Origin of the sequence: Labilibaculum antarcticum (assembly GCF_002356295.1) — a bacterium.
Taxonomy (GTDB): Bacteria; Bacteroidota; Bacteroidia; order Bacteroidales; family Marinifilaceae; genus Labilibaculum; species Labilibaculum antarcticum.
The window spans coordinates 2,710,559-2,768,229 of the sequence record NZ_AP018042.1 but is presented as its reverse complement, the minus strand read 5'-3'; the positions used below and the strand labels follow the sequence as shown (position 1 = coordinate 2,768,229).

Here is a 57,671-nt window from a genome sequence, read left to right as displayed (position 1 = left end):
TCTAAATAAATATTCACTTTTAGTAATTTTCGCCTCACTATTTTTGTCTTGCAGTGATGATAATAATATATTACCACGGTCAAACAATGATAAATCGGCCTACGAAATCATTGATGAAACAATGCAAGAGTGGTATTTGTGGAATGATGATTTACCAGATATTAGTTCAGCTAATTACTCATCGGCAAACGACTATTTTGATGATTTACTCGCGACAAACGATCGTTGGAGTTATATCGCCAACCTTGATGATTTACTAGCCTATTTCGAGAATGGCACCTATACTGGCTATGGTCTTAGTTTTAAATTTGATAGCAATAATGATTTAAGAGTGAAACTTATATTTGATGAATCACCTTTGGCTGCAGAAGGAATTACCCGTGGATGGATACTGGTAAGCATTAACCAATTGGCTATTTCAAGCTTAAATGAAGAGCAAATATTAGATGAACTCGACAGATCGAGCGGAACCTTCATTTTTGAAAACAATGCCGGAGAACAAAAAGAAATCACCGCTTCTCAAAAGGTGCTGGATCAAAACACAGTATTAAAAAAAGAAGTTATTCCTTATGTAGGAACTCAAGTTGCCTATCTCGCATTCGACAGCTTTTTAGGAAAATCAGAAGACGAATTAAACGAAGCCTTTGCCTATTTTAGAGAACAAAATGCAAAAGAACTTGTATTGGATTTAAGGTACAATGGCGGTGGCAGCACCTACATATCAAATCAGCTAGCTTCATTAATTACAGGCAATGCTTATGCTGGTGAAGTTTACTCAAAAGTATCACACAACAATTCAAAAACAAGTGAAAATTTCACAGAAGCATTTGAGTCACAAACTTCAGCCTATGGTTTCGAAAGAGTCTTCGTAATTACCACGTCTGGAACGGCTTCGGCAAGTGAGATGGTTATTAATGGATTAAAACCATACATGGGAGAAGAGAATGTCATTTTAATAGGAAGTACGACACATGGAAAACCAGTTGGCATGTACGTATTCGAGGAGGAAGCTTTGAATCTGGCAATTGTGCCAATTAGTTTTTCCATTACCAATGCAAATGACGAAGGTGGCTATTTTGATGGTATTCCTGTTGATCTTGAAATTTCTGACGATTTAAGTCATGACTTTGGAGATATCGACGAATCGAACTTTAACGCTGCATTAAATTACATTTCACAAGGTAATTTCCCTGTTGTAACAGCTGCAAAAGCTTTATCGACAACCGAACGAGAATTCAAGAAAAAAGGATTGGAAGAGCTGATTGATGCGAACTAAAGTTTGAATTTACTTTAGTAAGACAGATGTTATAAAAGTCAATAACAGGAAATGGTTATTGGCTTTTTTCATTTATTAAATTATTTCAATTACTATTTTCATCACTTTTTACAAAAATAAAAAGACTTAACATCCGCCTCTCTTTTTGTAATACTGCCTGCCCACATAGAATTCAGGACGAACCAGAATATTTTTTAATTTAATCTTTAAAAGTCCAGAAAACAAAAAAGAGAGAAAAACATTGCGTTTTTCTCTCTCTTCGTGGTACCACCTGGAATCGAACCAGGGACACATGGATTTTCAGTCCATTGCTCTACCAACTGAGCTATGGTACCCTATTGGTGTTGTTACTCAAAGAAAAAGGATGTGGTACCACCTGGAATCGAACCAGGGACACATGGATTTTCAGTCCATTGCTCTACCAACTGAGCTATGGTACCCTCTTTACTTGAGCGATGCAAAAGTACGCAAAAAAATAAAATCACCAAATTAAATCGATAAAATTAGAAAGTAATTTTATTGGAGTCTAAACTTCTTACTACCTTTGCGCTCTAATAAATTAATATATGGTATTCGAAACTCACACATTATCAAATGGTATCCGGTTAATTCACCATTCCGTGAATGCAAATGTTGCTCATTGCGGAATTATTTTAAATACCGGTTCGCGTGATGAAAAAGAAGAAGAATGGGGGATTGCTCACTACATAGAGCATGTTGTGTTTAAAGGAACCACAAAACGTAAGGCTTACCATATTCTTAGCAGAATGGAAGATGTAGGCGGAGAATTAAATGCCTATACAACGAAAGAAGAAACTTGTATTTTCTCTACTTTTCTAGATAAAGACTATAAAAGAGCTGTAGAACTAATTAGTGATATTACTTTCAATTCCATTTTTCCCGAAAAGGAACTGGAAAAAGAAAAGGAAGTTATTTTAGATGAGATCAACTCCTATAAAGATTCTCCATCAGAATTGATTTTTGATGATTTTGAAGAACTAATTTTCAAAGATGATCCTATTGGACGAAATATTTTGGGAACACCAAAACACGTAAAGAAATTTAAGCGTGATGATATTTTGAATTTCATTAAGAACAACTACCACACAGATCAAATAGTAATTAGTTCGGTTGGAAACATCAATTTTAGCAAATTGGTTAAAATCGTGGAGAAGTACTTTGGGAATATTCCTGAGAACATTCGCACGACCAAAAGGGAAAAGCCAAATTCGTACGAAGCCCGCACACAAACCATGATAAAAAAGACTTATCAGAGACATTGTATAATGGGGAATATAGCTTACGATTTGGATGATGAACGACGAGTTCCTTTATCACTGCTCACAAATATATTGGGTGGTCCGGGTATGAATTCACGTTTGAATTTAACGCTGCGTGAACGACACGGATTGGCTTATAATATTGAAGCAAACTACACCCCTTATGCCGACACAGGTGTTTTCAGCATCTATTTTGGTACAGACGAAGGCAATTTGGATAAGTGCCTAAGTTTAATCAATAAGGAGATGGAATTACTATGCACAAAAAAACTGGGACCGGGACAGCTGACAAGAGCAAAGAATCAGATGATTGGACAAATCGCAATTTCATCTGAAAACAATGAAAATTTGATGCTTAGTATAGGGAAAAGCTTCCTTTTATACAATAAAGTTGACTCGTTGGAAGAATTGTATCAAAAGGTAGAAAGCATAACGGCCGAGCAATTACTCGAGGTTGCTAATGAAATCCTAAATAAAGATCTGTTAACCACTTTGATGTACAAATAGGCATGATAGACGTTAATAAAGAACTTGAAGATTATATACTGAATCATACCGAAACAGAAGATACTGTATTAAAAGATCTTACCCGTGAAACCCACGTAAAGATGCTTCGCCCAAGAATGTTGTCGGGTCATTTGCAGGGAAAATTCCTAAAGATGACCTGCCAAATGATTCGTCCGTTGCGTATTTTGGAGATTGGCACCTACACCGGCTATTCGGCAATAAGCATGGCAATGGGGACCAGCGAGGACTGTATTATTCACACCATCGACTGCAACGACGAACTCGAGCAATTTACCCGCAAATACATAAAGCGGTCGGGATTTGAAGATCGCATTCAATTTCACATTGGAGATGCCCTGGAAATTATTCCTCAACTTGAGGATAATTTCGATTTGGTTTTTATTGATGCAGCAAAAGATCAGTACACTGAATATTATAAGGCCGTATTTCCAAAACTGAAAAGTGGTGGTTTTGTTTTAGCTGATGATGTTTTATGGGATGGAAAAGTAGTGAACGAAATTGAGAACCATGACAAACAAACCCAAGGAATAATATCCTTTAATAAATTTATTCAAGAGGATTCGAGAGTAGAGAACTTACTGCTCCCAATACGACATGGATTAATGATGATCAGGAAAAAATAATTCAGGAAACAGTCAACAATAAGCAGTGAGGAGTGCAGGCAAATTTACTCAAAGCTCATTCATTAATATCAACAATCTTAACAAGGATGGTTGCACCCAGGTTAACCTGCCCTTGCCTTCGAATCAACTTCCATCCTTCCTTCTCCAATTCTTTGCTTATTGCGCCATTCAGCATGCCATGAGCAACGAGAACTGCTGTTTCCTCATCATGAGCAACTTTAATTAAGTTTTCAGCGGCTTGTTTGGCTCGAAGCTTTGCCTCCTTATGACTTTCGATTCCCCGATGATTAAACCCGAGCATCCAGCTTCCGCGACTAAAAGCCTGCCAAATGCCCAGTGGCATTTTAAAAAAGCTACTCGCTGATACCATTCTAATTTCAAATTCCCGAAATATAGAATCAGAAACAATAGGAAATTTATCTCCAAAAATTTTTAATGCCGTTTCCTGCGAACGTGGTAAACTGGAGCAATAAATTGTGTGCTTTGGTCTTAAATGAACAGACACAAGTGACGAATCGAAAGGAATGATTGGCGCGGAATTATAATCAAGTACATACTGTCTGGCCTCATCAGCCGAATAAAACCAATTCTTTTTCACGTTGGGTTTGGCGTGGCGAATTAAATAAATTTGAAGCATTCGCTTTCCTTGCTTCTTCAGCTCATCTTGAAGATTTGTATCCACTTCCGAAACACAGGTAAAAGCATCACAATTAGTTTTAGAAATCTGTTCAAGCGACTTTTTCTCCTTCGGTAAATTACATTGAGCAGAACAACCCAAGAGTAAAAATCCCAAAACGGCTATTGGAAATACTTTAAAACTATTTTTAATCGCTATCAAGTTTCTGATTTTAGAATGATGTAAAACCAAAATTAACAATTATAAGTTGATATAAGAAGATGGAATTTCAAAATTAACCACAGAGAACACAGAGCTACACAGAGAAGAAAGAATAACTAAACAAGAAAACTCTGTGATCCTTTGTGCTCCTCCGTGGTTAGCTTTTTTTCACTTTCCTCTCACTAAACCACATCGAAGCACAAATATACCACAGAGAGCACAGGGCGGCACAGAGAAAAAACAAACAAGAAAAAACAAACAAGAAAAACGAGCAAGGAACTGGAATTCTCGATTGGACTGTTTTGCAACTTTTAACAATAAAGCCCATTCATCGGAATGATGAAAACATAAAAAGTAATACCTTTGCAGCGTTTTAATCGATTCAAAAACAATATGGAAACAAAAAAATTAACCCAATTTAGTCCTGGAGCAGGCTGTGGTTGCAAAATATCACCTAAAGATCTGGAATGCATTTTGAAAAGCAGCAGTCCACTAATCCCCAATCCAAAAATGTTGGTGGGTAACGATACGAAGGATGATGCTGCAGTTTACGATTTGGGAAATGGGCAGGCTTTAATTAGCACAACCGATTTTTTCACTCCAATTGTTGATGATCCTTACGATTTTGGAAGAATTGCGGCAACGAATGCCATCAGCGATATCTATGCCATGGGCGGAAAACCAATTATGGCTTTGGCAATTTTGGCCTGGCCTTTGGAAAAACTATCTACTGATATTGCTCAAAAAGTAGTGGAAGGTGCCCGTGATGTTTGTGCTGATGCAGGAATTCAATTGGCCGGTGGTCATTCCATCGATATTGGCGATCCTGTTTTTGGACTATCGGTAAATGGACTTGTTGCCACCGATCGTGTAAAGAAAAACAATACCGCAACTCCAAATTGCACTCTTTTCCTTACCAAACCACTAGGAATTGGTGTGCTGACAACAGCCGAAAAAAAGCAATTAATTGCACATGAGAATAATCAAATCGTTGTCGATTTAATGTGTACTCTAAATAAGGTTGGAATCATTTTTGGTGAGCAAACCTATATCAAATCGATGACTGATGTTACTGGTTTTGGCTTATTGGGACATTTGAGTGAAATCTGCGAAGGCAGTAATGTAAACGCTGAAATTGATTATGCTGCCGTACCTAAAATTGAAGGTGTTGAAGAATTAATTCAACAAGGATGCACTCCTGGTGGAACCCGAAGAAACTGGGCTTCTTACGGACATTTAATTGGAGCAATTACCGAAGATCAGAAATCATTGCTTTGCGATCCGCAAACAAGTGGCGGCCTTTTGGTAGCTGTTGACGACAATCACATCAACGAGTTTGTTGCTTTGGCTAAAAGCGAAGGCTTCGATCTAAATCCGATTGGGAAAATGGTAGAGCGTACAAATTCAGATGCACCTTACATTAGCGTTAAATAAAACCATATGCAACGAAATACATTAATTCAGGTTACTCAGAACGGAATGGGAACCGGCAGCGAAGAATTGGGTTTGAAATTAATTACCAATTACTTTAAACTACTGGATGCTGATGGCAGAACACCAAAAATCATTGTCTTTTACAATGCAGGAGTAAAGTTAATCTGTGAAAACTCTCCTGCTTTGGAAGCTTTACAAAATATCAGCAAAAAAGGAGTACAGCTTCTTGCCTGCAAAACCTGTTTGGATTATTTCAACTTATCTGATCAAATAAAAGTTGGAACAGTTGGAAGCATGCCTGATATCATAACCCTTCAGGCTGATGCCGATAAGGTTATTAATCTATAAATTTATTTTCATAAAATATAAAGAAAGCTTATCTGTCACTCAGATAAGCTTTTTTGATTTCTGAAGATATTTATTTCTGAATTTTGGGGGTCGGAACCCCCAAAGGGTACCTCCTGCCCCCCAACAGATACCTCGCCAAGATCCTTCGAGACCATTTTTACATCCTTCAAGATGTTTTACACATCCTTAGGGTACCTTCCCGAGGTCTATCGAGACCTAAAATTGATCTAACGAGACCTTCGAATGGTATCGCGGGATCTAAACTTGATACCGAAGGATGTCTGGGAGGTATCCGAAGTAGGAACTCACATCCTTTAGGATATTTTGCACCCCCTTAGACACCTCCTCAATGTCGACGAGGATCAAATATTGATACTCGTTAAGGTAATTTTGCTCCAATCATCATCTAAAAATGGTCTTTCAAGAGCTTGGATTGATATCACGAGACCTGAAAATGATATTCAAGGATATTTTTCAGATCCCCTAAGCTAAAACTCTACTTCCCCATGCCAACTGAATGAGATTACTCAATGTCAAGATTAAAATTAGAGCAATCTCGTTTCATTAAAATTCTTTACATTTAATAATCTAAACGTTCAATATCTTTTTTCTGAAATTACTTTTCACATACCTGCTCCTTTTTATCTTCTCATTTCAAAATTTTGAAGTGGTATTTATCACTGTGAACTTTACAATAAATCAGGATTATTTTGCCGCAATTTGTACCAATAAAGACAAACCTGAAATGAAGTGCAATGGAAAGTGTCACTTAAAAAAACAAATACAAGAACACGAAAAAGAAGAGTCTACAAAGGATAAACAAATCACTGAAAAAGAATATCAACTATTTATTCAAAGCATAAGTATCCTTAAAAAGGAACCTGAAATTCTTGGTTCAGAAAAACGATTAGTTTACTCGGAACCATTGCATCCCATTCAACATTCATTTGATATTTTTCATCCTCCAAAAATCAAATTCTGATCAATTCTTGTTATCAATCATAAATTGATAATTCACTGTTAATCAAACTTTATTGGGAGGCTTGCATCGTAATTTAACGACCCAAGCAAACTACCCATACCAAGTAATTACTCTACCTAAAATACACAGGAATGAAAAATATTCTAATCGTTTGTTTCCTATTAATTGGGATGCAAGCGCATTCACAACAAACTATTAAATTGCAGGATGCTGACACTGGAGAGTCAATCTCGTATGCCCATTTCATTTATCAGAATCAGAAAGGAACAAGTACCCTTGAAGGAGACATTTCGATCAAATTTATCGCTGCAGAAAAGCTTCAAATTTCTCATGTTAACTATGGCAAACTTGAAATACCAAGCGATAGACTACAGGAAGCATTACAAAATGGAGTATTAACTCTCACCCAATCATATATTTCATTACTCCCAACTACAGTAATTGCAAGAGCAAACAGCACTGCTAAAAGCGATATCATGAAAGTCCGTATCAGCGATAAGTTATCGCACGACGCTGGCGATTTTCTAAGCCAGAGTGCTTTAATTGGCGGCATTCGAAAAAGTGGAAGCTATGGTTTCGATCCTGTGCTTCGCGGATTTAAATACGATCAGTTAAACCTGGTAATGGACAATGGAATGAGCGCAACTGCGGCTTGCCCAAACCGAATGGATCCTCCGGCAAGTCAAATTCCAATGAGCATGGTCGATCGGGTAGAAATTGTAAAAGGTCCGCATTCACTACGATTTGGGAATGCTTTTGGTGGAAGTATCCATTTTAAATCGGCACCTGTAAGTTTTAGTGATTCCACAAAAGCATTTGGCAGGGCAAGCGGCAGTTACGAAAGTAATGGCAATGTATTTCGCACAGAAGCCTTGGCCGGAGCCAAAGGGGAATTTTACAATTTTGGTGTTTACGGAGCCTACAGCGAAGGGGATGATTACGAAGATGGCAATGGCAATAAAACTCCTTCCGGTTTTAACCGACGCAACATCGGAATGAGCAGTGTATTTAAACTATCCGATTCTCAGAGCATCAAACTATCGGCAAACAACAACTTCGCCAAAGATGTTGATTTTCCTGCCCTGAATATGGATTTGCGAGAAGATGATACCTGGTTGTTTAGTCTTGCTCATAAAATCAACTTCAGGAACTCAAGCATTAGCTCCCTATCCACTTCCATTTACGGCTCTTTTGTTGATCACATCATGGATAACCTGACAAAAGATTTGAATCCGAGAACGGTGAATGCGATCACTTTGGCGAAAACCAAAAACTATGGCGGTCGATCGGAGGCAAGCTTTCAATTCAATACCAGTTCTCTATTTGCTGGCATCGACTACAAAGCGGAAGAAGCAGAAGGAATCCGTTCCCGCGAAATGCTAATAGGGCCAATGGCAGGAAAAACTCTTTTTGATAACCTTTGGCAGGATAGTAAAATTTCCAAGATGGCTTTGTTTGGAGAATATCATTTTGCAATACAAGAAGTCTATTTTGTTGCCTCTACCCGCTTGGAACACAACAGTGCCAAGAGTAGAGAAATAACCACCGAATTTGTAAATGCCAATCCAAAAAATCCATCCGACAAACTAAATATTTCAGCAAGTTTTGGAGCCACCCACGATTTTTCGAAGCAAATAAGAATGGGATTGTGGTTGGGCAGAGCAGAACGCAGCGGAAGCATAACCGAACGTTTCATCAACTATTTAGCGGTAGATGTTGATCCGTACGAGAGGATTGGAAATGCAAGATTGAAATCGGAGAAAAACTACCAGCTGGACTATAGCTTCACCTGGAAAACCGATCAATCCGAATTGGGCATCACTCTTTTTGCATCCATGTTACGAGATTACATTAGCTCACAAATCAGAGCCGATTTAACACCTAGATTAGCCTCTGCACCTGGTGTGAAACAATATTACAACATCGATAAAGCAGTTATGCGAGGTTTCGAATTATCCTGGTATCAGAAAATTACATCTTCCATTTATCACAAGGCAAATATTGCCTACACCTATGCCAAAAACATAGATTTCAATCAGCCCTTGCCTGAAATACCACCGCTCGATATTCGATATGCACTGGGAGCTTCCTTTTGCAAAAATAAGTTTCATCCGGAAATAATGATTCGACATGCAATAGAGCAAAATAGAATATCAAGTAATTACGGCGAAAGCAAAACACCCGCTTTTACCCTTGCCGATATTAAAGCATCTTACGATTTCTCGGATAAAATCAGCTTAGTTGGTGGTGTAAGAAATCTTTTTGATGAAGCCTATTACGAGCATCTAAACAGATCGATAAAAGGCAGTAATCAAGCAATTTATGCTCCAGGACGTAGTTTTTATCTGACTCTGGCAATCAGCCTAATGTAGACACACAATTAAAAATCTGCAGGTGAAACGAACACATACTTGTTTTACCTGCAGGTATTAGTTACAAAAAAGTATAAGTGTAACCGAAATTCACTTCCGAGAAATCGGCCTGACCAAAATTGGCATTGATATTTGCTCCGATAAAGAAATTATTCTTCGGCAACTTATTTGTATTTATGAAATAAAAATTAAGTCCCATTCTGCTCGAGAAATACTTTTTCAACTTGTATTTCACTTCACTCGCACCTCCTCCATAGGTTTTGTAGTATTCACTATAGAATGGTTTAAAAAGATTCAATCCACCTTCAATATCCAATCCAAAATGCCCAATCAAGAATTCACTTCCCAAGTGAAAATAGATGTTTGAAGCATTCCACGAAGGAGAATCAATATAATCTTCATTTGCGCTCTCCTCTATTTGATCGTAATAATGTTCGTAAAAGCGATAAGTAAAACCCGCACGAACCTTAAGATGTTGCTTAAAAAGAATTCCTCCGCTTAAAGCTGTCGAGTAAACATTGCCTTTTTCGCCACCAACAGGCTTGCTTTTCCCTCCATATTCATGAATCCCCAATCCGGTTCGCACATTTATAAAATATTTTCGATCTGGATCGGCATCTGTGCCCAAATAAACATCTTTCTTCTTTGAAATCAATATTCGGGAATTCCACTGACAAGAAAGACTAACATGAGCGGAATTTAAGCCCATATTCGGTAATTTGGTGTGACCATTTGAAGAGTGCAGATAACCTGCCCCAATCCGAAAGTTCAGTCGATTCAGCGCAAATAATTCACGATACAGAAAAGCCTGAAAAGACCAGGTTAATTTAGACCCAATCGCTAAATTTTGTTCACTATCCTCATACGATTTCGTAAAATAACTTCCCCCCATTCCAAATTTTAGCGACCATGCTTTTTGCAGATGTCCCCAAGGATGAAATTGGATAAAAGGCATAATGCCATAAGCTTTACCCAGAATTGAATCATTGCCAAAATTGGAATAGGAAAAACTCAGCCCCGTGGTCGGATGGTTATAGTATTGGCTGGAATGCAGATTACGGGTATCCTTTATTCCAACACTCAGGAAGACTGATTGAACAGCATCCGTTTTTGGGAAATCATTGTAGTTTGAAACTGTTTTACCAAGCATTAGCTCTGGCTCAATAAAAAAGAAGTATTTCGATTCTTGAGGCTGAACTTGCGCATTTACACAATAAGAGTAAATGCTTAAGAACACCAACAAGAAGATCATTCGTTTCAACATCACATATCAATTTTCTAATTATCTGAAGGTAAATATAATATTTACCATAAAATATAACGATATGTTCAGTGATTATTTATTCGGACAAAATTAAAATTCGCCCTTCCAAAACAGGCTTTACAACTTTCATTTTTTTGCAGTATGCTTTAAGTACTTCAAAATCCTCAATTGCTTTAGGGTTTATTTCATCGATTAAAACTTCAAATTCCCCTTTTAAATTACCCAAACAGTAATTATTCAAGGAAACCGTCAACAATTCCTCATCGTCCAACTCCTCGCCATTCCTCTCAACAACGATCTTGTTGTCGGCAGAGGTATATTGGTAACTAATACCTGAAACCTGAAGTAATTGACCACTTTTATCTGCGGCATGCTCTTTTAAAAGTTCTTTCAATTCCTTCCCCTTAATTAGTATTTGACAGATTTTATTTCCAAAAGGAAGTAGCGAACGAACAGATTTTAAAGTGAAATTTCCTGCAGGGACATCAGCTCTTATTCCTCCTCCATTAATAATTCCAACATTGGAATTGTGCAATCCCCGAAAAGCATCAGTAATTAAATTTCCGGCAAGGCTTTCGCCGATAATCCCATCTCTAAAACGAAGAGGAGCTTCCAAGCGACCAATCTTTTCGGACAATTGCAATTCCATGTCTTTTTTATAATACAGCTCCATATCTCTTAAATACTTCTCTGGAAGCACAGTACTATTTAAAGGAATAATTTCAACGAGTGGCTTTTTATTCTTTTCAAGACTCAGTTTAGCAACTGAACTCATGTTCCCTGCAGTAGCAACAATCGGAACACTCCCTTTGTAAAAAATATTGCTTTCGTGCTCGAACTGCTCTTCGGTTAAAATCAGATCAATTTCAGGAAACTGTTCCAATAATTTCCGATTGGTATCCAAATTGGTTTGGGTAATAAGTACCAAAAAATCAACATTCCCCATTTCAGGCAGAAGCTCCGAAACAGCAATAAACAAATCCTCCTGAACCACCAAATCATCATGAATACTTGTATTCATGGCGTCAGTCAGCCCGATAAACCCGATTCGCAAACCGCCTATTTTTTTTATCAAAAAAGCAGGTAAATTACCAAACACATCACCATCTCTATTTTTAAGATTGGACGTAAACCACTGCGATTTAGATTTGGATAGAAGTTCAATGGTATGTTTGGCGCCAAAATCAAATTCATGCTGTCCAAAATTGCAGACATCAACAGGAACTTGATTAAAAGCTTCAATCATGGGTTCTCCTTTGTACATCCCGCCAAACAGAACACCCCCACACAAATCTCCTCCATGAATCACCAAGGTATTTGGATTTTTTGCCCTAAGCTTATCTGCAATCGTCTTTAGGCGGGCAACACCACCTCTTCCACCGTCTACATCATCCACCGGAAAAATCTGATGCGCGTCTGTGAAGTAAAGTATTTCTACCTTTTGTGCATTCAGCGTCAGGCTGAAAACAAAGAAAATAAGGAATGTGATATTACGAAACATTGCTAGTATTTTTTAATTTGATCGAAAAGTAATAATAAATGCCTGTCTATTCAAACACATACTTGAAATCAAGCACTAAAATAATTAGTCTTTCCTTTTTAATCCTCTTTCTACAGCGCTCTCAACACGATAACTCTTTCCTTCTTTTTATTTGTAAATCATCATAAAAAGTATTTTAAATTGTAAAAATCATGAATTTGAAATTCTTATATTGCATTGGGTTTACTATGAATAATAAAGATTTGAAACACATGAAGTCTGATAAAGAAAAAAATCTGCCAATCAATTCCTTAGGTATTTTAGAGACTTTAAATAAACATTTAGAGGACTATCTAAACCTATTGGCACAAAACCTGACAACAGAAAGGCTTTCTCAGCTTATTCTAAAAGAATTTATAGACGTAAGCAATTTATTTATCACAATTTGCGATCAGGAATACAACAAAGTACAAACCGGCAAAAATTTAGACTTCACTACAATACACAGCTTACACTATCTGTTAGCTGAGTTATTTAAGGATACGATGTTGATACATCGCGATGTATTGTTACAAGTTCATATTTCACAAAATAAAAAACAAGAATCACTGGTCGATGAGAAGGCTGTTCTGAATCACTTAAAAGAATCCAAAGCAATTTTAGAAAAAGCAATCAATTCCCTTGTACAGAAAATAAGTGCAGAACGAAATCCGCTTCAGCACACAGATAAAAAAAGGAAGAAACTTATTTCCAAAGCCAAACACCAGCAAAACCCTTGGGAAGTGTATAAAAATCAATTTCTAACCATACAAAATCAAGCAAAAGAAATTGAAAAATCAACTCAGACCTTATCTGATGTCATCCTCATTTTTAAGGATATTAAAAACCATACCCAAACCATTTGTTCAACGCTTATTAATGAGCTTGAAAGTTCCAAACAAACCATAGCGATGGTTATGGATTCAGTTAAGAATCTGGATGAGCCGGTTAAAACTTCAGATACCATTTCGATAATTGAAGATATCTTGGATGATTTAGACTTAAAAAATCCACAACAGGAAAGCTATGCCTTTGATATTGAATCGAAAATTGCAGCACTTAAAGAAAACAATATTCCTGTTGCCAGTGAGGATGGTTTACTTCTCATCAAAAAAATAAATTTCAATAAATCGGCTAAAAAATGGTTGAATTATATGCTGTTTCCCGATCTGATCGAGTTGTGGCAAAACAGGGTTAATTTGATTGCTTTTTATAAGCATAGCTTACTAAATTTAAAAAGCAGTTTAACTTTACTGAAAAACAACAATACGCTGGAAACCCTACCTTCTCAGGTTCAAAGTTTACAAAACCTTTTGCAATCTGTCAATACGAATGAAAAGTTGCAAAGGAAAATAATTAGCCAGGTTCAGGAAAATTTAAACAGCGAATTCTTGGTTACAAACATTTACGACGCCGAAGATTTCTTGAAAGTTTCATTGCAATCATCGATAACCCAGCTCACGTCTTCCAAAAATAATTTCTTTTTGGATGTAGAAAAAAGAATAAAAAACCTCCAGTCTTTCTTTAGTACAAGATATGAGATTAGCACAGTTAAAAGTCCTTTCAAAAAATTAGAAAACGCCTCCAAATGCATTGAATACAGGACATTCAAGGCATCAAACGTTCACTACGACACTCTTTTTTTAAATAAAAATTTCATTGGCGATTTATTTCTGGTTCCCCGTGAATCAGAGAAACAAAAACTTCAGGAAACATTAAATCTCTGGAAAAAAGGGCATAGCAAAGCGATACTTGTGGTCGGAAATAATTTAAGTGGAAAATCTACTTTTATAGAAAGTGTGGCAAAAGATTATTTCGACAAACAAAGTATTGTTCTCGAAGTTGATAGTACAATTTCTGTTGAAGGAAGAAAATTTAAGACAACAAAAAACCTTGCAGAGGCTCTTCAGCATATTAAGAAACACACCTATAATTTCAAGCCTTTATTGGTAATTGACAATTTGGAACTTTGGAGGGACAAAAATCACAGTTTCCTGAATAATGTAAGAGCCGCCATAGAATTTATAGAATCAGAATCGGATCAAGTTTTCGTTATCATGACGACTTCAAATGCCATGCAGTCTCATCTGGATAAAAGACTTCCATTTTCCCATTCGTTTAGTTCCATCATAGATGTTAACAAGGCTAAAGTTGATGAGATATACAAAGCCATTCTGTTGCGGCATGGTGCCTCGCACCGAAGCCTGGTTAATGAAAAAGGACTTCCCCTACTCAACAAACAACTGGAACTTTACGTCCAAAAATTGTGTAGAGATTACGACTATAATATGGGTGAAGTATTGCAGGCATGGACGTATGCAATCACCACTGCTGATGACAACAACGTAGTTTATCAGGAAAAGGAATATGAATTTGAAGATTTTTTCAACAACGAAGAAATCATTATTCTTAAATATGTATTACTATACAAGCACATTAATGAAATTGTATTGAAAAACTTTTTGGGCAAACAATACGACAGCTCATTTAAATCGGGATTAAAACGATTAACCAACACCAAAGTTTTTCTCCGAAATCCGGAAGGAAATCTTGTTTTAAATCCAGTATTGTACCACAACATTCGTGAAATTCTAAAATACAGAGGAGTACTCAACTAAATGGAAAATATCGAGACACTATACACATGGAGCGGTTTATTAGGCCTGCTTATACTGCTGATAGCCATCTATTGGATGCTAAAGCTTATCACCTACATTGGCGAGAGATTTGCTAAAAAGACCGTAACCAATAAAAAAATAATAAGCTTTTTAAGAAAAGAACTTTTATTTTACAAACCCGCTGCAATATCGCTTTTATTGCTTGATTTTATATCTATCAATTACGTTACACACAGTATTCTATTGGTTTTTATAAGTCTTTTTGGTTTCTACTATATCAAAAACTACGTGAGCGGGATTTTTTTCAGGGCAAATCCCTTGGTAAGCACCGACGCATTTATCACAATAGGTGATTTTAAGGGAGAAGTTAAGAGTCTTCAATCCTTCGGTTTAATCATCAACGCCGAATATGGAGAACGGTTTATTAATTACACCGAGATTGAAAATTTAGGATTTGCGATCAACTCAAATGTGAATACCAAATTAAGGCAAACACTATACCTGAACACACAACTAACTAAAGAACAGATATTAAATCTAATTTTTGATAATCCAATTTTAGATTTAGGACAAAGACCCAGCATCAAGAGCAGTGAAATTCCTGAGGTATATAAATTTCAGTATACTCTGGAAAATGGTGCCACCACCGAAGATTTAACTGCCTTTTTACATGAAATACAGATTGAAACAAGTCTAACCAACATTTTTAAGTAAGCATCATGGAAATCATTTCATCCTATAATTTGATTATTGAAGTATCCATAATCATAATTTTATCGTTTTTATTTAATGGATTATCCAGAAAGACAAACATTCCTGCTGTATTGATGCTGATTGTGCTGGGCGTTGGTTTGCAATACATACTAAAACATTTCAATGCAGAAACATTAAATTTCTTTCCCATTCTGGAAGTTCTGGGAATTGTTGGATTAATTATGATAGTGCTGGAAGCAGCCCTTGAACTGGAACTGAAAAGAGAGAAACTAGTTCCCATCCTAAAATCGTTTACCGTAGCCTTAACCGGCCTTATTTTATCAACATGGGCAGTTGTATTGATCCTTTACAATTTCATTCCCGGAATGACCATGCAATCGGCCTGGCTTTACGCAACTCCTTTGTCGATACTATCCAGTGCCATTATCATACCCAGTGTATCAGGTTTAAGTGCGAGTAAAAAAGAATTTCACATCTACGAAAGTACTTTTTCGGATATCATGGGAATTATGATGTTCTATTTTTTAACCGGAAAATTAAATCCTGCAGAAGATAGCGGAGTAACAGGTTTTGCAGGGAACATTCTGCTCACCATTATTATTTCTCTGGTAGCAAGTTATGCGATCATTTTAATTTTTCAACGCATTAAAAGTCAGGTAAAACTCTTTTTACTGATAGCAGTACTCTTACTACTCTATGCTCTGGGAAAAAAGATGCACCTTTCTTCGCTTATTATCATCCTGATATTCGGATTGGTAATCGCGAATATGAAACTCTTTTTCAAAGGCAAACTCTCAAAATTAATTGATTTCGATAAAGCACATCATATCTATCATGAGCTACATACAATTACAGCAGAAACAGCCTTTGTTGTCCGAACCTTTTTCTTTGTGATTTTTGGTCTTTCCATAGCGGTTTCCTCTTTGCTAAGCCTAAATGTTACTATAATAAGTTTCCTGATTTTGATTTCAATTTATGCGATCCGATACATTATACTTCGCATTTTTTCCGGAAAAGATATTATACCGCAATTGTTCATTGCCCCTCGTGGTTTAATTACAGTTCTTTTATTTTACAGCATACCGGCCGAAGCCCAAATTGCAGATTTTGAACCGGGAATATTACTTTGTGTTATTATTGGAACCAGTTTAATTATGACTTTCGCAATGATTTACGACAAATACAGAAACTCAATGGCCATTAATATTGCCTCAGGCAGAAAAGTGGAAAGCGTAAAATGGAAAGCTCCAAGCATTGATAACTTATAAAAGTCTAAAGTCTTTAGCGAGTCGCGTTCCTGAAGCTACCATAATAATCTAATAATCCTTTCGGAAAGCGCAAGCGAACCAATTGTTCGTAGCTTTCCTTATCTGTCATTGTTGTGAGGAATTGTTTTCATGCAAAGATGAAAATCTAACACCTTTTTCCATAACTTTTCGACTTGATCCGTAAATTGATGAGTAAAGGATCAAGTCGAAAATAAGATGGAAGGCATTCCTTTTTTAATCAGTTTTGTAGATCTTTATGAATGAAAAAGAGTGCCTGAATTTTCTGTTTAACCACGTTTAGCTCTTTCCCACTTCACGGATTGATTTCCTTTTATATATCGGCGAAAGCCCAAGAATACCGAAAGGTTCATGATGAAAAAGTAGTAAGGTACAAAGAGTGCTTTGACCTTAATTCTTCTATTCTCAAGAAACCAACCAATTAAAGCGGCTGCGTAAAAGACAATCTGTGCATAAAACAGAAGTGTATAAATGTTCATTGGATTCATTCCTGAATTATAGGCCAACATAAAATTGAGTGGAATAATCACCAACAATAATAAAGGAGTTAAGGTCCATCGCAGTACTCTATGCGAAATGTATTGAAATGAAAGTCGTCCATATTTAAACAAATTCAAAAGTGGACTCAATCTCACTACAGACTGAATTCCTCCTGCAGATATACGAATTTTACGTTTTAATTCTTCCTTAACATTGGCTGATGCTGTTTCAATTGCATAAGCATTGGGATTATACTGAATCGTGTATCCTGACATTGCAACTCGTAATGAGATAATAAAATCATCAAGCAAAGTATCTTTCTCTACCTCTTCCCACAGCTCAGTTCTAATAGCAAACAATTCACCAGCTGCACCAACAACAGAATACCATTCCGCATCCCATTTTTTTAATGTTGATTCATATTTCCAATACAAACCTTCTCCGGCACCAGCTGCAGCATCGGAATCTTTCTGATAAATTCGCTTCTCTCCTGAAACACAACCTACTTTTGGGTCTTTAAAAAGATTAACGATCTCTTGAATAGAATCTTCACCCAAAGTAGTATTTCCATCCGAAAAAATTACAATTGGTGATTTTACAAATTGCATTCCACGATTCATTGCACCAATTTTACCTCCTCGTGCATCTTCGTGATAAACTTCCACTCCATCATATTTTCTTAATATCTCCGGAGTTCCATCATCCGAACCATCGGTTACCCAAACCTGTTTTACTTTATCTTGTGGATACTTCAGACTTTTTGAGTTCTTTACTTTTTCATCTACGTAATCTTTTTCATTGAAAGCAGCAACAAAAAGAGTTACCTCTGGTTGATAATCATCATTGCCTTCAAATTTCTTAGCCAAACCAAATATTCTTCTCAGCTTAATGATAAAATAAAGTAAAATTCCGTAGCCTAAATACGAGTAAAAAATAATAAAAAGGGCTACCCAAAATATAATTTCTATGTATGCCATAAGTATAGTAGTTTTAAGTTCAATCATTAAAAAAATGGAGTAAAGCTTTCTTTTTAGCTTTTTACGGGTTCATTTATTTCTGCATATACTTCCTTGTAGAGTTTCAAATATTCAACAGCCATATTCTTCCAGGAAAACAATTTAGCTCGTTCAATTCCCTTTTTACAAAGTTCAGTTCTATAGGCATCATCGTTCAATATTTTGCTAATGGCAAGCTTAATTTCCTCACTCTTATATGGATCAACAATTAATGCTGCATCTCCAGCTATTTCAGGCATCGATGACGTATTTGAAGTAATAACCGGAACACCACAAGCCATTCCTTCCAATATTGGAATTCCAAAACTCTCTCGTAATGAAGGATATAAAAACACTTTACATTGGCTAATAATTGCAGGTAAATCTGTGTTTACTACGTATCCCGTTAGGTGGATATCATTTCTAAGTTCTGGATATCCTATATCTGATAGAATTTTTCGAAGCGCATTTTCCTCATAATCCAGCATTACCAATTTATACTTAATTGGGCTTGTAGCATTAAACTCAGCAAATGCCTTTAGAACGTTAGGTGTATTCTTTTTAGGATCTGTATTTCCCAAGAAAAACATAAAGTTATCTGGCAGTTTGTAACGTAGCTTAGCTTCATCCAATATTTCCTTCTTGTTTACTGGAGTAAAATGCTCGCCAACGCCATTGTGTATAGCCACCAAATTATCCCCTAAGCCCATGAAATTCTTTATTCTATCTTTCTCAAAATTCGAGACTGTAGAAACTCTTTTGCTTTTTCTTGCAACTGGTGGCACAACCCACCTGCGATACATATTTCCTATTTTTTGATACCAGGTACCGCCTTTCTTAAAAATACTAACACTCTCTAAATAAATGATATCATGCAAAATTGTAACCAAAGGAACCTCTGATCTCAATGGACCTGTATTGCTGGTACAATGTAGAATATCGCAACCTTCCGCTTTAGCTGCTTTTGGTAATGCAAATTGCTCCCATATAGGATAAGGTCCTCCTCCTAATTCTATAATTTTAAAATTATCTGCTTTAGGAATACAAGTATTATCTTCATCTGGCTTAACAAAAATGACATATTCATTCTCTTTATCAATCAATTGCAAATTCTTAATCAATTCGAGAGCAACCATATCCATACCATGTTTTTTCTTTCGATAAAGCCTCTGACCTTCAATACCAATTTTCATAAAATCAAGTTTTAGTTGTTCACACCATGTTTTGTATGGATAAATTTCTTATTTGCGCCTTTTAACTTAAAAAGTGAGACAAACATTAAAAAGAATGCTTTGGGCAAAGTTAAAACGGCCACTAAGGTTTTCCTGTTGTAAAATTTACGAGGTATGCTTACTATAAATGCCAAAACAACCATTGCAAAAACAGGCAACCAATCAAGTATTGTAAATTGAACAAAACCACTATCAGGAAGCAAAAACCAGATACAAGTATAGAATCCAGTAATAATACCAACCAAGCCTAATAATAATATCCTTGGAGGAGAGACCATCTGATACACTTTATCAAAAAAGTCAAAATTCCCTTTAAATAATAAATGGTATAAACCTGGAAAAAAATATCGTGCAAAATAAATGAATTGAGCAGATAGCCAACGCTTTCGCTGATTAGCAAACACTTCTGATTTTTGAACTTTTTCATCTAAAACCAAAGCATCATGTAAATATTCTATTTTTTTTCGATCTTTCAATAATCTCAATTCCAACTCTTTATCGAAACCACCAATGGCATTAACCTGACTCATGGTTTCTTTAAAAAATTGATAGTCAAACGCCATTCCGGAGCCTATCAGTGCCGATGAAAAGCCCAATACGCGATGCCCTTTCCGAAAAATATGATTGTTCACCTCTTCACTAATTGCATCTAGTATTGCGAATGATGTATTTACATTTTTTGCTGCTCGGTGACCTTGCACTACGGTAAAACCATTATCAAAAGCATTATTTACTTTCGATATAAAATCTTCCGCCATCAAATTATCGGCATCCAATACTAAAGCAACATCATACTCGTCGCCAATTACTTGCATTGCTTTATTCAAAGCTTTCGACTTTGTGCTCACATCAAAAGATACCTCCACAACTTTTATTGGCAACTCCTTTAAACTTTTAAGCGTTTCAGCCTGAAAGGAATCAGCAATCACAACAACATCATAGTGATCGTTAGAATAATTCTGCTGCAATGCATCTTTAGCCACATCAATAATCACCGAATCTTCTTTGTAACCAGGAATGAGTACTGCAAATTTTCGGTTTGTCGTTTTTAGAGCTAATTTCTGCTTGTATGGGAACACCCCTGCAAATGCAAAAATAAAAATATACAGCGCAGCTATTCCAAAGTAAATATAAAGCACTATCTCAATTATATATATAAGAATATCAAGTATTTCCATGTTCTTTAGTTATTGTGTAGAAACTAATTCGACCCCTTACTATCCATTACGAGTTCATCAATAATTTGTTCAAAATCAATTGCCCTGCTCTCCCAAGAGTTTTCTTTAGCAAATTCAATTCGTTTGTTAATTTTCTCGACATTATCCGATTCAATAACCGATTGAATGGCCTCACAAAATGCTTCTTTATTAGTTGTAAAATTTACAATCTCATTAAACTCAGGTAAATTGGCAAATGAAGTTAGAACCACTGGTACACCGACAGATAAGTATTCATTAATTTTTAAAGGATAGATGTTTTTAGTGTATTCAGTGCACAAATACGGAATTAATCCAACATCGCATTTTTTCAAAAGATCTGGTACTTCATGTGGTTTAACAGGAGGCAGAAAACTCACATTTGGGTAGTGACATAAAACATCACGAATTTTTTCGTTCATTAAATCACCTACAAATTCAAAATCAAAATCCGATAATTTTTGTATTGTGTACTCTACTGTTTCCAAATCAAATCTATGATCCAGGCTTCCGATATAGCCAACTTTCTTTTTAGCTGAATTGGTCAATTCTGTTTTCGCCGATTTATTGAAAACATTAAAATCCACACCATTCTTTACCACCATTATTTTTTCATTTAGATGCTTCATGGATGCAGCTAAAAAATCTGAAGTTGTAATAACTCCATCAACCTTTTGGGCATAAGAATGATCGGCAAGAGTAGCTCGATCTCCATATCGCCTGACATCGGGTCCATCGTAACAATAATAGATATTCAGTTCCTCTCCTAATTTACCCACTAAACTGTTTCCATAAATCGCATTGTAAGCATTTACTGCAATAGGTTCAGTCATTTTCAATTTACGCAAAGCCCTTTTTATAGATCTGGCGTAAAAGAAACTGTTTAGGTTCAAGAAAAAATGATACAAACTCTCATTCTTAAAAAAAGCAAAAGGTAATAATGGCGGTAAAACCAAATGATTTACCTCAGTATTAAACGTAGAATTCTTTTTCACCAGTCTGCTTTTTAATCCAAGCATTCGGGCAACCGGCGTTCTCCCTTTTCCTAGTAGAGTGAAAATCAAATCCTTTATAGTAAATGGATACTCTACAAAGAGTAAGTTATTTGACTTGGCAAGAAGTGAAACAAGCTGAACTGTAGATTTTGTATAAAATCCTTCCCAAGTTGTATTTGAAACACAAACTATATTTTTTTTGTTACCCATACTAACAATTTTAGTGTTCGAATTAATCCTAAATGCTTGTAAACAACAAACTAGTTACCTCTCATTTTGTCACGAATTTTCAATGCTATTTTTCTTAAAAAAGGAAAATGCTTCCCACTTTTAATGTTATACTTAAGTGATTGTGAATCAAAAATCATTTCAAAATTTGCTGTACACAAAACTGGTTTTTTGGTCAAACGATTAATTTCTATTGATTGAACCAAATCGCTTTCAATCATTAAAACATAAGGTTCAGACGCATATGTTTTAGCCTTGTGTTGTCCATGACTATTTGCTTTTTGTCGTGCCTCCTTATTTGGAAGGTCGAGCATTACAAGCTTGTTGTACTTCACATTGTGTTTATCCAACCAAATCTCAGTTTCTTTTCTATACTTCTCAAGACGAGATGTTACAATGGTTCCAATTTTAGCGCCAGGAATATATAGTGGTGGAGCATTTAAAACAAAATCGGTGTATTTTTCGCCATCATCATTCTGTTCCTCTGTTGGATCAATACATAACACGCCGTCAATATCGAAACATGCCTTTTCAAGTGTTGTATGATTGAAAATATTCCACTGAAAATAACGAGGTAATGGAACCGATTCGAAGTAATAATCAACTAATTTCTCTTTACCAGGAACCACATAAATGGCACAATATTTTAAATCGAAATTGCCAGCAACCTCTTCCAATTTCTTTTGGCTTTTCTTCATTGCTGATCCGGAAGCAATACTATCATCCACAACAAGAACCTTTTTAAATTCTTTGATATCGAAAAATTGACCTCTTTCACCCGATTTATATACATGACCGTTTAAAAAAGAATCGATATCTGTATAAGGTTTATTAAGGTAGAGCGCTAATAAATTTGCAGGCAACATACCACTTCTTGGGATTCCAACAATTAGGTCAAAATCGCGTGGAAGTACATCAAGCCTTTTTAGTATAATTTGATTTAAATCTGATATATTCCTGTATTCCATAATTTTAAAATTTTAATTAGTCGCCAGTTTATAAACAAATCTGCTATTCTGAATCATTGATTAAATCAATAACTTATATTTTTAAAATAGTCCTATTTATTGCTTTGAGATAACTCAAGTTGCTCTTTCGAGTTTAGAGCTATATTTTCCTCTTCCAACTTCTTGCCTAAGAACAAGTAGGCCATACTGGAATATATTAATAAACCTGTTGGCATTTGTCCCAACACTCCATTGCCATAAGATGCGGCCATAATGCCGAAAAGCCCACTCACCAGAGCACTCATCATTGCTTTTATCTCCTCATCTTTGAGCTTAAACATTATTATATATACAGATTTTGACAGGATGTAAAACAATATGAATAAGTGTAGCATTAATCCAACTATACCTTGTTCTGCCCATATCATTACATACCAACTATCGGTTGGTGTTCTGGCCAAAAATGTATTAGGTGTAAAACGTAATCCCCAATTACCGGCAGAACCTATCCCTCCGCCCAAAGGCCGAGATGCCAAATATGATTTCAATTTCCTTTGATTCTCAAGTCGAACCAACAGCGAAGGATTATTCGGATCGAATGCGGTTCTCATTCTTCGAACCGTAGGATTCCCTTGCGCGATTGTGGTGTATTTAAAAAATACCAACAGACTAATTCCCATGATAGCACCTAAAGCAACTACTTTTATCTGCTTTCTTAACACGGTGTAAAGTGCAAATCCCATTACTGGTACAGCAATTGCTCCCCGGGTTCCAGATATCAATAATCCGTACAAACCCAATACTCCCGCTACGATATAAAATATTTTAAGCTGTCGTGAACGCTTCTGATTTAGTGCTAGGATTAGAAATACGACTCCTGCATGACCTTGTGCGGCACCAAATTGCCCGGCATCGGAATAAAAAGAAAATACCCGGAGTTTACCGAATAGAAGATGAGTGCTTGCATTCCCTGCATCGAGCCAAGCTTGTTCGAATGGATCAACACCAAAATTCTTCTGAAATATGCCTTTAATTGTTCCTAAGATTGACAGAATAGCCCATATTTTAAACAGCAATTCCAAATCCTTTTTCTTATTGAAAAGGATAAATATCAATGGAACTGTAAAAAGCATGTATAAGGACACACTTCGCATAGCATAAAACCAGGCAACACGACTTGCTGCCTCAGGATTTACCATTTGAACGAGTGCATATCCATACCAAATAGCGGCTAGAAGAACAAGATCATTCTTTGCATTACTCCATGGTATTTTATAAAAAAAACTCTTAAAGAACAGGGCTAAATAAATCAATAAAAACTGCGCATCGATAGTTAATCCAAGTGGAACACCCTTCACGTATCGAACAATTCCAATGGCAACAAAATTTAAAATATAAATACCAATTATTCCGGTTTTTGGAATGGCAAAAATGAGATAAACATAGCTAACAATAATTGGCATAGCCAGAATTCCAATTCCAGATACCATACCACCTTTAGCAACCACATAACCAATTATCAGCATGAGCAGAAGCATACCGAAAAGATATTGTGGCTTTTTTAAAAGCTGATTACCATGTTTTTCTTCAAAAATATTGTCCATTCAATTCTACAATAGAGTATAAATATCTTCTAACAAGTCAATTACTTAATGATTTTTCTAAAAATTGATATGCTTCTTTTTTCTTTATATTGAGTATTCTATTAACTTTTTCGTAATCAATTGGTGTTTTTATCTTTTCTAAAATACTCTCGTCATATTTCAATATTAACCGGTCTTCTAAACCAAGAATCTTAAGTAATGAACTAAAACGAGTTATACCTCGTTTCGCATTACCAATAGCAAGAAATGGTTTATTAAAAATGATAGAAAATACCGTCCCATGGAAGGAATCGGTAATCACAAATTCAGCATCCATAAACCCACGTAGCCAATTTGTAACCGGAGGACAAATACAATCATCCAGTCTATTTTTCCCCGACTCACGAAAAGTACCTTTTGGCATGATTGAAACAGGTTTAATACCTAATTCTTCAATAGCTTGATCAAGAATCTTCTTTTTATCTGGTGACAGATCTAAAATGTAATTTAAAAGAGTCCCTGATAATTTTGGAATTCCATCTTTTCCAACCAGCTTAATGTATTCTTCTTTATCAATTAACAAGGTTGGATCCAGTGTAACATCAGCATCAACATTTAGATGTTTTTTACAAAGTGCAACTCCGGAATCTTCCCTTACCGAAATAGAATCAAATTGCTTTGCCAAATCAGCGCAAGCTTTAGTTTGACTTGGGGTAAACTCCCAGTTATCTACACCAAATGAAGCGGCATAGGCTATGCGCTTACTTTTATCATTTGAAGGTATAAACTTTAAAAAGTGATTTTCAATTATTGGTGAATATTTTGGTCTCCAAACCTGATCACTTCCAATAACATAAGCGCTAAAATCGTACTTGGCCAGATTCTTAAACTCTTTTTCTGATTTTAGTAAATCTGTGATCTTGATATTTTCGCGTATAAAACGATCTGTATGCTGTCTTATCGTTTTCTCTTCCTCTTTGGTAGGCCAGGTTCGAACAACAACATCCTTCCGAAACAAAGTCTTCAGTATTGATCTCCTTATATAAGAAAGAACCTTAAGCTTTAAAGACATTGGTTCTGTATTCCTGTTTATAGTATAAGACTCGTGCCCAATTTTCTTTAATGCAGATTGCAAAGCATATGTTTGCAGTATCCCTCCATAGTTCCAATTAAACGGCAGTGTTATAATTCCTATTTTCATAACTGTATTGCTTGAATTATTACTTTAAAGTCAAACTTCAAATCTTGCTTGCATTGTTAGTGAGCAACGGTAATTTCCTGCGCACTTTTCCTTGGTGAAGATGCAATCGCAAATTCATCTGGCAGATAACCACATGCAATAATCATCAAAACAACCTCATTCTCGGGAATATCAATTATCGATCGCAATTTTAAATCCTTATCCTCTGAAACACTCCAGTTTAAAGAGCAAGCACCAATTTCATTAAAATGCAATGCATTCAATAAGGTCATACTAAACAGGCCTCCATTTAAATGATTTTCAAACCTCTCGTGAATATCTTTGGTGGTTGATATCACAGAACTTACAAGCAGTAAAGTTTCAGCTAAGTGTCCAAAACCTCTGTTTCCATTCTGTATTTCAAGAATTGCTTTTTTATTTTCAGCAGATTTTACGATATGTACACGACTAGGCTGTCGGTTACAAAAAGAGGGTGACCTTTGTGCCAGATCAATACAATCATACAATAAAGGCAGAGGTATTTCCTCATTGGTATAATTCCGAACTGAATATCTTGATTTACAGAACTTTTCAAACGACTCATTTATATTTGAAAAATAATCTTTTTTACTGATTTTGATCTGTTTTAAACCTTCAACATTTGGAAATTGCGATTTGATATTTTCTAATTTCCCTGCTAATTCAATGTCCAACTGAAAATTAATATCATCATGAAATTCCAAGTATTCTTTTAATACTGAAACAGATTGAGTGAACTCCAAATCGTTATTCGGTAAATTCAGCTCCAAATATTTTTCAACCGTACCAATAAGGCTCAAAACAACAGCTTTTCCAAAACCAGGTCGTGGTTCCGGCATGGTCAATCCTTTCTCAACAATATGATATGCAAGAGCCAAATCCCTTTTCACCTTCTCAGCGTTGGAGTCATTGTAAACCTTATCGTGAACACGTCTTTTAATATCATACATGCAAGCTTTTTTCGCTGTTTTCAGATAATACATGTATAATAGTTTCTGAGGCAACAGGTTCTTTATTTTGTCTTTAAACGATGCCATATATAGTCCCTTTAAGTAGTTATTAGTAATCCTATTCAGTTTACGCTTTTGGTGGTAATCCTGCTTGGGATTTTAATTTAAGCATCACTGATTGAATTGGTTTGTATAATAAATCACGTTCATACTTATTCATGGATGTAAACCAAAACAAAGGAAGATACACTATCGAGAATAAGACAATTCCTATTGAAAGGCTTATAACGGAGTCTAATTGAAATTTTTGAATAATTAAAAATGTGAGTATTCCCAAAATGAGAGGTGAAATAGACATCTTACCTATTTCTCTCCAAAATTTAGGAATATCAATTTCCTGACGTTTGAAATAATAGATATTCATGATCAAAATATGTCCCAGAATCAAACCAGCGCTAATAGCGATAGCACAACCTATTCCACCGTATTTTTCCACCAATAATAATTGTAATGCAACACTAAAAACTGCTATCCCTAAATACAACAGCGCCCGAAATTTAATTCGATTACGAGCCTGTAAAATTGTAATTCCCAAATTCTGAATCAGAGGAATGGTTAGTGGAATAAAAAATAATAATGTGATAATATATGTATCCGAGTAATCCTCTCCAGCCCACAAATGGATAAATTGACGTCCAAATAAAACGAATCCTGCAAGTACAAATGCCATAACAATAAACTGGATTCTGCCGGTACGTATAAATAAATCTGAAATTTCTTTATTGGATTCTGATTTAGAAACCATAGCTGTTACTTTCGGAAGAAAAACACCAGAAATAGCTGTTGAGAATCCCATATACATCTGCTCCAATTGAATTCCCACAGCAAAAATAGCTACTGCTGCAGTACCAACATTAGCACCTAAAACAAGTTGCCCGGTACTCCAATACATACGGTCTATAATCGCACCTAAAAAGATGTAAAAAGAATATCCTGCCAATTCTTTAAAAAATCCCCATTCGAATTTTTTAAAATACAATTTGATCTTAATTCGATACTTGCAATACCATAAATTCACTAGTTGAGTAACCACATTAAATATTGTAATTAAAACAACCATTCCAATTGCTCGATATCCCATTTTTAAAAGAGCAATCATGATTAAGGTATTTAGTATAATCCGAACAATCTGAATTACTTTCTGAAAAATAAACTTCTCATATGCAGTAACAATAGACCCGAATATACTAACAGGAAAAGTAAAGACAAGGTTAAAAACCATAAGCAAAACAAGAGTGTGCACCTTATCTAATTCCTCTAAAGTTAATGTCGCCCCATACAATTTATCGATATTGTAATACAATATCATACCAAAAATAAAGACAATAAAACCTATAAAAGAATAGAGAATCACAAACATTCCAAACATGGAATATTGTTCCTCGGTCTTCCCTTCAGAACGAAATTTGGCCGTATATCTTATAATAGTATTTCCGAAGCCTAAATCAAGAATAGTTAGATAAGCAACTACCGATGCAACAAGTGAATAAAGACCATATTCACTCTGTCCCATCATGCGCAAAAGGTAAGGTGTATATAGCAATCCAACCAGATTGCTTAACCCCATTACTACATAGGATAATATCGCTCCAACTTTTAATTGATTTACCTTCATTTACTTTATCCTATTTTTTAAGTGGAATATCTTTTGTATAATTCTCCTATCATATTTATGAAATATTTTTTTTAGTATAAAACCTTAGTCTTAATACATTTTTCCCGATCCTTCGGATAAAAGATCTTTCCTTTGGAAGATCACCTAAAATAGTTTCCATTTCGGGTAATTCTACACCATTCAATAACACTTTAATGGAATCTTCTTTTGAAACCGACGCATAATCTTTTAGCGAATTCTGATCGGCAAGTGACCAAGCTCTATTTGCACGCACGAACATAATCGAATAATCAGAATCACTAACGAGTTCTACAGGATATGAATCATTCATTATCCCCGGCAACTCAACAAATACATAATCAAAATCTTCCTTTTTAATTTGACTAGACTCGCCACATAATTCGCTGATATTTTTAATCTTGTGAAAACCAGGAGTAATTGAATAATTGTAGAAAGTACTTGATTTGGTTTCATCAGCATTTCCATTTTGTAAAGACAAAACTTTATAACCTAAATTATGCAAACGGTCTACCAACATATCAAACACAAAGCTTTTTCCTTCCCCCTTCTGATTACTAAATACGCTTACTTGAACTGTTTTTTTATCTTCCTGATTAACAGATTTCAATAACAATAACTTTCGTACAAGAACATTTAAGGTTTTGTTTTTCACCAGTTCCAAATCCGTATTCTTATTTTTCAACAATAAATTTGGAAACATTGACAAAACGTTCATTCCAATCATGTCTTCGGCCCTTACTACTGTCTTAATACTTGAGTCTATAAATTCCAATACGATGATAAAAAATACAGGAATCACAAATCCAATCATGAATGCAATTATCAAAAGGAATTTTCTTTTACTCGCTCTTGCTTCAATAGGGAAAAATGGAGGTGTTACAATTTTAAGATTTGAATTCAGCTCGACATTTTGTTGCTTTAACTTTGCTTTGTTTAAACTCTCTAATAGGGATAAATATTTTTGTTCAGCAACATCGATTTTACGTTCCAGTCTTTTCATTGTTGCCCCCAAAGGCGCATATAATTTGAATAAATCATCAAATTCTATTTTAATTTGATCACCAACTTCCAATTGAGCTTTTGAAGATTCAAACTCAATAATCTTTTCAATCCAACGATCCAATATCGTATTTCCATTTAATCCTTCCTTACTATTATCCATTTCGTATTGAGACGCAACCATTTTTTTTAGCTGTTGCTCAATAATCATCGATTCGCCCTTCAAGTCTACCAAGTCTGTTGAATCTTGTTTGGAACTCAATTCATTTACTCCTGCATAGTTTGATTTCATCCAAATGCGATGCTCAATTTCCGATAGACTCTTTCGTAAAGCCAATATTTCAGTACTATTCAATCTCCTTTGATTCCCCTTAGTCATTCTATTTTCCAAAAGACGAAGAACCGACACAACGGCCATATGGTTCATTTTAATTTCGGTATATCTAAGATCAAAATGTTCTTTTTCTGATGCAATATGTCGGGTTTGTTCGTAGTAATTAATAATATTGTGAGCCTTATTAAACTCTACCAACTCCTCTTCAGCAACGTTTAAATTATCCTCTGAATTTCCTATCTCTTTCAAAAAGTAACTAACAACAGCATCCGATTGATTTACTTTTATATCGGAGTATACTCGCACAAAGACCTCATTAATTAAATCAAGTGTATTTTTACAAATCCCTGGGTCATCTGTATTGAACGAAATCATAACCATATCACTAGATTGTACTCTAGCTACTTTAATTTCTTTAAGAATCTCCTTGCTACTATAATGTCTATGGTTTAAGTGAATCAATTCATAAACAAAATTGTTGTGATCTAAATTCTTATAAGCCAATAAATTCCGATAGGTTTTTTCTGGGTTCCCTTTAACAACTAAAGCTTTTACCTTTTCTGGAACCAACTCCATTAACTCTGCATAATGTTTTGGTAAAATCACATCAGGCGTTGATCCATCTAAAAGCAAGTGTTTAGCTAATAATCGCAAAGCAACTTCTTCAATGGTTGTTTTTGTTTTTATTAAATTGATTAAATTATCGAATGCAATTCTTGTCCCGAATAAATCCAACTTAGATTCTTCTAGAGAAACAATTGATGAACCTGTCGCAATACCTGTATAAATACCGGTACTTGAATCATACAATTTAGGTTGATCCTGAGTCAAGAAGAACACAACACCTACCATAACTATTGGTAAAATAGCTAACAATAATAAGTGCTTTTGAAGTAGTCGTATGAAGAAGATTATATTCAAAATAGTCTAATTTTTAGTTGTTACTGGTTTGCCAACAATTTCACTTAATATCTGAATTGCCATTGTCAGCTCAAGTTTAGATTTTTCAAACTCCAACTCCGCATTCATTTTAATATCATTCACACGTGTATATTCCGAAATATTTATTTTACCATTAACAAAATCCTTTTCAACACTAATCATCTGCATGTTCGAAAATCCGAAGGCTTTGTTCCGAATTTCAACACTTTTATTACTTTTTAATACATTATTAAACTGAACAATAACCAATTGTCTCAACTCCTTTACACTATTTTCTTTTTGATACCTACGCTTTTCTAACTCTGCCCGAGCTTGTCTTACATTGGTTCTATCACCAACAGTGTTTAAAGGAATTTTTAAAAATAAGCCAACACTATATCGTGTCTGTTCTGTTTTGGAAGTAGCTTGTTCTGTTCCCAAGTCTTCAGTTATTATCAGATTATCAAACAAACCGTATTTAGCACTGGCTTCAAATCCAAGAGTAGACATCCAGTTGCGTTTCTCCGCTCTTATTTTCAGCTTACTAATAATAATTTCAGAATCGTGAAATTTTAATAGTGGCGAATTTTCTACTGCTAGTTCCTGCATGTAATTTAAAGGTAATAACATATCCGTTATTTGACTCCCTTGCACAACTTGATCAACAAGCGTATCTAAATTTTGGGAATAAACAGCACTTGTCGATATAGAAAATTGAAATAAGAAAAAGAGTGGAATTATTCTATTCATAAGTTTGGCTTTAAACATTTTCTTTTTGAAATACTGCTGGAATTGTTCGTATAATTATCCAAAGGTCTTTCCAAAATGAGAAAGGACTCTTTGCAATTTCAGAATATTTATTGTCCAAAGATTTTCTTTCTTCCGGAGACATTTTACTTGTTTTACCACGAGCTTCCACTTGCCATAAGCCTGTAATCCCAGCCGGTCCATGAAATCGTTCGGTCCAATCATCGGTTGTTAAAAGTTCAGCTTCGTAAAGGGGTAAAGGGCGATTTCCGACTATCGACATATCCCCCTTAATCACATTAAGTAATTGAGGTAACTCATCAATACTTAATTTTCGAATAATCTGACCAACTTTAGTAATTCGAGGATCATTTTCAAATTTCACAAAGGCAGAATCTTGCTTTTGTTTCTTAGCTAAAATATGTTCTTTTTCAGAAACCTGTTCTTCATCTCCAATTAACATCTGATCTGTGTGATCTAATTCCGAAACAGAAGTGTTTTTTACAGCTTCATCCTTTTCATCTGTATTTTCAGTTGATTCATTTTGATATTGATTCAAATGTGAAAGTTCCTTTAAACGTTTGTCGGCATCAGTAAACATCGATCTAAGTTTATAAAAATCAAAAACATTGTATCCTGAACCAACTCTTTTAGATATATAGTATACTTTCCCTTTAGATTCCAGGCGAATAGCAATGACAAATAAAATCAGAATTGGAGATATGAGTAATAAACCTAATGAGGCAGACACAATATCAAAAGTTCTTTTAAAAAATGGCGTTTTGTAGGCCTGCGGTAGTGTCGAACTTGTTCTCGGCTGAGTTTTTGCCAGAGGTTTAACCTTTTGTAAGGTTAGTATTCGAGGAATAAGATCTTCAATAGTAAAAGGCTTCGAATAAACATCGTCTATCCCTTTCTGCAAAGCTTTTTGAATTGTATCCTGATTGTTTTCATCGTCAATAAGAATAAATGGAATTTTTGATTTTGGATCAAACTGTTCAATCCAAAAATCGTAAAAAGAGAATCCATTGCCTCCACGTAGCTTTTTATCACAAACAACAGCATCCGGCAATTCATTTTCTTTAATCCACTGGTTGGCAGAAAATATATTATCCACCATGAAAAATTCAGCAACCATACCCTTAGTTATTGCTGAGTGCTTATTAGTTGAATCGGAACTGAGGTATAGGATAATTAAGTTGTCCATGGTGTAAAGTTTAGAATTTTAAAGAATAACTTTCCTGATTCTTTTTTACTGAAACTGTAAATTCACAGAGATTATCGATTTAAGATTTTATCAATGCGAAGTTGTAATTCTTCTGGATTAAATGGCTTTATCATGTAATCTTCAGCTCCCAATTTTAAGCATTGAATACGGTCAGCACTACTGTCTTTACTACTCAGTACAATTATTGGAATATGCTTAAAATAACCACTTTCTTTTAAACTGTTAATAAGTCCGATACCGTCCATGTTTGGCATTTGCAAATCTGTAATAATCAAATCAGGAATGTTTCCTTGCTGCAACCAAGCAAGAGCTTCAAGACCATCAGATTTTGTCTCCAATTTAAAACGTTCTTTTAAGAATTGAACTAACAACATGCTTATGGATGACTTATCATCAACAATTAAAATTTTTTTCATATTTCTGATTCTTACCTATTTATAATCAATCAACTGTTATCCCTTTTGGTATTTCGATGGTAAATGTACTTCCAAGTCCAATTTCACTTTTCACATGAATATGGCCATTACTTGACTTAACGAATTCTCCACAAAGCTTTAAGCCCAAACCACTTCCAGATTCATTATTGGTCCCGAATGTGGTTAAATGTCCCTTTTCATCAAACAACAAGGGAATTTTATCGGCAGGAATACCAACCCCTGTATCAATAATTGAAATTTGAACAAATTCTCCTGAGGTATAAGCTTCTAATGTAATCTGACCACCTTCCGGCGTGAACTTCAAGGCATTAGACAATAGATTACGAAGAATTGTCTTCAAAATATTAATATCTGCCAGAACAGTGCAATCCTTATCAACAACTTGTTTGAAGTTTATTTTTTTCAGTTTAAAACTGCCTTTATTAAGGTAATAGATACTGTTTACAATTTGTTCCAATTCGAGATTTTCAGGATAAATAACAACAGCTTTACTTTGCGATCTTGCCCACCACAATAAATTTTCAAGAAGGTTGAAAACTTCATCAGAAGTTTTAGACAGTATTTCAACAGAATCAATCAAGCTCTCATCTGCATACTTGTCTGCTTTGCTCAAAAGATTGTCAATAATCATTTTCATGCTGCCAATAGGTGAGCGTAAATCATGTCCTATTACCGAGAACATCTTATCCTTTATAGAATTTAACTCACTTAAATGGGTAGTCATCCGTTGCATTTCATCCCTTGCAAACTTTAATTCCAAATGAGTCTTTATTCTGCTAATTAACTCTTCTTTATTAAACGGTTTAACGATATAGTCAACACCGCCATTCTCAAAACCTTTTACAATATTCACTTTTTCGCTTAGGGCCGTAAGGAAAATTATTGGGATGTTCTCATTTTTAGTTTTTGATTTAATTATTTTGCAGGCTTCGAATCCATCCATACCAGGCATCATAATATCCAATAGTATTAAATCGGGTCTAACTCTATCAACTAAATCGATAGCCGTTTTCCCATCAACAGCTATTGTAATCTTATAATTTAATTCGCGAAGAATCAAGGCAATAATCTGAATATTCTTAGGATTATCGTCTACAACTAATACTGTTGGAATCACCTCTTGAAAATCTTTTTTCATAAATAGGAATTAATTTCGTGGCTTTGGAAAGAATACAAAACGAATTATTTTTCAGATAAAAGATTCTCAAAATAATCAATAGTCTTTATGAGGCCTTCACGTAATGGTACAATTGGTTCCCATCCATTTAGTTTTTCTTTAGCTAAAGTTATGTCCGGTTGACGCTGGGTTGGATCATCTGATGGCAAAGGCAAATGGATTATTTTTGATTTTGAGTCTGTTAAATCGATAATATTTTTTGCTAACTCTAGCATTGTGAATTCTCCAGGATTACCAATATTTACAGGTCCTGTAAAATCATCACCTGTATTCATCATTCTAATCATTCCCTCCACCAAATCTGAAACATATTGAAAACTCCGCGTTTGTTTTCCATCTCCAAAAATTGTGATGTCCTGTCCTTGCAATGCCTGAACAATAAAATTGGAAACAACACGGCCATCATCCGGCTCCATTTTAGGGCCATAAGTATTAAATATTCTTATGATTTTGATTCGTACATTATTTTGGGCGTGATAATTAACAAACAAAGATTCAGCGCATCGTTTGCCTTCATCATAACAAGAGCGAATGCCAATTGGATTCACATGTCCCCAATAGCTTTCGGGTTGAGGATGTACCACTGGATCACCATAAACCTCACTTGTTGATGCTTGTAATATCTTTGCCTTTGTTCTTTTGGCTAAGCCAAGCATGTTAATAGCTCCCATGACAGAAGTTTTAACCGTTTTAATTGGGTTGTACTGATAATGAACCGGAGATGCCGGACAAGCAAGGTTGTAAATCTCATCCACTTCAATAAAATAAGGCATGGTCACATCATGTCTGATCATTTCAAAATAGGGATGATTTAACAAATGTAAAATCTTGTGCTTTTTGCCTGTGAAATAGTTATCCATACAAATAACTTCATTTCCTTCGTGAAGCAATCTTTCGCACAAATGTGAACCAACAAAGCCCGCACCACCTGTTACAAGTATTCTTTTCATGATTTTAGTTTTAAATTAGAACAGCTGCCCGGCCAATACTATAATAATTAAATTTTAACTCCCTCATTTCTTCAGGGTCATAAATATTTCGCCCATCAAATATGGTATTTGATTTCATTAGTTTTTCAATCACACGGAAGTTTGGTGATCTAAACTCAGACCATTCAGTAACAATTATTAATGCATCAGCATCAAGACAAGCATCGTACTCATCTTTTGCATAGCTTATATTATCACCTAATATTCGATGAGCTTCCTCTTGTGCTACAGGATCGTATGCAACAACACTCGCTCCTTCTTTCAATAGATTTTCGATTATTACAAGAGATGGAGCTTCTCTCATGTCATCCGTTTTCGGCTTAAAGGCAAGTCCCCACATCGCAAACCTCAATCCCTTTAAATTCTCTCCAAAGTGTTTCTTTATTTTTTTTATCAAAATTTCTTTTTGCCGGTAGTTTACAGATTCCACCGCTTTTAAGATGTCTAAAGAATGACCATATTCATCTGCAGTTCGAACTAAAGCTTGCACATCTTTTGGGAAACATGATCCTCCATATCCCGTACCCGGATAAATAAATTTATTCCCAATTCTCGCGTCTGAACCAATCCCCTTTCTTACCATATCAACATCAGCACCAACCAATTCGCAAAGATTTGCGATATCGTTCATAAAACTAATTTTTGTTGCCAACATTGAGTTGGCTGCATATTTTGTCATTTCTGAAGAAAGAATATTCATGAACAAAATGGGATGGCCATTCATTAAAAAAGGCTTATACAATCTACGAAGTGTCTTCTCTGCTTTGGCTGTTTCTACACCAACAACAATTCGGTCGGGTTTAAGAAAATCGTCAACAGCACTCCCCTCCTTTAAAAATTCAGGATTAGAAGCTACATCAAAAGGTATTGAAACATTTCGGGTTTTAAGTTCTTCTGCAATTGCAGCTTTTACTTTCTTTGATGTGCCTACCGGAACCGTACTTTTTGTTACTACAACAAGGTATTTATTCATGTTGCGTCCTATTTCACGTGCAACACCTAATACATACTTAAGATCAGCACTTCCGTCTTCATCCGGTGGGGTTCCAACAGCAATAAATATAACTTCTGTATCAATCAAACTATCTTTTAGGCTAGTCGTAAAGGATAATCTATTCTTTTCAACATTCCTTGTGAAGATATCTTTCAAGCCCGGTTCATAAATTGGTATCTCGCCACTGTTCAGTAAATTAATTTTTTCCTCATTTACATCTACACATACAACGTCTACCCCTGTTTCTGAAAAACATGTACCGGACACTAATCCAACATATCCTGTACCGACAACTGAAATCTTCATATGATAATTTTTAAGTTATATATTATTCTTATATTATAACTAAGCTAATGATTTTTGATTAAAAAAAGCTAAGTTGTTATTGTTAATAACCTTAATGAAATATTTACGTATTTAAATTTACATGCATATAATTTCACTAAAAAAGTCCAATTGGGGGGGGCTGGTTTGAATAATTATTCCCAATTAATTGCTATCCAAATTATTTAATTATGTATTTTATTAAAGAATCAATATTTTTGACGGAAAGAGCAAAAACAGGTATTGAATTAATGATAATACAGTGTGGATACGTTCATTGTAAATTATGGTTTCGTTTAATTTAAGATATAGAGTAAAATGAAAGGTATTGTTTTTAGGGAATTTCTTCAGATGGTGGAAAAAAAATTTGGCTACAATCTAGTGGATCAAATAATTATCGATTCAAAAATAGAAAGTAATGGAGCTTATACTTCCGTTGGAACTTATCCGCACGAGGAGTTATTTTTATTGGTAAAAGAATTAAGCAAAAATATTGATGTTCCTTTTTCGCAGTTATTGACAGTTTACGGTGAATATGTATTCGATAAATTTATGAGTGCTTATCCTCATCTTACAGAAAAATATACCGATGCATTTACTCTGTTATACAATATTGAAGACACAATACATGTAGAAGTTTTGAAGCTTTATCCAGATGCACAATTGCCATCAATTTTGACCATTTCAAAAACAGAACAGGAATTAATACTTGAATATTCGTCGAGTAGAAAGATGGGCGATTTTGCAGAGGGTATGATCACATCTTGTCTGAAATATTTTAATGAAGAGGCCACAGTTAAAAAAGAAGTACTAAATAGCGATCAGTCAAAAGTTTTATTTACGATCAAAAAAACACATGGCAAAGGAATTTGATATTTTGGAAAGAAAGCTGGAGCGGGAGCAACGTGCAAGGATTGAAGCTGAAAAATTATTGGAAGATAAATCACTTCAGTTGTTCAAATCCAATAAGCAATTGATGATTCTAAACTCTGAGTTAGAACATTTGGTTGAGGAGAGGACCCAAAAACTCATATCTACTGAAAATGAATATCATATTCTTGTTGAGAGCATAAACGACTTGATTTTAAAAACTGATTTAAGTGGAAAAATTGTTTATGCCAATCAAATTGCAGGTAAAATTTTAGGTGATGGGAAATCTGATTTACTCGGAGATAACATCTATAATTTTATTGATCCTAAAAAAAGAACTCAAATAATTAGATTCCTCAGCCGTCAATTTCTCAAAAAAAATTGTGTTAATTACTTTGAACTAAAATTGCATTTAAATGTAACCAATGAAAAATGGTTCGGAGTCACCGTTCAGTTTTCAGAAGATAAATGTCTGAAATGTGATAAGAAACTTTGTTTTCGAATGGATGGATCAAATCAGGTGGTCGCTTCTCCTGAATGTAATTATCAAAATGTAATTATTGTGGCTCATGATATTACAGAGCAAAAACTCGTTCAGATTGATTTAAAGAAAAGTGAAAAGCGTTATAGGGAACTTACCGAATTTTTGCCTGAATTAATTTGCGAAATAAATACGCGAGGAAAAGTAACCTATGCAAATCAATTTGCCTTATTAAAATTTGGTTATACCAGTGATGAACTATTAGCTGAATCTTTCAATGTGTTCAGTATTTTTAGTCAGGAAGATCGAAAACGGGTTCAAAATCGAATTGAAGATATCCTTAAAAGTGGAGGAAATTATTCAAATGAATACAATGCGATTAAAAAAAATGGTGAATCCTTCCCCGTATTAGTCTATTCATCACCAATGTATAGTGGAGATACAGTTGTTGGTATTCGTGGCGTTATGGTTGATATTACCGAACGGAAAAATTACGAACTAGAAATTGCCAATAATCTAAAACAACAAGAAATTTTATCTGAGATATCCTTAAAATATAACACGTTAAGCGATTTCCCAGAGAAAACACAGGAAGCACTTCAAATTATTGGCGAACATATTAAAGCAAGTCGAGTTTACATTTTCGAGAATAGTTTAGACGGATTAACAACCAGCAACACCTATGAGTGGTGCCAACAGGGAATTAGTCCACAGATAACACAACTTCAAAATATCGCCTATGCTGAAATTTCATCCTTTAAAGAGTTGCTGTTAACTAAAGGCATTATTTGTGCTAATGACATTACAACATTACCTGATGATATTAAAGTAATACTTGAAGCCCAAAATATTAAGTCCATTATTGCATTGCCTCTTTTGCTTGAGGGAGAATTTCTTGGATTTATAGGATTTGATGAATGTAATACCGCACGAGTTTGGAGTAAATCCGAACAGGAACTTCTTCGTACTATATCGAATTTAATATCCAATGCATTCATCAGCAATGAAATAAACACGAAACTTGCAATTCAGGCTCAGGAAAATTCAGGCATAATTAATTCTATTCCCGATCAAATTATACGAATTTCCGCATCGGGCAAAATAATCTCAATAGACTCGCCAAATTATACAGACGGATTATTTAGTAAATACAAGGAAGGTTCTGTTGATTATCTGAACTTATTATTTGATACCGATTTGGCTAATTCTTTTATGATTGCTATAAAGGAATGCCTTGCCTTGGAAAAGTTTAAGTTTGATTTTTCACTTCTTAAGCGAAACGTAATTGAGTATTATGAAACTCGTTTTGTTAAATTGAAAGGAGATGTTGTACTTGCCATCATTAGAGATGTTACGGAACTTAAAGAAAACGAAAAACAGCTGCAGATTGCTAAATTAAAAGCGGAAGATGCCTCGAGAGTTAAATCGGAATTTTTAGCCAATGTATCTCATGAAATCAGGACTCCTATGAATGCCATTTTGGGGTTTAGTGAATGGTTGCATGATAATGTTACCAATGAGTTACACAAATCCTATCTGCACACAGTTTTGTCAAGTGGACGTAATTTACTGGTACTCATTAACGATATTCTTGATTTGTCGAGAATAGAGTCTGGGAAATTGTCTCTTCACATTGAACCAATGGACATCAGAAGGGTACTTCATGATATAAAACAAATTCTCAAACAAAAAATCGAAGAGAAAAATTTGGGTTTTGATGTCAATATTGATCCATCGGTGCCAAGCCATATTTTTATGGATGAAGTTCGGTTTCATCAAATATTATTTAATATCATAGGCAACGCCGTCAAATTTACGGCAAAAGGTTATATTCATGTGTCTATTTGGCAGACACCGAGTACGGTTGAAAATGAAATTAATTTGATGGTTAGTATTGAAGATACTGGAATTGGAATAAAAAAAGATCAACAAGAACTTATTTTCACGGCTTTTACCCAGCAAAGCGGACAAAGTAATCGTCATTATGAAGGAACAGGCTTAGGTCTTTCAATTGTAAGTGGGTTACTAAAAAGTTTAAATGCGGATATAAAGATAAAAAGCAGTCCGGGAAAAGGGGCAACTTTCACCTTGAATTTTAAAACTGTAAAAGTCACTGAAATTGCAGATTCCTCAAATGGAAAAAAGACAGAGCAAAAGAAACTCGTTTTAAATTCAGGAAAAATTTTAATTGTTGATGATGTTGAATTCAACATAAAAGTATTAAAAAGGATAATTGATTCTGATACGGTTACTTTTTTGGAAGCTGAAAATGGAGAACAAGCATTGGATATTTTAAGTTCTGAAATTCCCGATATTATTTTTATGGATATTCTTATGCCTGGAATAAGCGGGTACGCTGCAACAGAAATAATCAAAAAGGATGATAGATTGAAACACATTCCTGTTGTTGCATTTACTGCCTCAACAATGAGTACAGATACGAATAAAATTAATGATCTTTTTGATGCTTTCTTGCAAAAACCAGCACTACGAAAAGATGTTTATGGAGTTTTGAAGAAATTTCTACCAAATAATTTTGATGAGATAGAACCCGTTGTTGAAAAAGATGAATTGTTTGAGATAACCGAAATTTGTAAAGAGAAAATCCCAATGGTATTAGAAACTCTTCAGAATAAATTTATTCCACACTGGGAAAAGGTAAAGGATGATTTAATTATTTTCGAAATAGAAGAGTTCTACAATCAACTAAATAGTTTTTCGAAAGAGAAAGGATGCGGATTTTTAGATAATTATTGTGTGGAATTAAATGTGGGATTACAGTCGTTTGATATTGATAAAATTAGACGAAAACTTGCCGAATTTCCTGAGATTATTCAAAAGATAAAATCATACGATTAGATCGGAACCTTACTTCTGAATTGATAAATTGTGCTCCTACACTTAAAAAAGTCAATAACCTTTATAGAATATTGACTTTTTTTGTTCTTCAATTATTCAGGCTTATTAAGCAAAAGGAAATAGTAAAACCAAAACCGATGTTAGGTCTACACGCTAAATACTCGTTCGTTTTTTAGAGAAAACGTTTATGAGAAGTCTTATTGCTTTAATTATAGAATCAAAGACCTATATCGTTCTTTTTGTGGCTTTGAATGATTGCATTGGAATTTGAGTGATTATCCAGCTAGAGTTACAGACCGCTTAAATGGGTTCTTAAAAAGGATGGTGAAATGCACTTTTGAGCTTATCTAGTAATTTGGTTCTGAATTTTAATACTCTCAAACGTTCCTCCTTTCGTTCCAAAAAAAACAAATCCCCTGTAAACATTGCTGTTTACAGGGGATTTTGTACCCGGGGCGGGACTTGAACCCGCACGGCCGTGAAGCCACTGGATTTTAAGTCCAGCGTGTCTACCAATTCCACCACCTGGGCATCCTTTCGGATTTTGAGCGAGAAACGAGACTCAAACTCGCGACCCCAACCTTGGCAAGGTTGTGCTCTATCAACTGAGCTATTCTCGCATTTTGCTTTTAAAAGTGAACCGTTGTTCTCCCAATTGCGATGCAAATATATACGTATTTTTTGATTCTGCAAAAGAAATATTCCATTTGCTTCATTTTTTTTAAATCAGCCTAAAATACATTACAAATTAGAGGATACTGACTCGTTGAAATTCAGGCAGTACACATCAAAAGCCACTAAATATGGGACACTCACTTTTTTTTTACTTTTTTTATAATCCGGAGATCTTTTTTATCTCATTCAGCTTATTTAGCGCTTCTATTGGTGTCAGATTATTGATATCCAAATCGGAGATTTCATTTCGAATCTGTAAAAGCACAGGATCGTCGAGCTGAAAGAAACTCATTTGATATCCTTCTCGCTGTTGTGCAATCTCACCAATCGGCTTCGCGAGGGATTCTCCATTCTGTTTCCCTTCCAACTGAAGCAATATTTCATCGGCTCGTTTCACAATAGATTTGGGCATTCCGGCCATTCGGGCGACATGAATACCAAAACTATGATTGGATCCTCCGGAAACTAATTTTCGCAAGAAAATAACTTTATTATCCACTTCCTTTACCGAAACATTAAAATTTTTCACCCTTGAAAATGACTTTTCCATTTCGTTTAGCTCATGATAGTGAGTTGCAAACAGCGTTTTTGCTCTACTATTGCTATTTTCGTGAATATATTCCACAATCGACCAGGCGATTGAGATTCCATCGTAGGTGCTTGTTCCTCGACCCAATTCATCAAACAAAATCAGACTTCGTGATGAAAGATTATTAAGAATACTAGCCGCCTCGTTCATTTCAACCATAAAAGTAGATTCGCCCAATGAAATATTATCCGAAGCTCCCACACGGGTAAAAATCTTATCGACACAACCAATATTCGCCTCCTTAGCAGGCACAAAGCTTCCTATTTGAGCCATTAGTACAATTAAGGCTGTTTGACGCAACAAGGCTGACTTACCTGCCATGTTTGGCCCTGTAATAATAATTACCTGCTGACTTTCATTATCCAGGTAAACATCGTTGGCAATGTATTTTTCATCAATGGGCAGTTGCTTTTCAATAACCGGATGCCTTCCCTGTTTGATATCAATAATTTCAGAATCATTGATGCTCGGACAATTGTAATTGTTCTCTTTGGCCAATTTCGCAAAAGACAACAAACAGTCCAAACGACCAATCATAGCCGCATTTAACTGAATGGTTGAAATATAATCGGCAATACCCAAAACCAACTCATTGTACAAGCGAGTTTCCAAAGCCTGAATTTTTTCTTCAGCACCCAATATTTTCTCTTCGTAATCTTTTAATTCCTGTGTAATATATCTCTCGGCACTTACCAGAGTTTGCTTTCTAATCCATTCCTCCGGAACTTTATCTTTGTGGGTATTTCTTACTTCGATATAGTATCCAAACACATTGTTAAAGGCAATTTTAAGAGAAGTTATTCCTGTTCTCTCAATCTCACGCATCTGCATCTGAAGTAAATAATCTTTACCCGTAAAAGATATTTTCCTTAAATCATCCAACTCTTCACAAACACCATCAGCAATTACTCCACCTTTACTAACCATGTTAGGTGGATCGGCATGAATCTCTTTTTGAATTTTTTCACGAACCGAAGCACATGGATTTAATTGATCTCCTATTTTTAGCAAACCGTCGTTACCACTTGCCATACAATAGTTACGAATAGGGTCAATTGCCAGTAAGGCATTTTTTAACTGAACAACTTCCCGTGGACTAACTCTGCCAACAGCAACCTTGGAAATGATCCTTTCCAGATCTCCTATTTGCTGAATTTCATCTCCTATACTAAGAGAAACCTCTTCCTTATTGAAAAAATAGTTAACAACACTTAATCGATCGGTAATAAGAGCAGCATCTTTTAAAGGAAGCGCAATCCATCTTTTAAGAAGACGAGCTCCCATTGGCGATAAAGTTTTATCCATGACACCCGATAAAGTACCTGCCCCATCGTTTAGCGCTCCAAACAGCTCTAAATTTCGCACTGTAAATTTATCCAACCACACATACCTGTCTTCCTCTATCCGCGAAAGCTGAGTAACATGAGCCGCCTTAGAGTGTTTGGTAATATCAAGATAATGCAAAACCGCACCTGATGCAATAATTCCATCGCGAAGAGTCTGAACCCCAAAGCCTTTCAGAGAAGTGGTTTCGAAATGACGAAGCAATCGATCCTTCGCAGCACTTTCGGTAAACATCCAATCATCCATGGTGAAAGTATAGAACTTGCCACCAAATAATTCATGGAACTGCTTTTCTTTCCCTCTCTGATACAAGACCTCCTTAGGTTGAAAATTACCCAATAACTTGTCGATGTATTCAAAATTTCCTTCTGCAGTTAAAAACTCACCTGTCGAAGCATCCAAAAAAGCGATTCCAGCTGATTTTTTCTCCATATGAATGCAAGCAAGAAAATTATTCTCGCGATGCTCCAAAACGTTATCATTATAGGATACACCTGGAGTTACCAACTCGACAATCCCCCGCTTAACGAGAGTTTTTGTTTTCTTCGGATCTTCCAATTGCTCAACTATGGCCACACGCATTCCTGCCCGCACCAATTTAGGCAGGTAGGTATCAATTGCATGATGCGGGAATCCTGCCAATTCAACATAGGATGCAGATCCGTTTGCACGTTTGGTTAGGGTAATTCCTAAAATTTCAGAAGCACGAATTGCATCATCAGAAAATGTTTCGTAAAAGTCACCCACCCTAAACAGCATAATAGCATCAGGATGCTTGTCTTTCATCTGATAATACTGCTTCATTAATGGGGTTTCAACGGCTTTTCTAGCTTGTACCAAGGAGTTAATATATTTAGAGGTTACTCAATTTTTTATCTTTCTTGAACAAATATACTCATTCCGATTTAGAGATCAGAAAATAAAAACCAGAACAATTCTCATGTTTTTTGCAGGAGTGTTTGAAAATATTCATATACTTAACAAGTAATATTACCTAATTTTAAACTTTTTACAAGGTTCAAATTAGGCACTCTTTGAAAGTAATAATTAGCATTCAAAAAAATCATCGCTAAAAAACTATCGAATATACTATAGCTTTTTAACTGCTTTATTCTAAATTTATAGAAAGCAGAACATACACTAAGGACAAAAAAATGAAAAATATTCTAATTATTGGCGCAGGTCTTTCAGCAACCAGTTTAATTCAATACTTATTAAAACATTCTGAAAACAACAATTGGAAAATTACAGTTGGTGATATGTCTCTTGAAAGTGCACAGAAAAAAATCAACAATCACCCTAATGGGATAGCTCTCCGATTTAATTTAAAGGACTTAGAACAAAGAACCGAAGAGATTTCGGCGGCTGATATTGTTGTAAGTATGGTTCCTGCTTCTATGCACGTTATTGTTGCCAAGGAGTGTTTGCGGCATGGGAAACACCTGTTAACACCATCCTATGTATCTCCTGAGATGATGGAATTAGACGAAGAAGCCAAAGAAAAAGGTCTTTCCTTTCTGAATGAACTTGGAGTTGATCCGGGACTTGATCATATGTCGGCCATGAAAATAATCAATCGGATTAAAGAACGTGGCGGAAAAATAGAAACATTTAAATCGTTTTGCGGTGGCTTGGTAGCTCCAGACTGTGATAGCAACCCTTGGAATTATAAACTTTCGTGGAATCCCAGAAATGTTGTGTTGGCAGGACAAGGAACCGCACAATTCAAAGAAAACGGTCATTACAAATACATTCCTTATCACAAACTATTCTCTACTCTTACGAAAACCCAAATTTCGGGCTATGACGATTTTGAAGTTTATCCAAACAGAGATTCATTACAATATTGTGATTTATATGGACTGAAAGATATTCCAACCATTATGAGAGGAACCATGCGCCGACCTGGTTACTGCGAAGCCTGGGATGTACTTGTTCAATTGGGCTGTACCGATGACACTTATGAAATGAAAGGATCTCACAAGCTTACCTATCTCGATTATTTATTAAGCTTTTTACCCGATAGTGAAAAATCAGTGGAAGAAAACTTAGCAGACTTTACAAAAATAGGTACGAACTCCATTATAATGAATAAACTAAAATGGCTTGGTTTATTTTCCGATGAAATCGTAGGTTTAAAAAATGCCACTCCCGCATTGATTCTTCAGAAAATTCTGGAACAAAAATGGGCTCTTGAACCTTCAGACAGAGATCTGCTGGTAATGCAGCACCTTTTTGATTTTGAAGTCAACGGCAAAAAGAAAAGAATCATTTCATCGATGACCTTTGAAGGAAGTGATAGAGAAAATACGGCCATGTCTTATACCGTTGGAACTCCTTTAGCCATAGCAACAAAACTACTAGCTAAAGATCAGATTAATTTGAAAGGAGTTCAAATTCCTATTTCTCCTGAACTTTACGAACCAATTTTGGCCGAACTGGAAAATTTGGGCATACAATTTATCGAAGAAGAAATAGATTTATAGATACTTCCTTACATTTACTGACGTTTTTCATTAGAGATCATCCTCTTTTTTATATTTTTGATCTATATCAATTATACGAAAACACATGTCTCGATTTATTCAATTTGCTTTTTTAGCAGGTTTATTCACTTTTAATTCTTGCGCAATAAAGAATCAAATACCTACTTATTGGCAAAATGAAAGAAATTTCAATTCCGAAATATATGCAACTACCGAGGCAAATTATTACAATGCTGATGACCAAATAAGTATTAAAATTTTCAATAATGATCAATACATGGATATCATTCTTGAAACAAACTCAACAAATACAGTAAGAAAAATATACAACTTAGGCCTTAGCGTTTGGTTTGATCCTGAAAGTAAACTCAAAAACAACTATGCGATTAACTTTCCAATGCCGGCAGAATCCCCCTATTCAGAAGAAACATTTATAAATTACTTAACACATTTTTCATTGATAGAATTCAATGAGGAATTACTGGATCGTTTTCAGGTTTACGAGGTTGTCAATACCAAAAAAAATGAGACATTGTCCATCAGTACTCTGCAAGAGGAAGAGACTTATAAAGTAAAACTCAGCTCAAAAAAGGGAGTTTTATTTAGTTATCATCTGCGAGTATTAATGAGCGAATTTTATTCTGAGAACTTGTCTGGAGATGAAATAATAGGCATTGGCATTGCTAGTATTAATGAAGCAAATGAAGAATACCATTCAGCCTTAAGCAGTAAAGAATACATTAATAAACGGATGGAAAAACTAAAAGTCGGTTACAATCAAACTCCTTTTGAACTTACGGAATGGTGGACGAATTTTAAAATTACAACAAAGCCTAAGTAATAAAACTTAAAACTTTAAATAATAGTCTTTTGTGAGATCAATATATTCGGGAGAATAAACATGTCTTTGTCCATTTTCCACTATTAATTCGGCGAATTGAGGCTCACACTTCTGCAAACAAAATTCGAGTAAATACCTTTTAACCGGTTTCCCAGGATTAGGAAGAACCGAAAACTTCCTTTTCAGATAAAAACCAGTTAATCTTGCCAATCGCTCAAAATATTCTCCTTCTTCAACAGGCAGAACAACAGATAAAATTCCTGATTCTGTCAATAGTTTAATTGCTCCTTCCAATAAATCTTCAAAGGGCAAATGATCGGCATGACGAGCCTGTGTGCGCGATTCACCTTTCGCTTTTAAACCATTCAAAAAATAAGGCGGATTACTTACAATCGCATCGTACCTAGCTGTAGTACTTTGGCAAAAATCCTGAAAAGAAAGATGAAATGCATTAATTTTTAAACTCCACGGACAATTTTCGAAGTTATTAACAGCTTGTTGATAAGAGGATGATTCAATCTCGACAGCATCAATTTTGACTTCCGAATTACTCCTCTGAGCTATCATCATTGCAATAAGGCCAGTTCCTGTTCCAACATCCAAAATTCGATTGGCTTTCGAAATATCTGCCCAAGCACCAAGTAGAACACCATCCGTACCCACTTTCATAGCAGAACCCTCCTGATCGATTCGAAACTGTTTAAACTCAAAATAGTTATTTGCCATTCACACTAAAATTTTTCAAAAGCACCCAAGCCAAATAAGGCATAGTCGTATTTAATGGGATCTGCAGGATCAAACTTTCCTAGATTTTTTGTTATTTCCTCAACAGCTTGCCAATCGTTTTGTTTTCTTGTTAGCAAACCCAATTTACGACCCACATTTCCTGTATGCACATCTAAAGGCAAATATAAATCTGCCGATGATATTTGATCCCACAAACCGAAATCAACCCCACGATCATCATTGCGAACCATCCACCTCAAATACATGTTCAATCGCTTTGCCGCAGATTTCTTCATTACATTCGAGATATGTTTCTGACTTCGGTCCAAGTGCTCAGCTTCAAAAAACACATCCCTAAAATAGGCTAATGCGCCTTTTACAGTACCTGAATCATCAGTGCCTTTTGCGAAAACATTTTCCAACCCTCCGTGGTTTTTATAAATATTTTGTAAGGCTTTTAAAAAGAAAATACAATCATCACCGTTAAAAGTACGATGCTTAAATGATTTGAAGACTTCGAAATCGGTATTGGAAGCATTCAGAATAAATTCATGAGGCTGTTGATCCATTCTATCAACCAACCACTTGGCATTCCGAATTATAGTTGGTCTTTGTCCCCAAGCAATACTTGCGCTCAAGAAACCTGCAATTTCAACATCTTCTTTCTTTGAAAAAGTGCGTGGAATTTGGATAGGATCGGTGGTAATGAAAGATTCCCGATTGTATAAATCGTATTTCTCTTCCAAAAATTCTTTTAAATCCGAAAATGAAAAATTAGTTGTTCTCATCAATTAAACCATCTGAAATAACAATTTTCCGGTCAGACAAATCTGCCAATTCCGAATCGTGAGTTACGATCACAAATGTTTGATTGAAACGATCGCGCAAAGTAAAAAACAATTCATGAAGTTCCTGACGGGTTTTTGAATCTAGATTACCAGAAGGTTCATCAGCCAAAATCACAACAGGATCGTTAATCAGGGCTCTAGCCACAGCAACTCTCTGCTTCTCCCCACCTGAAAGTTCGGAAGGTTTGTGATCCATTCGATGACCAAGGTTCAGCATTTCCAATAATTCCTTTGCTTTGGAAGTGGCTTCGGCTTTAGATTTTTTTGCAATATATGCTGGAAGACAAACATTCTCTATGGCTGTAAATTCAGGAAGCAAATGATGAAACTGAAACACAAAGCCAATGTTTGAATTTCGGAATGCAGATAACTCTTTCTCATTATAAGATGTAATATCAACACCATCGAAAAATACCTTCCCTGAATCAGGACGTTCTAAAGTCCCGAGGATTTGCAAAAGCGTTGTTTTACCTGCTCCACTGGCACCAACCACAGAAACAATTTCTCCTTTTGTAATATTCAGATCGATTCCCTTCAAGACATCAACTGTTCCAAAACTCTTTTTAATTTGATTAGCTGTTATCATACAAATGAATTACTTCGTGAAAACCGAATAGATATAAATCAAATAAACCGAAAGCAGTAAAAATCCTTTCCAACGCTGAAGTTTTCCTTTATGCAAGGGCAAAATCAGTAAAAACAAAAGAAAAGATACACCTAACATGACGAAAATATCGGATGATATGATTGGCTGACTAACAAAAATATTTTTAATGATTGATGTAACTCCCAATACCCCTAAAATATTAAATATATTAGAACCAATAATATTTCCAATGGATATATCCATTTCCTTCTTATAAGCTGCAACAGCCGAAGTTGCCAACTCAGGAACTGATGTTCCGAAAGCCACCAAAGTTAATCCAACGACGCGTTCACTCACCCCAAAATCGAGTGCGATATTTTTAGCGCTATCTACCAATAAATTTGCGCCAAAATATAAACCTACTGAGGCTGCAATAATTAATAGCACAGAACTAAATATTGAATGTTTAGCAGATTTGAACTCGGTCGATAGTCCCCGACTCTCCTTTCTTGATTTCCATATTGTCCACACCATAAATACAATCAAAAGAATTACAAAGATGATTCCTTCGTAATACTCCAATTGTTGATTCAAAATAAAAAGATAAAATAGGATTGATGCACCCATCATAAAAGGCCAATCAAATTTTATTGAATTACTTCGAACCGGTAACGGCATTAAAATAGCCGTAAAACCAAGCACCAAGGTAATATTGGCAATATTAGAACCAATAACATTACCAATGGCAATATCCGGGCTACCATGAAGAGCCGCGTCTAAACTAACAAAAAGCTCAGGTGCCGATGTTCCAAACGAAACAACAGTTACACCAACAACAAGAGTGGATACCTTAAAATGAGATGAGATCGCCACTCCACCTTTCACCAACAAATCACCGCTATATAAAAGGATAACGAAACCTATAAAAAGATATAAATAGTCCATTGAAATATAAAAAAAAATTCCACACTGAGTATTGGTGGAATGTTAAAACCTAAAATATAGGATTACAATTTCTTAGTAAGGTCATTCTTAAAATCCTTGATATTATCAAGAATCTCTGATTCCTTCTTGATCTCTGTTTTAATATCTTCAGTTGCTCGTTTGAACTCCTTCATACCTTTCCCTAATCCTTGAGCTAATTCTGGAATCTTTTTTGATCCGAACAACAAAAGAATAACAACCAGTACAACAACTATTTCGCCGCCACTAATAAATAAAAGAATACCATCCATTTGATTCATATTTTAAACAAATATACCGAAGATAATTTAAATCAAGAATAAGATTGGCATTCGATTCAATACAATGCAAAAAAAATCCCTCAAACCATATGGTTCGAGGGATGATTTTATAATCAGAAATAGATTATTTCTTTTTAGCAACCGCTTTTTGAAGACGTAAACTTGTGTCAAAAGCAATTGGTGTTGCAATGAAAAGTGAAGAATAGGTACCTACCATTACTCCGACTAACAATGCAAATGTAAATCCTTGGATTGAAGTTCCACCGAAAATAAAGATGGCTAATAATACTACCATTGTAGATAACGAAGTACTAAAAGTACGACGCAATGTACTATTCAAGGCACTATTCACAACCTCAGCGCGATCACGTTTTGGATGCAATCCAATGTACTCACGAATACGGTCAAAAACAACCACGGTATCATTTATAGAATAACCTACCACCGTAAGTATCGCCGCAATAAATGCCTGATCTACCTCAAGTGAGAATGGCAACCTTCCGTAAAACAATGAGAAAATACCCAATACAATGATTGAATCATGAGCAAGAGCAGCTATAGCTCCTAAACCATACTGCCAGTTCGAGAAACGAATCATGATGTAAAGGAAAATCACGATAAGAGCAAACAAGATTGACCAAACTGCAGACTGACGAATATCATCAGCAATAGTAGGACCAACTTTTTGCGACATTTTTCTGTTGTTCGAAAGGAAATCAGCTTTAGTAGTTCCATCGGTCAAATATGGCTTCAAACCTGTGTAAAGCAATTCTTCTACTTCATCATCAACCTCAATACCATCTTCTTCAATTTTATATCTTGTAGTAATTTTCACCTGAGAATCTCCACCAAAAGTTTTCACTTCTGGATGGTGTCCAAAAACAGTTTCTAACGACTTAGAAATATCTGCAACTGAAACTTCCTGATCGAAAGCAACAACATATGTTCTACCTCCGGTAAAATCGATACCTTGATTTAAACTTCTTGTTGCAAGAGATCCAATACTAACAAGAATCGCAATACCTGAAATCACATAGAATATTTTTCTTTTCTCAAGAAATTTAATTGCTGAATTACGCAACCAACCATCAGTAAATTTAGTTGTAAAAGTAATGTTACGATTCTTTTTAAGAGAAGCTTCCAAAATTAATCGGGTGATAAAGATTGCTGCAAATAAAGAGGAGAAAATACCAATTACCAATGTAGTTGCAAAACCTTTAATTGGACCTTCACCAAAAAGGTAAAGAATAATACCAGTTAAAAGAGTTGTAATGTTACCATCAATAATCGCCGAATATGCATTCTTGTATCCATCAGAGATAGCAAGACTTAATCCTTTACCACTTTTTAGCTCTTCCTGAATACGTTCATAAATAAGTACGTTCGCATCAACCGACATACCAATTGTTAATACAATACCCGCAATACCAGGTAAAGTTAACACAGCACCCAAGGAAGCTAATATTCCAAATATGAAGAACAAGTTGGCAATCAATGCAACATTTGCAGTAAGACCCGCACCTTTACTATAGAAGAAAAACATATATACTAACACCAAGCAGAAAGCGATGATGAAAGACCACATACCTTTTTGAATTGATTCTTGTCCCAATGATGGACCAACAACTTCATCAGCAATAATATGAGCAGGAGCAGGTAATTTACCCGACTTCAATATGTTTGCAAGATCTTTCGCCTCAGTAATCGAGAAATCTCCACTAATACTAGACTGTCCACCTTTAATTTCACTAATCACATTTGGAGCAGAGTAAACATATCCATCCAAAACAATTGCAATGGCACGATTAACATTATCCTTGGTTAAACGGGCCCATACTTTAGCACCTTCACCAGTCATACTCATCGAAACTTCTGCCTGCGCATTGTTTTGATCGATTTGATCACGAGCAGAAGCAACAGCATCACCATCTAATGGAGCTTTTCCATCGCGGCTTGTTACTTTAATAGCGAACAATTCAAATACATTTCCGCCCTCATCAATGGATTTAACACCCCAGAAGAATTTCAAATTACGAGGCATTACTGACTTAACAGCTGGCATTGCCAAAATTTGATTTACTCTTGCAGTATCTTTGATGTGAGACATACCAACAACTGCTTTAGAAGATCCTCTTTGTGTAGGATTTAAAACAGAGAAAAGCGGGTATTTTTTAGCAATTTCTTTTGCATCAAGATCTGTTACAGAATCTGTAGCTGTTTCTTCAATTTTATCTAAAAGAGCAACATCTTCACCTTTCGCTTCCTCCTTAACCTCTTCAGCAACTGTTTCTACTGCATCTTCAGTAGGTTCAGCAAGCGCATTAATCGCTGCTAATTTTTCGTTTGCAGCATTTAAATACTCAGTTACTTCGTTAGCACTATAAGTTTCCCAGAATTCAAGACTTGCAGTTCCTTGTAGTAACTTACGTACACGAGCAGCATCTTTAATCCCTGGAAGTTCAATAATGATACGACCTGAAACATCAGCTTTTTGAATATTTGGCTGTGCTACACCGAAACGGTCAATACGAGAACGAAGAATGTTAAAGGTATTATCAATAGCGGCATCAGCCTCTTTTTTGATCACTTTTAACACTTCAGCGTTAGTCGCTCCGAATTTAATTTTATCTTTTAACTCTAAGGTTCCAAAGATATCTGGAGAAGACAATTGAGCTGTAGGATTGATAGATTTGAATGCTTCCCCAAAAAGAGCAACAAATTCTTTCTGACTATCCTTTTGCATCGCTTTGGCTTTTGCTATGGCTGCTACAAAAGTTTCATCCTTGCTATTATTGGCCATGGCCTTAATAATATCAACAACAGAAACCTCCATGGTAACATTCATACCACCCTTAAGGTCAAGACCAAGATTCAACTCTAATTCTTTACACTCTTTGTAAGAATAATCTTTAATCCAAAGAAAATTGTAAACTCCCTCACCCCTAATGGAGTCAAGATAAGCTTGTTCCTTGTCATTATCGCCAGCTCCGTATTCCTGAGCTGTCTTTTCAACTGATTTGGTAACGTAAGTAAATGTCAACTGATACAAACTCACCAGCGCAAAGACTATAGCGAGTAGACGAATCGCTCCTTTATTTCGCATGTGTTTAGGTTTATTTAATTCTTATTTATGTGGTATTTCATATTCTTAACCGCAAATTAAAGCACAAATATATTAATTTTTTTCAAAATACCTTTGTTCAATAACCCACGTACTTCAAGTAGTTTATGTCTTTTGCAGATCTGCAGGGTTTAAAATAATTCCAATTGCAGAATTTGTCGCCCATAATCAATAATTCCCCGATGCTTTAAAAGAAAGTCACTCCCAAGTAATCCGCAAATTTCCCGATGACAATGCTCCCGATACATCTCATTTATGCCAGCAAGATCGATTAGTGCACAATGAAAATCATTTACCAAAAGATCTCCTAATTGGAATGAATCTATCTTAACCATTTCGGTAATTAAGCTTCCTTCACCCAAACCCCGTGATTTAATTTCTGATATTTGATTGTCGGATACCTCGTAAGCAGGAACAAAATTACGATCTAAAACTGTTTTTGAAGCTCCGGTATCAACTACCAAATCTCCTTCGTGACTAGCATTCACTTTGCATCTTATTAAAAGATGAAAACTTTCGTTTTCAAGTTCTATTATTTCTATTGGAATCTCAATTTTCATGGGCTTTCTGAACAAAGGACAGCAAATATACCAAAAGAACAGATATTTGTATCATAAAACACATAAAACCCTTAAAACTTTAACAAAGTAACAATTGAGAGTTCAAATATCAAAATCCGGATTTAGATTTGAAAGCACTCTTTAATCGAAAAAAATTATCTCTGATTAACTTAACGTCAAAAAAAAGAAGGTTGCCTCAAATAGAGACAACCTTTATATACTTGTAAATGAAATTTGCTGACTAAGCAAAAATATTCATTTCATCTAACACTTTCATTACTGATTTAACGGCTACTGCTGAACCTTCCAACAATTCCATTTCATCTTTATTCAATTTCACCTCGATTACTTTCTCAATACCGTTTTTACCTAAAACTACTGGTACTCCCAAGAAAATATCTTTCATTCCATATTCGCCATCCAACAAGGCACATACAGGGAAAATTCTTTTTTGATCGCGAACAATAGCTTCAACCATTTGAGCAGCTGCAGCACCTGGAGCATACCAAGCTGAAGTTCCCATCAAGTTTACTAGCTCACCACCACCGAATTTAGTTCTTTCGATAATTGCATTCAATTTTTCTTCTTCGATTAAATCTGTTACAGGAATACCAGCAACAGTAGTATAACGAGGAAGTGGAACCATGGTATCACCGTGTCCACCCATTAACAATGCCTGAATATCCTTAGGAGAAACATTTAATTCTTCTGCAAGGAAAGCACGGTAACGAGCCGTATCCAAAACTCCAGCCATACCAAATACTTTGTTACGTGCTTTTTTAGCTGTTAAAAAAGCAGCATAAGTCATAACATCCAAAGGATTTGATACGATAATAATAATTGCATCAGGAGAATGAGCTATTACATTTTCGGTAACTGATTTTACAATACCTGCATTAATAGAAATTAAGTCATCACGACTCATCCCCGGTTTACGTGGAAGACCTGATGTAATAACAACAACTTCTGATCCTGCAGTAGCAGCATAATCATTTGTTACCCCTTTAACTCTTGTATCGTAATAATTGATTGGAGCGGTTTGCCACATATCTAATGCTTTCCCCTCTGACAATCCATCTTTGATGTCAACAATAATTAATTCGTTTGCTAATTCTTTTTGAGCAATGCAATTTGCACAAGTTGCTCCAACATTTCCTGCACCTACAACGGTAATTTTCATAAGGCTTTATTCTTTGATTATATCTAATTTATATTCGTTTCAATGGAGAATTTTTTCTTTATTAGCTAGCAAATATATATACAATGCCAGAAAATAATTCAGAAAACGACCTGCTTTTCAGCAGTATCACTTAAATATATGAAAATTAAAATACAATAATCTAACTTCGGACATATTTAACTATTTCGAAACTGGGTATAAACACCCATACAGGCTCTTCTGTTCAATAACGATATGCAGACCTTATTATCTTAAGCCTTATTTTGCAAGGAGGATAGAAGTTCTCAGTCCAAATTAAAGTTGATTAAACCATTCAAAAAAACCATTTATTTTTTAAAATGATGAAAATGCAAACGATTACGGAAAATTTTCTCTTATAAAAAAAAAGCGCAAGAGAATTTATCCCTTGCGCTAATCTGAAAAAATATTTTTTCTAATTAATGATTTCCTTTATCTCGGAAATGATTTTCTCTGCCAATTGGTTTGCAGTCGCTTCATTTTTACTTTCCGAATAAATTCGAATAATAGGTTCGGTATTTGATTTACGAAGATGAACCCATTCTGATGCAAAATCAATCTTCACACCATCTATATCATTCACTTTCTCATTTTTATATTTCTCCTTCATGGCAACTAAAACCGCATCAACATCAATTTCTGGAGTTAGCTGGATTTTATTTTTTGAGATGAAATAATTCGGATAGCTTGCTCTTAACTCAGAAGCTTTTTTATTTGTTTTTGCCATGTGAGTCAGGATTAATGCAACTCCAACTAAAGAGTCACGACCATAATGACTTGCAGGATAAATAACTCCACCATTTCCCTCTCCACCAATTACAGCCTTATTCTCTTTCATCTTGGTTACCACATTAACCTCACCAACAGCTGAAGCTTCGTATGTTCCTCCATGTTTTTCAGTAATATCGCGCAAAGCACGGGTTGATGAAAGATTAGAAACGGTATTTCCAGGGGTATTTGCCAATACGTAATCAGCGCAAGCCACTAAAGTATATTCTTCACCAAACATGCTGCCGTCTTCATTTACAATAGCCAAACGATCCACATCAGGATCTACTACAAAACCCACATCAGCCTTGCCTTTTTTCATTACTGAGGCAATTTCTGTTAAATGCTCAGGAAGTGGCTCCGGATTATGTGGGAATTGTCCGTTGGGTTCGCAGTACAATTCAACTACAGTCTCAACACCCAATGCTTTCAATAATTGAGGAATCACAATTCCGCCTACTGAATTTACGGCATCAACCGCAACGGTGAAATTGGCTTTCCTAATTGCATCTGCATCTACCAAATCGAGTGATAAAACGTGATCGATGTGTTTTTGTGTGTAATCATCCACATGAGAAAGATGACCTAAATCGTCAACATCTGCAAAAATAAAATCTTCATTATCAGCAATCGACAAAACGATTTTGCCATCTATATCATTAAGAAATTCGCCCTTTTCATCCAATAGTTTTAATGCATTCCATTGTTTTGGATTATGACTGGCGGTTAAAATAATACCTCCTTGAGCGTTTTCTCCAGTAACAGCAATTTCGGTAGTTGGAGTGGTAGCCAAACCTATTTCCACAACATCAATCCCCAACCCTAAAAGAGTTCCAACCACGAGCATATCAACCATTTCTCCAGAAATACGAGCATCTCGTCCAACAACAACTTTTACTTTTTTCCCGTTGTTTCTGCGCAAAACCCAAGTACCATATGCCGCTGAAAATTTAACAACATCAAGAGGACTTAATCCATCTCCCACCTGACCGCCAATCGTTCCTCTGATTCCGGAAATTGATTTAATTAATGCCATACTATATTTTTAGAATTTTGTAAGTAACTGATTCGTTAAAAAATCCAGAACTAGATAAGTTCAAGATTTGTACGACAAATTTATAATTTCAATTAAGAGTAAGAAAGCAAAATTCAAATTGATTTTCTTTATTTCAATATTTCAATAAGCACAATTAATATATTCATTGATTATTAGTACTTTTGTGAGTTCAGAACATTGATCATTTACTCAGAAATGGAAGAAAAAAAATACGGAAAAGAAAGAAAAGAGAAATCTTCTTTTGGATCAAAAACAGAAAACAATAGAAAATCTGGTGATTCAAATCCTCGATTTAAAAAGGATTCAGAATCAAGAGATCGTAAGTCTGGTGACCGATCGGGAAATTCAGACCGACGAAGAAGTGATTCGAACAGAACTTCCCAAAGCTCTGATTCAAGATCCAGAGGACCACGAAAATTTGATGATGACAGATCAGAAAGAGGTTCAAGCGATAGATCAGACAGAGGAAGATCCAGATCGGAAGATCCAAATCGTAAATTTGAACGCGATTCGGAACCACGTACCCGCAACTATGGCGATAGATCAGAAAATTCTGACAGACGCAGCAGTGAATCCAACAGAGGTTCCCGAGGATCTGATTCAAGATCGCCAAGAAGATTTGATGACAACAGACCTGGAAGAGACTCTGACAGAAGACATAAGCG

At 35.4% G+C, this 57,671-nt stretch carries 44 protein-coding genes and 4 tRNA genes (2 of these 48 running past the window's edge); 15 read left to right on the top strand and 33 right to left on the bottom strand.

Annotated features, from left to right (window positions below; all coding sequences use genetic code 11):
- Window positions 1-1,276 carry the 3' portion of a S41 family peptidase gene (locus ALGA_RS10920; RefSeq protein ID WP_096429335.1) on the top strand. It extends 14 nt beyond the left edge of the window, so 1,276 of the gene's 1,290 nt are visible here — the last part of the coding sequence; its start codon lies off the left edge, out of view; it ends in the stop codon at window positions 1,274-1,276.
- Window positions 1,277-1,538: 262 nt separating this feature from the next.
- On the opposite strand, the gene ALGA_RS10915 is transcribed toward ALGA_RS10920, so the two are convergent.
- Window positions 1,539-1,611: transfer RNA gene (locus tag ALGA_RS10915), tRNA-Phe, on the bottom strand.
- Between the two features lie 32 nt (window positions 1,612-1,643).
- Window positions 1,644-1,716: transfer RNA gene (locus tag ALGA_RS10910), tRNA-Phe, on the bottom strand.
- Window positions 1,717-1,842: 126 nt separating this feature from the next.
- On the opposite strand from ALGA_RS10910, the gene ALGA_RS10905 reads away from it, so the two are divergent.
- Complete coding sequence (locus ALGA_RS10905; RefSeq protein WP_096429334.1) at window positions 1,843-3,063, top strand: M16 family metallopeptidase; 1,221 nt, start codon at window positions 1,843-1,845, stop codon at window positions 3,061-3,063.
- 2 nt (window positions 3,064-3,065) lie between these two features.
- Window positions 3,066-3,707 carry an O-methyltransferase gene (locus ALGA_RS10900; protein ID WP_096429333.1) on the top strand — a complete coding sequence of 214 codons (642 nt, stop codon included), beginning with the start codon at window positions 3,066-3,068 and terminating at the stop codon, window positions 3,705-3,707.
- Window positions 3,708-3,762: 55 nt separating this feature from the next.
- Here ALGA_RS10900 and ALGA_RS10895 read toward each other — a convergent pair whose 3' ends face one another.
- Window positions 3,763-4,545 carry a histidine phosphatase family protein gene (locus ALGA_RS10895; protein ID WP_145957615.1) on the bottom strand — a complete coding sequence of 261 codons (783 nt, stop codon included), beginning with the start codon at window positions 4,543-4,545 and terminating at the stop codon, window positions 3,763-3,765.
- 393 nt (window positions 4,546-4,938) lie between these two features.
- On the opposite strand from ALGA_RS10895, the gene selD reads away from it, so the two are divergent.
- The 4 genes from selD to ALGA_RS10875 all read left to right on the top strand — a co-directional run bounded on the left by selD (window position 4,939) and on the right by ALGA_RS10875 (window position 9,681).
- Window positions 4,939-5,979: a selenide, water dikinase SelD gene (gene selD, locus ALGA_RS10890; protein WP_096429331.1), complete on the top strand. Its 1,041-nt coding sequence runs from the start codon at window positions 4,939-4,941 to the stop codon at window positions 5,977-5,979.
- A 6-nt stretch (window positions 5,980-5,985) separates the two neighbouring features.
- Complete coding sequence (gene yedF, locus ALGA_RS10885) at window positions 5,986-6,327, top strand: sulfurtransferase-like selenium metabolism protein YedF (protein ID WP_096429330.1); 342 nt, start codon at window positions 5,986-5,988, stop codon at window positions 6,325-6,327.
- A 682-nt stretch (window positions 6,328-7,009) separates the two neighbouring features.
- Window positions 7,010-7,309: a hypothetical protein gene (locus ALGA_RS10880; RefSeq protein WP_162845431.1), complete on the top strand. Its 300-nt coding sequence runs from the start codon at window positions 7,010-7,012 to the stop codon at window positions 7,307-7,309.
- Window positions 7,310-7,440: 131 nt separating this feature from the next.
- Window positions 7,441-9,681 (top strand): TonB-dependent receptor domain-containing protein, encoded by a 2,241-nt coding sequence (locus ALGA_RS10875; RefSeq protein WP_096429328.1) that lies wholly within the window; start codon window positions 7,441-7,443, stop codon window positions 9,679-9,681.
- 61 nt (window positions 9,682-9,742) lie between these two features.
- On the opposite strand, the gene ALGA_RS10870 is transcribed toward ALGA_RS10875, so the two are convergent.
- On the bottom strand, window positions 9,743-10,945 hold the full coding sequence (locus ALGA_RS10870) for an acyloxyacyl hydrolase (protein ID WP_096429327.1): 1,203 nt from the start codon (window positions 10,943-10,945) through the stop codon (window positions 9,743-9,745).
- Between the two features lie 76 nt (window positions 10,946-11,021).
- Entirely contained in the window at window positions 11,022-12,446 is a 1,425-nt protein-coding gene (locus ALGA_RS10865) for a bifunctional metallophosphatase/5'-nucleotidase (protein ID WP_096429326.1), read from the bottom strand.
- A 191-nt stretch (window positions 12,447-12,637) separates the two neighbouring features.
- On the opposite strand from ALGA_RS10865, the gene ALGA_RS10860 reads away from it, so the two are divergent.
- From ALGA_RS10860 to ALGA_RS10850, 3 genes are read left to right on the top strand one after another with little or no spacing between them, the layout of a single operon-like run.
- Window positions 12,638-15,082: an ATP-binding protein gene (locus ALGA_RS10860; protein ID WP_096429325.1), complete on the top strand. Its 2,445-nt coding sequence runs from the start codon at window positions 12,638-12,640 to the stop codon at window positions 15,080-15,082.
- A complete protein-coding gene (locus ALGA_RS10855; protein ID WP_096429324.1) occupies window positions 15,083-15,796 on the top strand; it encodes a hypothetical protein in 714 nt (237 codons plus the stop codon).
- 5 nt (window positions 15,797-15,801) lie between these two features.
- Complete coding sequence (locus tag ALGA_RS10850; protein WP_096429323.1) at window positions 15,802-17,064, top strand: cation:proton antiporter domain-containing protein; 1,263 nt, start codon at window positions 15,802-15,804, stop codon at window positions 17,062-17,064.
- A 287-nt stretch (window positions 17,065-17,351) separates the two neighbouring features.
- On the opposite strand, the gene ALGA_RS10845 is transcribed toward ALGA_RS10850, so the two are convergent.
- From ALGA_RS10845 to ALGA_RS10770, 16 genes are all read right to left on the bottom strand, one after another.
- A complete protein-coding gene (locus tag ALGA_RS10845; protein ID WP_096429322.1) occupies window positions 17,352-18,539 on the bottom strand; it encodes a glycosyltransferase family 2 protein in 1,188 nt (395 codons plus the stop codon).
- 53 nt (window positions 18,540-18,592) lie between these two features.
- Window positions 18,593-19,750: a glycosyltransferase family 4 protein gene (locus tag ALGA_RS10840; protein ID WP_096429321.1), complete on the bottom strand. Its 1,158-nt coding sequence runs from the start codon at window positions 19,748-19,750 to the stop codon at window positions 18,593-18,595.
- A gap of 11 nt (window positions 19,751-19,761) precedes the next feature.
- Complete coding sequence (locus tag ALGA_RS10835) at window positions 19,762-20,967, bottom strand: glycosyltransferase (RefSeq protein ID WP_096429320.1); 1,206 nt, start codon at window positions 20,965-20,967, stop codon at window positions 19,762-19,764.
- A 23-nt stretch (window positions 20,968-20,990) separates the two neighbouring features.
- Complete coding sequence (locus ALGA_RS10830; RefSeq protein ID WP_096429319.1) at window positions 20,991-22,190, bottom strand: glycosyltransferase; 1,200 nt, start codon at window positions 22,188-22,190, stop codon at window positions 20,991-20,993.
- Between the two features lie 50 nt (window positions 22,191-22,240).
- Window positions 22,241-23,176 carry a phosphoribosyltransferase family protein gene (locus ALGA_RS10825; protein ID WP_096429318.1) on the bottom strand — a complete coding sequence of 312 codons (936 nt, stop codon included), beginning with the start codon at window positions 23,174-23,176 and terminating at the stop codon, window positions 22,241-22,243.
- Between the two features lie 92 nt (window positions 23,177-23,268).
- Complete coding sequence (locus ALGA_RS10820; protein WP_188115972.1) at window positions 23,269-24,759, bottom strand: O-antigen ligase family protein; 1,491 nt, start codon at window positions 24,757-24,759, stop codon at window positions 23,269-23,271.
- Window positions 24,760-24,796: 37 nt separating this feature from the next.
- A complete protein-coding gene (locus ALGA_RS10815) occupies window positions 24,797-25,939 on the bottom strand; it encodes a polysaccharide pyruvyl transferase family protein (RefSeq protein ID WP_096429317.1) in 1,143 nt (380 codons plus the stop codon).
- Between the two features lie 56 nt (window positions 25,940-25,995).
- On the bottom strand, window positions 25,996-26,994 hold the full coding sequence (locus ALGA_RS10810; RefSeq protein WP_096429316.1) for a nitroreductase family protein: 999 nt from the start codon (window positions 26,992-26,994) through the stop codon (window positions 25,996-25,998).
- Between the two features lie 40 nt (window positions 26,995-27,034).
- Complete coding sequence (locus tag ALGA_RS10805; RefSeq protein ID WP_096429315.1) at window positions 27,035-28,582, bottom strand: oligosaccharide flippase family protein; 1,548 nt, start codon at window positions 28,580-28,582, stop codon at window positions 27,035-27,037.
- A 55-nt stretch (window positions 28,583-28,637) separates the two neighbouring features.
- A complete protein-coding gene (locus ALGA_RS10800) occupies window positions 28,638-30,857 on the bottom strand; it encodes a GumC family protein (protein WP_145957614.1) in 2,220 nt (739 codons plus the stop codon).
- Between the two features lie 6 nt (window positions 30,858-30,863).
- Window positions 30,864-31,607: a TolC family protein gene (locus tag ALGA_RS10795; RefSeq protein WP_162845430.1), complete on the bottom strand. Its 744-nt coding sequence runs from the start codon at window positions 31,605-31,607 to the stop codon at window positions 30,864-30,866.
- A 10-nt stretch (window positions 31,608-31,617) separates the two neighbouring features.
- Window positions 31,618-32,811, bottom strand: a complete 1,194-nt coding sequence (locus ALGA_RS23380) for a sugar transferase (protein ID WP_096429312.1) — start codon at window positions 32,809-32,811, stop codon at window positions 31,618-31,620.
- Between the two features lie 71 nt (window positions 32,812-32,882).
- Window positions 32,883-33,248 (bottom strand): response regulator transcription factor, encoded by a 366-nt coding sequence (locus tag ALGA_RS10785; RefSeq protein ID WP_096429311.1) that lies wholly within the window; start codon window positions 33,246-33,248, stop codon window positions 32,883-32,885.
- A 25-nt stretch (window positions 33,249-33,273) separates the two neighbouring features.
- Window positions 33,274-34,407 carry a hybrid sensor histidine kinase/response regulator gene (locus ALGA_RS10780; RefSeq protein WP_096429310.1) on the bottom strand — a complete coding sequence of 378 codons (1,134 nt, stop codon included), beginning with the start codon at window positions 34,405-34,407 and terminating at the stop codon, window positions 33,274-33,276.
- Window positions 34,408-34,451: 44 nt separating this feature from the next.
- The gene (locus ALGA_RS10775) at window positions 34,452-35,396 is read right to left on the bottom strand and encodes a UDP-glucuronic acid decarboxylase family protein (RefSeq protein ID WP_096429309.1); all 945 of its coding nucleotides are present in this window, start codon (window positions 35,394-35,396) and stop codon (window positions 34,452-34,454) included.
- Between the two features lie 10 nt (window positions 35,397-35,406).
- Window positions 35,407-36,735, bottom strand: a complete 1,329-nt coding sequence (locus ALGA_RS10770; protein WP_096429308.1) for a UDP-glucose dehydrogenase family protein — start codon at window positions 36,733-36,735, stop codon at window positions 35,407-35,409.
- 336 nt (window positions 36,736-37,071) lie between these two features.
- On the opposite strand from ALGA_RS10770, the gene ALGA_RS10765 reads away from it, so the two are divergent.
- Complete coding sequence (locus tag ALGA_RS10765; protein ID WP_096429307.1) at window positions 37,072-37,626, top strand: heme NO-binding domain-containing protein; 555 nt, start codon at window positions 37,072-37,074, stop codon at window positions 37,624-37,626.
- Complete coding sequence (locus ALGA_RS10760) at window positions 37,610-40,963, top strand: hybrid sensor histidine kinase/response regulator (protein WP_096429306.1); 3,354 nt, start codon at window positions 37,610-37,612, stop codon at window positions 40,961-40,963. Before ALGA_RS10765 ends, ALGA_RS10760 begins: the two co-directional genes overlap by 17 nt.
- Window positions 40,964-41,410: 447 nt before the next feature.
- Here ALGA_RS10760 and ALGA_RS10755 read toward each other — a convergent pair.
- From ALGA_RS10755 to mutS, 3 genes are all read right to left on the bottom strand, one after another.
- A tRNA-Leu gene (locus tag ALGA_RS10755) sits at window positions 41,411-41,494 on the bottom strand.
- 16 nt (window positions 41,495-41,510) lie between these two features.
- Window positions 41,511-41,583 (bottom strand) — tRNA-Gly (locus ALGA_RS10750).
- A gap of 212 nt (window positions 41,584-41,795) precedes the next feature.
- Window positions 41,796-44,375 carry a DNA mismatch repair protein MutS gene (mutS, locus tag ALGA_RS10745; protein ID WP_096429305.1) on the bottom strand — a complete coding sequence of 860 codons (2,580 nt, stop codon included), beginning with the start codon at window positions 44,373-44,375 and terminating at the stop codon, window positions 41,796-41,798.
- Between the two features lie 350 nt (window positions 44,376-44,725).
- Here mutS and ALGA_RS10740 point away from each other — a divergent pair, with 350 nt between their 5' ends.
- Both ALGA_RS10740 and ALGA_RS10735 read left to right on the top strand, forming a co-directional pair.
- A complete protein-coding gene (locus ALGA_RS10740; RefSeq protein WP_096429304.1) occupies window positions 44,726-46,057 on the top strand; it encodes a saccharopine dehydrogenase C-terminal domain-containing protein in 1,332 nt (443 codons plus the stop codon).
- An 85-nt stretch (window positions 46,058-46,142) separates the two neighbouring features.
- Window positions 46,143-46,898 (top strand): hypothetical protein, encoded by a 756-nt coding sequence (locus ALGA_RS10735; protein WP_096429303.1) that lies wholly within the window; start codon window positions 46,143-46,145, stop codon window positions 46,896-46,898.
- Window positions 46,899-46,904: 6 nt separating this feature from the next.
- On the opposite strand, the gene ALGA_RS10730 is transcribed toward ALGA_RS10735, so the two are convergent.
- From ALGA_RS10730 to glmM, 9 genes are all read right to left on the bottom strand, one after another.
- Window positions 46,905-47,624 carry a tRNA1(Val) (adenine(37)-N6)-methyltransferase gene (locus ALGA_RS10730; RefSeq protein WP_096429302.1) on the bottom strand — a complete coding sequence of 240 codons (720 nt, stop codon included), beginning with the start codon at window positions 47,622-47,624 and terminating at the stop codon, window positions 46,905-46,907.
- A 5-nt stretch (window positions 47,625-47,629) separates the two neighbouring features.
- A complete protein-coding gene (locus ALGA_RS10725) occupies window positions 47,630-48,412 on the bottom strand; it encodes a TIGR02757 family protein (protein ID WP_096429301.1) in 783 nt (260 codons plus the stop codon).
- Window positions 48,399-49,058 carry an ABC transporter ATP-binding protein gene (locus ALGA_RS10720; RefSeq protein ID WP_096429300.1) on the bottom strand — a complete coding sequence of 220 codons (660 nt, stop codon included), beginning with the start codon at window positions 49,056-49,058 and terminating at the stop codon, window positions 48,399-48,401. The genes ALGA_RS10725 and ALGA_RS10720 overlap by 14 nt, the downstream gene beginning before the upstream one ends.
- Window positions 49,059-49,067: 9 nt before the next feature.
- A complete protein-coding gene (locus ALGA_RS10715) occupies window positions 49,068-50,003 on the bottom strand; it encodes a calcium/sodium antiporter (RefSeq protein ID WP_096429299.1) in 936 nt (311 codons plus the stop codon).
- Window positions 50,004-50,065: 62 nt separating this feature from the next.
- The gene (gene tatA, locus ALGA_RS10710; RefSeq protein ID WP_197705741.1) at window positions 50,066-50,293 is read right to left on the bottom strand and encodes a twin-arginine translocase TatA/TatE family subunit; all 228 of its coding nucleotides are present in this window, start codon (window positions 50,291-50,293) and stop codon (window positions 50,066-50,068) included.
- 133 nt (window positions 50,294-50,426) lie between these two features.
- Complete coding sequence (gene secDF / locus ALGA_RS10705; RefSeq protein WP_096429297.1) at window positions 50,427-53,405, bottom strand: protein translocase subunit SecDF; 2,979 nt, start codon at window positions 53,403-53,405, stop codon at window positions 50,427-50,429.
- A 149-nt stretch (window positions 53,406-53,554) separates the two neighbouring features.
- Complete coding sequence (locus ALGA_RS10700) at window positions 53,555-53,983, bottom strand: retropepsin-like aspartic protease (protein WP_096429296.1); 429 nt, start codon at window positions 53,981-53,983, stop codon at window positions 53,555-53,557.
- Window positions 53,984-54,224: 241 nt separating this feature from the next.
- On the bottom strand, window positions 54,225-55,163 hold the full coding sequence (mdh, locus tag ALGA_RS10695; RefSeq protein WP_096429295.1) for a malate dehydrogenase: 939 nt from the start codon (window positions 55,161-55,163) through the stop codon (window positions 54,225-54,227).
- Window positions 55,164-55,596: 433 nt separating this feature from the next.
- Entirely contained in the window at window positions 55,597-56,985 is a 1,389-nt protein-coding gene (gene glmM, locus ALGA_RS10690; protein WP_096429294.1) for a phosphoglucosamine mutase, read from the bottom strand.
- Window positions 56,986-57,201: 216 nt separating this feature from the next.
- Between glmM and ALGA_RS23370 the strand changes: the two genes are divergently transcribed.
- A protein-coding gene (locus ALGA_RS23370) for a pseudouridine synthase (RefSeq protein ID WP_096429293.1) crosses the window boundary here: on the top strand, window positions 57,202-57,671 show its start. 931 nt of this gene lie beyond the right edge of the window; 470 of the gene's 1,401 nt are visible here — the first part of the coding sequence; its start codon is at window positions 57,202-57,204; the stop codon falls past the right edge of the window.

Bases quoted from the DNA above. Each gene is read 5' to 3' on its own strand.
- ALGA_RS10780 (WP_096429310.1), bottom strand. From the start codon at position 34,407: ATGAAAAAAGATTTTCAAGAGGTGATTCCAACAGTATTAGTTGTAGAC.
- ALGA_RS10905 (WP_096429334.1), top strand. From the start codon at position 1,843: ATGGTATTCGAAACTCACACATTATCAAATGGTATCCGGTTAATTCAC.
- ALGA_RS10840 (WP_096429321.1), bottom strand. From the start codon at position 19,750: ATGAAAATTGGTATTGAAGGTCAGAGGCTTTATCGAAAGAAAAAACAT.
- ALGA_RS10735 (WP_096429303.1), top strand. From the start codon at position 46,143: ATGTCTCGATTTATTCAATTTGCTTTTTTAGCAGGTTTATTCACTTTT.
- ALGA_RS10865 (WP_096429326.1), bottom strand. From the start codon at position 12,446: ATGTTTCGTAATATCACATTCCTTATTTTCTTTGTTTTCAGCCTGACG.
- ALGA_RS10830 (WP_096429319.1), bottom strand. From the start codon at position 22,190: ATGGGTAACAAAAAAAATATAGTTTGTGTTTCAAATACAACTTGGGAA.
- yedF (WP_096429330.1), top strand. From the start codon at position 5,986: ATGCAACGAAATACATTAATTCAGGTTACTCAGAACGGAATGGGAACC.
- mdh (WP_096429295.1), bottom strand. From the start codon at position 55,163: ATGAAAATTACCGTTGTAGGTGCAGGAAATGTTGGAGCAACTTGTGCA.
- ALGA_RS10900 (WP_096429333.1), top strand. From the start codon at position 3,066: ATGATAGACGTTAATAAAGAACTTGAAGATTATATACTGAATCATACC.
- tatA (WP_197705741.1), bottom strand. From the start codon at position 50,293: ATGGATGGTATTCTTTTATTTATTAGTGGCGGCGAAATAGTTGTTGTA.
- glmM (WP_096429294.1), bottom strand. From the start codon at position 56,985: ATGGCATTAATTAAATCAATTTCCGGAATCAGAGGAACGATTGGCGGT.
- ALGA_RS10775 (WP_096429309.1), bottom strand. From the start codon at position 35,396: ATGAAAAGAATACTTGTAACAGGTGGTGCGGGCTTTGTTGGTTCACAT.
- ALGA_RS10810 (WP_096429316.1), bottom strand. From the start codon at position 26,994: ATGGCATCGTTTAAAGACAAAATAAAGAACCTGTTGCCTCAGAAACTA.
- ALGA_RS10855 (WP_096429324.1), top strand. From the start codon at position 15,083: ATGGAAAATATCGAGACACTATACACATGGAGCGGTTTATTAGGCCTG.
- ALGA_RS10825 (WP_096429318.1), bottom strand. From the start codon at position 23,176: ATGGAATACAGGAATATATCAGATTTAAATCAAATTATACTAAAAAGG.
- mutS (WP_096429305.1), bottom strand. From the start codon at position 44,375: ATGAAGCAGTATTATCAGATGAAAGACAAGCATCCTGATGCTATTATG.
- ALGA_RS10875 (WP_096429328.1), top strand. From the start codon at position 7,441: ATGAAAAATATTCTAATCGTTTGTTTCCTATTAATTGGGATGCAAGCG.
- ALGA_RS10700 (WP_096429296.1), bottom strand. From the start codon at position 53,983: ATGAAAATTGAGATTCCAATAGAAATAATAGAACTTGAAAACGAAAGT.
- ALGA_RS10785 (WP_096429311.1), bottom strand. From the start codon at position 33,248: ATGAAAAAAATTTTAATTGTTGATGATAAGTCATCCATAAGCATGTTG.
- ALGA_RS10870 (WP_096429327.1), bottom strand. From the start codon at position 10,945: ATGTTGAAACGAATGATCTTCTTGTTGGTGTTCTTAAGCATTTACTCT.
- selD (WP_096429331.1), top strand. From the start codon at position 4,939: ATGGAAACAAAAAAATTAACCCAATTTAGTCCTGGAGCAGGCTGTGGT.
- ALGA_RS10725 (WP_096429301.1), bottom strand. From the start codon at position 48,412: ATGAGAACAACTAATTTTTCATTTTCGGATTTAAAAGAATTTTTGGAA.
- ALGA_RS10805 (WP_096429315.1), bottom strand. From the start codon at position 28,582: ATGAAGGTAAATCAATTAAAAGTTGGAGCGATATTATCCTATGTAGTA.
- ALGA_RS10740 (WP_096429304.1), top strand. From the start codon at position 44,726: ATGAAAAATATTCTAATTATTGGCGCAGGTCTTTCAGCAACCAGTTTA.
- ALGA_RS10770 (WP_096429308.1), bottom strand. From the start codon at position 36,735: ATGAAGATTTCAGTTGTCGGTACAGGATATGTTGGATTAGTGTCCGGT.
- ALGA_RS10795 (WP_162845430.1), bottom strand. From the start codon at position 31,607: ATGAATAGAATAATTCCACTCTTTTTCTTATTTCAATTTTCTATATCG.
- ALGA_RS10850 (WP_096429323.1), top strand. From the start codon at position 15,802: ATGGAAATCATTTCATCCTATAATTTGATTATTGAAGTATCCATAATC.
- ALGA_RS10815 (WP_096429317.1), bottom strand. From the start codon at position 25,939: ATGAAAATAGGAATTATAACACTGCCGTTTAATTGGAACTATGGAGGG.
- ALGA_RS10730 (WP_096429302.1), bottom strand. From the start codon at position 47,624: ATGGCAAATAACTATTTTGAGTTTAAACAGTTTCGAATCGATCAGGAG.
- ALGA_RS10835 (WP_096429320.1), bottom strand. From the start codon at position 20,967: ATGGAAATACTTGATATTCTTATATATATAATTGAGATAGTGCTTTAT.
- ALGA_RS10860 (WP_096429325.1), top strand. From the start codon at position 12,638: ATGAATTTGAAATTCTTATATTGCATTGGGTTTACTATGAATAATAAA.
- ALGA_RS10720 (WP_096429300.1), bottom strand. From the start codon at position 49,058: ATGATAACAGCTAATCAAATTAAAAAGAGTTTTGGAACAGTTGATGTC.
- ALGA_RS10820 (WP_188115972.1), bottom strand. From the start codon at position 24,759: ATGGACAATATTTTTGAAGAAAAACATGGTAATCAGCTTTTAAAAAAG.
- ALGA_RS10765 (WP_096429307.1), top strand. From the start codon at position 37,072: ATGAAAGGTATTGTTTTTAGGGAATTTCTTCAGATGGTGGAAAAAAAA.
- ALGA_RS10845 (WP_096429322.1), bottom strand. From the start codon at position 18,539: ATGGCATACATAGAAATTATATTTTGGGTAGCCCTTTTTATTATTTTT.
- ALGA_RS10760 (WP_096429306.1), top strand. From the start codon at position 37,610: ATGGCAAAGGAATTTGATATTTTGGAAAGAAAGCTGGAGCGGGAGCAA.
- ALGA_RS10715 (WP_096429299.1), bottom strand. From the start codon at position 50,003: ATGGACTATTTATATCTTTTTATAGGTTTCGTTATCCTTTTATATAGC.
- ALGA_RS23380 (WP_096429312.1), bottom strand. From the start codon at position 32,811: ATGGACAACTTAATTATCCTATACCTCAGTTCCGATTCAACTAATAAG.
- secDF (WP_096429297.1), bottom strand. From the start codon at position 53,405: ATGCGAAATAAAGGAGCGATTCGTCTACTCGCTATAGTCTTTGCGCTG.